This is a genomic window from Flavisolibacter ginsengisoli DSM 18119 (assembly GCF_900129295.1).
Classification (GTDB): domain Bacteria; phylum Bacteroidota; class Bacteroidia; order Chitinophagales; family Chitinophagaceae; genus Flavisolibacter; species Flavisolibacter ginsengisoli.
This window is the reverse complement of record NZ_FQUU01000006.1, coordinates 1-57,671: the sequence shown is the minus strand read 5'-3', so window position 1 is coordinate 57,671 and position 57,671 is coordinate 1. Positions and strand designations below refer to the sequence as shown.

Annotated in this window: 56 protein-coding genes and 1 other RNA gene (1 of these 57 running past the window's edge); 40 read left to right on the top strand and 17 right to left on the bottom strand. The window is 38.3% G+C overall.

Going from position 1 to position 57,671, the window contains the following annotated elements; genetic code table 11:
- The 3 genes from glf to BUA53_RS08685 form a co-directional block, all read right to left on the bottom strand.
- Positions 1 to 925, bottom strand: the 5' portion of a protein-coding gene (gene glf / locus BUA53_RS08695; protein ID WP_072834985.1) for a UDP-galactopyranose mutase. 209 nt of this gene lie to the left of the window's left edge; the window shows 925 of its 1,134 coding nt (coding positions 1-925); its start codon is at positions 923 to 925; the stop codon falls past the left edge of the window.
- Positions 918 to 2,099 (bottom strand): glycosyltransferase family 1 protein, encoded by a 1,182-nt coding sequence (locus BUA53_RS08690; RefSeq protein ID WP_072834984.1) that lies wholly within the window; start codon positions 2,097 to 2,099, stop codon positions 918 to 920. The genes glf and BUA53_RS08690 overlap by 8 nt, the downstream gene beginning before the upstream one ends.
- Before the next feature lie 531 nt (positions 2,100 to 2,630).
- Positions 2,631 to 3,755: a cellulase family glycosylhydrolase gene (locus BUA53_RS08685; protein WP_072834983.1), complete on the bottom strand. Its 1,125-nt coding sequence runs from the start codon at positions 3,753 to 3,755 to the stop codon at positions 2,631 to 2,633.
- A 221-nt stretch (positions 3,756 to 3,976) separates the two neighbouring features.
- Between BUA53_RS08685 and BUA53_RS08680 the strand changes: the two genes are divergently transcribed.
- Positions 3,977 to 5,137 (top strand): galactokinase, encoded by a 1,161-nt coding sequence (locus tag BUA53_RS08680; protein WP_072834982.1) that lies wholly within the window; start codon positions 3,977 to 3,979, stop codon positions 5,135 to 5,137.
- A 57-nt stretch (positions 5,138 to 5,194) separates the two neighbouring features.
- Here BUA53_RS08680 and BUA53_RS08675 read toward each other — a convergent pair whose 3' ends face one another.
- On the bottom strand, positions 5,195 to 6,247 hold the full coding sequence (locus tag BUA53_RS08675; RefSeq protein WP_072834981.1) for an aldose epimerase family protein: 1,053 nt from the start codon (positions 6,245 to 6,247) through the stop codon (positions 5,195 to 5,197).
- 133 nt (positions 6,248 to 6,380) lie between these two features.
- On the opposite strand from BUA53_RS08675, the gene BUA53_RS08670 reads away from it, so the two are divergent.
- Both BUA53_RS08670 and BUA53_RS08665 read left to right on the top strand, forming a co-directional pair.
- On the top strand, positions 6,381 to 8,204 hold the full coding sequence (locus BUA53_RS08670; protein WP_072834980.1) for an ABC transporter ATP-binding protein: 1,824 nt from the start codon (positions 6,381 to 6,383) through the stop codon (positions 8,202 to 8,204).
- A gap of 173 nt (positions 8,205 to 8,377) precedes the next feature.
- On the top strand, positions 8,378 to 8,785 hold the full coding sequence (locus tag BUA53_RS08665) for a DUF3276 family protein (protein ID WP_072834979.1): 408 nt from the start codon (positions 8,378 to 8,380) through the stop codon (positions 8,783 to 8,785).
- A gap of 83 nt (positions 8,786 to 8,868) precedes the next feature.
- Here BUA53_RS08665 and pgi read toward each other — a convergent pair whose 3' ends face one another.
- Together pgi and BUA53_RS08655 are read right to left on the bottom strand one after the other, a co-directional pair.
- On the bottom strand, positions 8,869 to 10,521 hold the full coding sequence (pgi, locus tag BUA53_RS08660) for a glucose-6-phosphate isomerase (protein WP_072834978.1): 1,653 nt from the start codon (positions 10,519 to 10,521) through the stop codon (positions 8,869 to 8,871).
- A gap of 33 nt (positions 10,522 to 10,554) precedes the next feature.
- Positions 10,555 to 11,571, bottom strand: coding sequence for a threonine aldolase family protein (locus BUA53_RS08655; protein WP_072834977.1), 1,017 nt, complete (start codon positions 11,569 to 11,571; stop codon positions 10,555 to 10,557).
- 378 nt (positions 11,572 to 11,949) lie between these two features.
- Here BUA53_RS08655 and BUA53_RS08650 point away from each other — a divergent pair, with 378 nt between their 5' ends.
- The 12 genes from BUA53_RS08650 (at position 11,950) to BUA53_RS08590 (ending at position 26,878) form a co-directional block, all read left to right on the top strand.
- Positions 11,950 to 14,406 carry an outer membrane beta-barrel family protein gene (locus BUA53_RS08650; RefSeq protein WP_072834976.1) on the top strand — a complete coding sequence of 819 codons (2,457 nt, stop codon included), beginning with the start codon at positions 11,950 to 11,952 and terminating at the stop codon, positions 14,404 to 14,406.
- 215 nt (positions 14,407 to 14,621) lie between these two features.
- Positions 14,622 to 17,081 carry an outer membrane beta-barrel protein gene (locus BUA53_RS08645; RefSeq protein ID WP_072834975.1) on the top strand — a complete coding sequence of 820 codons (2,460 nt, stop codon included), beginning with the start codon at positions 14,622 to 14,624 and terminating at the stop codon, positions 17,079 to 17,081.
- A 136-nt stretch (positions 17,082 to 17,217) separates the two neighbouring features.
- On the top strand, positions 17,218 to 17,709 hold the full coding sequence (locus BUA53_RS08640) for a YajQ family cyclic di-GMP-binding protein (RefSeq protein ID WP_072834974.1): 492 nt from the start codon (positions 17,218 to 17,220) through the stop codon (positions 17,707 to 17,709).
- Between the two features lie 96 nt (positions 17,710 to 17,805).
- Positions 17,806 to 18,054: a type B 50S ribosomal protein L31 gene (locus BUA53_RS08635; protein ID WP_072834973.1), complete on the top strand. Its 249-nt coding sequence runs from the start codon at positions 17,806 to 17,808 to the stop codon at positions 18,052 to 18,054.
- Positions 18,055 to 18,152: 98 nt separating this feature from the next.
- Positions 18,153 to 19,328, top strand: a complete 1,176-nt coding sequence (locus BUA53_RS08630) for a putative sugar nucleotidyl transferase (RefSeq protein ID WP_072834972.1) — start codon at positions 18,153 to 18,155, stop codon at positions 19,326 to 19,328.
- Positions 19,329 to 19,335: 7 nt separating this feature from the next.
- Complete coding sequence (gene tpiA / locus BUA53_RS08625) at positions 19,336 to 20,100, top strand: triose-phosphate isomerase (protein WP_072834971.1); 765 nt, start codon at positions 19,336 to 19,338, stop codon at positions 20,098 to 20,100.
- A 473-nt stretch (positions 20,101 to 20,573) separates the two neighbouring features.
- Entirely contained in the window at positions 20,574 to 21,836 is a 1,263-nt protein-coding gene (locus tag BUA53_RS08615; protein ID WP_084079935.1) for an oligosaccharide flippase family protein, read from the top strand.
- Positions 21,833 to 23,011: a glycosyltransferase family 4 protein gene (locus tag BUA53_RS08610; protein WP_072834968.1), complete on the top strand. Its 1,179-nt coding sequence runs from the start codon at positions 21,833 to 21,835 to the stop codon at positions 23,009 to 23,011. The genes BUA53_RS08615 and BUA53_RS08610 overlap by 4 nt, the downstream gene beginning before the upstream one ends.
- 426 nt (positions 23,012 to 23,437) lie before the next feature.
- Positions 23,438 to 24,604 carry a sulfatase-like hydrolase/transferase gene (locus BUA53_RS08605; protein ID WP_139256389.1) on the top strand — a complete coding sequence of 389 codons (1,167 nt, stop codon included), beginning with the start codon at positions 23,438 to 23,440 and terminating at the stop codon, positions 24,602 to 24,604.
- 137 nt (positions 24,605 to 24,741) lie between these two features.
- Positions 24,742 to 24,939, top strand: coding sequence for a 50S ribosomal protein L35 (gene rpmI, locus BUA53_RS08600; protein ID WP_072834966.1), 198 nt, complete (start codon positions 24,742 to 24,744; stop codon positions 24,937 to 24,939).
- Positions 24,940 to 25,011: 72 nt separating this feature from the next.
- Positions 25,012 to 25,356, top strand: coding sequence for a 50S ribosomal protein L20 (gene rplT, locus BUA53_RS08595; protein ID WP_072834965.1), 345 nt, complete (start codon positions 25,012 to 25,014; stop codon positions 25,354 to 25,356).
- A 121-nt stretch (positions 25,357 to 25,477) separates the two neighbouring features.
- Positions 25,478 to 26,878, top strand: a complete 1,401-nt coding sequence (locus BUA53_RS08590) for a type III PLP-dependent enzyme domain-containing protein (RefSeq protein WP_072834964.1) — start codon at positions 25,478 to 25,480, stop codon at positions 26,876 to 26,878.
- A 48-nt stretch (positions 26,879 to 26,926) separates the two neighbouring features.
- Here BUA53_RS08590 and BUA53_RS08585 read toward each other — a convergent pair whose 3' ends face one another.
- Positions 26,927 to 27,331: a hypothetical protein gene (locus tag BUA53_RS08585; protein WP_072834963.1), complete on the bottom strand. Its 405-nt coding sequence runs from the start codon at positions 27,329 to 27,331 to the stop codon at positions 26,927 to 26,929.
- A gap of 60 nt (positions 27,332 to 27,391) precedes the next feature.
- On the opposite strand from BUA53_RS08585, the gene BUA53_RS08580 reads away from it, so the two are divergent.
- Positions 27,392 to 27,847, top strand: coding sequence for a nuclear transport factor 2 family protein (locus BUA53_RS08580; protein WP_175546041.1), 456 nt, complete (start codon positions 27,392 to 27,394; stop codon positions 27,845 to 27,847).
- 3 nt (positions 27,848 to 27,850) lie between these two features.
- Here the strand turns inward: BUA53_RS08580 and BUA53_RS08575 are convergent, their stop codons facing one another.
- Entirely contained in the window at positions 27,851 to 29,113 is a 1,263-nt protein-coding gene (locus BUA53_RS08575) for a hypothetical protein (protein WP_072834961.1), read from the bottom strand.
- Between the two features lie 113 nt (positions 29,114 to 29,226).
- Positions 29,227 to 29,670 (bottom strand): Hsp20/alpha crystallin family protein, encoded by a 444-nt coding sequence (locus BUA53_RS08570; RefSeq protein WP_072834960.1) that lies wholly within the window; start codon positions 29,668 to 29,670, stop codon positions 29,227 to 29,229.
- 188 nt (positions 29,671 to 29,858) lie between these two features.
- On the opposite strand from BUA53_RS08570, the gene BUA53_RS08565 reads away from it, so the two are divergent.
- The 6 genes from BUA53_RS08565 to folB all read left to right on the top strand — a co-directional run bounded on the left by BUA53_RS08565 (position 29,859) and on the right by folB (position 35,526).
- Positions 29,859 to 30,275: a BrxA/BrxB family bacilliredoxin gene (locus BUA53_RS08565; protein WP_072834959.1), complete on the top strand. Its 417-nt coding sequence runs from the start codon at positions 29,859 to 29,861 to the stop codon at positions 30,273 to 30,275.
- 434 nt (positions 30,276 to 30,709) lie between these two features.
- A complete protein-coding gene (locus BUA53_RS08560; protein ID WP_072834958.1) occupies positions 30,710 to 32,008 on the top strand; it encodes a prolipoprotein diacylglyceryl transferase in 1,299 nt (432 codons plus the stop codon).
- A 238-nt stretch (positions 32,009 to 32,246) separates the two neighbouring features.
- On the top strand, positions 32,247 to 33,104 hold the full coding sequence (locus tag BUA53_RS08555) for a sigma-70 family RNA polymerase sigma factor (RefSeq protein WP_072834957.1): 858 nt from the start codon (positions 32,247 to 32,249) through the stop codon (positions 33,102 to 33,104).
- Between the two features lie 93 nt (positions 33,105 to 33,197).
- Positions 33,198 to 34,070, top strand: a complete 873-nt coding sequence (locus tag BUA53_RS08550) for a DUF4249 domain-containing protein (RefSeq protein WP_072834956.1) — start codon at positions 33,198 to 33,200, stop codon at positions 34,068 to 34,070.
- A 104-nt stretch (positions 34,071 to 34,174) separates the two neighbouring features.
- Positions 34,175 to 35,122 carry a thioredoxin-disulfide reductase gene (gene trxB, locus BUA53_RS08545; protein ID WP_072834955.1) on the top strand — a complete coding sequence of 316 codons (948 nt, stop codon included), beginning with the start codon at positions 34,175 to 34,177 and terminating at the stop codon, positions 35,120 to 35,122.
- A gap of 32 nt (positions 35,123 to 35,154) precedes the next feature.
- Positions 35,155 to 35,526, top strand: coding sequence for a dihydroneopterin aldolase (gene folB, locus BUA53_RS08540; RefSeq protein WP_072834954.1), 372 nt, complete (start codon positions 35,155 to 35,157; stop codon positions 35,524 to 35,526).
- A 29-nt stretch (positions 35,527 to 35,555) separates the two neighbouring features.
- Here the strand turns inward: folB and BUA53_RS08535 are convergent, their stop codons facing one another.
- The gene (locus tag BUA53_RS08535; protein ID WP_072834953.1) at positions 35,556 to 36,899 is read right to left on the bottom strand and encodes an MATE family efflux transporter; all 1,344 of its coding nucleotides are present in this window, start codon (positions 36,897 to 36,899) and stop codon (positions 35,556 to 35,558) included.
- An 83-nt stretch (positions 36,900 to 36,982) separates the two neighbouring features.
- Between BUA53_RS08535 and BUA53_RS08530 the strand changes: the two genes are divergently transcribed.
- Genes BUA53_RS08530 through BUA53_RS08505 form a run of 6 tightly spaced genes read left to right on the top strand, consistent with a single transcriptional unit; the run spans position 36,983 to position 42,955 of the window.
- A complete protein-coding gene (locus BUA53_RS08530; protein ID WP_072834952.1) occupies positions 36,983 to 37,783 on the top strand; it encodes a DUF3822 family protein in 801 nt (266 codons plus the stop codon).
- Positions 37,774 to 38,322: an RsmD family RNA methyltransferase gene (locus BUA53_RS08525; protein ID WP_072834951.1), complete on the top strand. Its 549-nt coding sequence runs from the start codon at positions 37,774 to 37,776 to the stop codon at positions 38,320 to 38,322. The genes BUA53_RS08530 and BUA53_RS08525 overlap by 10 nt, the downstream gene beginning before the upstream one ends.
- Positions 38,323 to 38,324: 2 nt before the next feature.
- Positions 38,325 to 38,894, top strand: coding sequence for a 5-formyltetrahydrofolate cyclo-ligase (locus BUA53_RS08520; protein ID WP_072834950.1), 570 nt, complete (start codon positions 38,325 to 38,327; stop codon positions 38,892 to 38,894).
- On the top strand, positions 38,884 to 39,957 hold the full coding sequence (lpxK, locus tag BUA53_RS08515) for a tetraacyldisaccharide 4'-kinase (RefSeq protein WP_072834949.1): 1,074 nt from the start codon (positions 38,884 to 38,886) through the stop codon (positions 39,955 to 39,957). Before BUA53_RS08520 ends, lpxK begins: the two co-directional genes overlap by 11 nt.
- A gap of 8 nt (positions 39,958 to 39,965) precedes the next feature.
- Positions 39,966 to 41,990 carry a ribonuclease R gene (gene rnr / locus BUA53_RS08510; RefSeq protein WP_072834948.1) on the top strand — a complete coding sequence of 675 codons (2,025 nt, stop codon included), beginning with the start codon at positions 39,966 to 39,968 and terminating at the stop codon, positions 41,988 to 41,990.
- Positions 41,990 to 42,955 (top strand): polyprenyl synthetase family protein, encoded by a 966-nt coding sequence (locus BUA53_RS08505; RefSeq protein ID WP_072834947.1) that lies wholly within the window; start codon positions 41,990 to 41,992, stop codon positions 42,953 to 42,955. Before rnr ends, BUA53_RS08505 begins: the two co-directional genes overlap by 1 nt.
- Before the next feature lie 3 nt (positions 42,956 to 42,958).
- Here the strand turns inward: BUA53_RS08505 and BUA53_RS08500 are convergent, their stop codons facing one another.
- Complete coding sequence (locus tag BUA53_RS08500; RefSeq protein WP_139256388.1) at positions 42,959 to 43,333, bottom strand: hypothetical protein; 375 nt, start codon at positions 43,331 to 43,333, stop codon at positions 42,959 to 42,961.
- Between the two features lie 168 nt (positions 43,334 to 43,501).
- Between BUA53_RS08500 and BUA53_RS08495 the strand changes: the two genes are divergently transcribed.
- The 3 genes from BUA53_RS08495 (at position 43,502) to rnpB (ending at position 46,801) form a co-directional block, all read left to right on the top strand.
- Positions 43,502 to 45,190, top strand: coding sequence for an amino acid permease (locus BUA53_RS08495; protein ID WP_245793070.1), 1,689 nt, complete (start codon positions 43,502 to 43,504; stop codon positions 45,188 to 45,190).
- A 136-nt stretch (positions 45,191 to 45,326) separates the two neighbouring features.
- Complete coding sequence (locus BUA53_RS08490; protein ID WP_072834944.1) at positions 45,327 to 46,337, top strand: Smr/MutS family protein; 1,011 nt, start codon at positions 45,327 to 45,329, stop codon at positions 46,335 to 46,337.
- A 58-nt stretch (positions 46,338 to 46,395) separates the two neighbouring features.
- An RNA gene (rnpB, locus tag BUA53_RS08485) (RNase P RNA component class A) lies at positions 46,396 to 46,801 on the top strand.
- Positions 46,802 to 46,803: 2 nt separating this feature from the next.
- On the opposite strand, the gene BUA53_RS08480 is transcribed toward rnpB, so the two are convergent.
- Complete coding sequence (locus BUA53_RS08480; RefSeq protein WP_072834943.1) at positions 46,804 to 47,712, bottom strand: CPBP family intramembrane glutamic endopeptidase; 909 nt, start codon at positions 47,710 to 47,712, stop codon at positions 46,804 to 46,806.
- A 130-nt stretch (positions 47,713 to 47,842) separates the two neighbouring features.
- On the opposite strand from BUA53_RS08480, the gene BUA53_RS08475 reads away from it, so the two are divergent.
- The 3 genes from BUA53_RS08475 (at position 47,843) to BUA53_RS08465 (ending at position 50,036) form a co-directional block, all read left to right on the top strand.
- Positions 47,843 to 48,955 (top strand): esterase-like activity of phytase family protein, encoded by a 1,113-nt coding sequence (locus BUA53_RS08475; RefSeq protein WP_072835111.1) that lies wholly within the window; start codon positions 47,843 to 47,845, stop codon positions 48,953 to 48,955.
- 80 nt (positions 48,956 to 49,035) lie between these two features.
- Positions 49,036 to 49,440, top strand: coding sequence for a hypothetical protein (locus BUA53_RS08470; protein ID WP_072834942.1), 405 nt, complete (start codon positions 49,036 to 49,038; stop codon positions 49,438 to 49,440).
- A 113-nt stretch (positions 49,441 to 49,553) separates the two neighbouring features.
- Positions 49,554 to 50,036 carry a GAF domain-containing protein gene (locus tag BUA53_RS08465; protein ID WP_072834941.1) on the top strand — a complete coding sequence of 161 codons (483 nt, stop codon included), beginning with the start codon at positions 49,554 to 49,556 and terminating at the stop codon, positions 50,034 to 50,036.
- Here BUA53_RS08465 and BUA53_RS08460 read toward each other — a convergent pair.
- Positions 50,024 to 50,347 carry a cupin domain-containing protein gene (locus BUA53_RS08460; protein WP_072834940.1) on the bottom strand — a complete coding sequence of 108 codons (324 nt, stop codon included), beginning with the start codon at positions 50,345 to 50,347 and terminating at the stop codon, positions 50,024 to 50,026. The genes BUA53_RS08465 and BUA53_RS08460 overlap by 13 nt on opposite strands.
- An 80-nt stretch (positions 50,348 to 50,427) precedes the next feature.
- Between BUA53_RS08460 and BUA53_RS08455 the strand changes: the two genes are divergently transcribed.
- Together BUA53_RS08455 and BUA53_RS08450 are read left to right on the top strand one after the other, a co-directional pair.
- Positions 50,428 to 50,643, top strand: a complete 216-nt coding sequence (locus BUA53_RS08455; protein WP_072834939.1) for a hypothetical protein — start codon at positions 50,428 to 50,430, stop codon at positions 50,641 to 50,643.
- 30 nt (positions 50,644 to 50,673) lie between these two features.
- On the top strand, positions 50,674 to 50,877 hold the full coding sequence (locus tag BUA53_RS08450; RefSeq protein ID WP_072834938.1) for a hypothetical protein: 204 nt from the start codon (positions 50,674 to 50,676) through the stop codon (positions 50,875 to 50,877).
- A 244-nt stretch (positions 50,878 to 51,121) separates the two neighbouring features.
- On the opposite strand, the gene BUA53_RS08445 is transcribed toward BUA53_RS08450, so the two are convergent.
- Both BUA53_RS08445 and BUA53_RS08440 read right to left on the bottom strand, forming a co-directional pair.
- Positions 51,122 to 51,304: a hypothetical protein gene (locus BUA53_RS08445; RefSeq protein WP_072834937.1), complete on the bottom strand. Its 183-nt coding sequence runs from the start codon at positions 51,302 to 51,304 to the stop codon at positions 51,122 to 51,124.
- 213 nt (positions 51,305 to 51,517) lie between these two features.
- On the bottom strand, positions 51,518 to 51,928 hold the full coding sequence (locus BUA53_RS08440) for a hypothetical protein (protein ID WP_072834936.1): 411 nt from the start codon (positions 51,926 to 51,928) through the stop codon (positions 51,518 to 51,520).
- A gap of 517 nt (positions 51,929 to 52,445) precedes the next feature.
- On the opposite strand from BUA53_RS08440, the gene BUA53_RS08435 reads away from it, so the two are divergent.
- Positions 52,446 to 53,480 (top strand): LacI family DNA-binding transcriptional regulator, encoded by a 1,035-nt coding sequence (locus BUA53_RS08435; protein WP_072834935.1) that lies wholly within the window; start codon positions 52,446 to 52,448, stop codon positions 53,478 to 53,480.
- Between the two features lie 18 nt (positions 53,481 to 53,498).
- Here the strand turns inward: BUA53_RS08435 and BUA53_RS08430 are convergent, their stop codons facing one another.
- Positions 53,499 to 54,077, bottom strand: a complete 579-nt coding sequence (locus BUA53_RS08430) for a DUF2202 domain-containing protein (RefSeq protein ID WP_072834934.1) — start codon at positions 54,075 to 54,077, stop codon at positions 53,499 to 53,501.
- A 208-nt stretch (positions 54,078 to 54,285) separates the two neighbouring features.
- On the opposite strand from BUA53_RS08430, the gene BUA53_RS21545 reads away from it, so the two are divergent.
- From BUA53_RS21545 to BUA53_RS08420, 3 genes are read left to right on the top strand one after another with little or no spacing between them, the layout of a single operon-like run.
- Positions 54,286 to 55,209 carry a phytoene desaturase family protein gene (locus BUA53_RS21545; protein WP_245793068.1) on the top strand — a complete coding sequence of 308 codons (924 nt, stop codon included), beginning with the start codon at positions 54,286 to 54,288 and terminating at the stop codon, positions 55,207 to 55,209.
- Between the two features lie 33 nt (positions 55,210 to 55,242).
- Complete coding sequence (locus BUA53_RS21540; protein ID WP_245793066.1) at positions 55,243 to 55,743, top strand: phytoene desaturase family protein; 501 nt, start codon at positions 55,243 to 55,245, stop codon at positions 55,741 to 55,743.
- Between the two features lie 39 nt (positions 55,744 to 55,782).
- Entirely contained in the window at positions 55,783 to 57,366 is a 1,584-nt protein-coding gene (locus BUA53_RS08420) for a lipase maturation factor family protein (RefSeq protein ID WP_084079918.1), read from the top strand.
- Between the two features lie 96 nt (positions 57,367 to 57,462).
- Here BUA53_RS08420 and BUA53_RS08415 read toward each other — a convergent pair.
- A partial coding sequence (locus tag BUA53_RS08415; protein WP_175546040.1) for a transposase occupies positions 57,463 to 57,671 on the bottom strand: 209 nt, incomplete at its 5' end.

Below are 57,671 nucleotides of genomic sequence, written 5' to 3'. Positions count from 1 at the left end.
GATAATATGGATCGCCTTCAGCCTTGGGAAACTCGTAAACAACAGCTGTCTTTGGATGTTTTTGACCTGTGAGGTATTTAAAATCTGTTATCCTTGTGTACAATTGGTCGTTAGGATAATTCACAGTTCCTGTTGGCTGGAAAACTTCCTGGTCAATTGTTTCGAATTTGAACTCTAATGACCGATAAGGAAGCTTTCCATAACAGTAATTGAAGTATTCATCTACAGGGCCGGTAAAAATTAAATTATGATAGGGTATGAAATCAATAATTTCTTTATAGTCAGTGTTCAGCATCACTTTAATATTGGGATGCGATAACATTTTCTGAAACATTTGCGTATACCCATGTAATGGCATTGCCTGGTAGGTATCTGTAAAGTACCTGTCGTCACGATTGGTACGTGTAGGCACCCTGGCTGTTACACTCGCATCTAATTCAGAAGGGTCCAGGTCCCACATTTTGCGGGTATACCCTCTAAAGAATTTTTCATACAGCTCGCGTCCAACCTTACTCACAACAACATCTTCAGATGTTTTTACCCCGGCTACTTTTTCTGCCCTTGAAGCAAAGAAATCTTCCACCTCGGAACTATTCAGATTCAAACCGTACAATTGATTGATTGTATTCAGGTTGATAGGAATAGGTACCAATTGTCCGTCTACACTACCTAATACTTTATGCTCATAAGGACGCCATGGAGTAAATTGCCCCAGGTATTCAAATACCTCTTTGGAGTTTGTATGAAATATATGAGGTCCGTATTTATGAATTAATATGCCATCATTGTTATAATAATCATAAGCGTTTCCAGCAATGTGCTCCCTTTTATCAATGATCAAAATCTTTTTATTTCCTTCCGAAGCCAATCGCTCAGCTAATACACTTCCGGCAAATCCGGCGCCTACAATCAGGTAATCAAACATAGATATTCTCCTTCACTTTAGTTTTTACGGATGTTTTTTCAATTAATGTGTCTTCAATATTCCGAACCATCTGGCTCCATGTACGATCCCAGGAATTAAATGCCAGAAACTCGTCAACTTTTTTCAACCAGGCAGACCGTCTTTTCTTATTTAATTCCTTTGTGCCCGCAGCAATAAATTCTTCAGCATTGCTGGCAATGTGAACTAATTTATTATCACCATAAGGATGAACAACGTCAGTAATAGGAGTAGAAATAACAGGCTTACCTGCGGCCAGGTATTCCGGCGTTTTGGTAGGACTTATAAATTTTGTTGATTCATTCATTGCAAAAGGTATGGTAGCAATATCCCAACCTGCAATGTATTTGGGAAGTTCTTCATAACTCTTTCCGCCTAAATAATGAATGTTTTCATAATGAGGTAGGGAAGCGGGATCAATTTTTACAATTGGTCCCAGGATAACAAAATTCCATTCTGGTTTTTCCCTGGCAACTTTATCAAGCATGTCAATATCAAATCTTTCATCAACCACGCCAAAGAATCCAAAACGTGGATGAGGAATGGAAGCCTGGTCTGCAGGATCTTCCTTGAAGGACCGTGCAATACCAAAATGATGTTTGTCTATGCTGCTGGGAAAAGAAAAAATGTTATGATGAGCATCTTTTTTAGAATTAAAAATACTGTTGCCCCCTGTAAATACAACATCTGCTTTTTTGAAAAGCTCCCTTTCCCTGATTTTTAATTCAGGCGGAGCAAATTTAAATGCTGACAGTTCATCCATACAATCATATATCACTAATTCTGGTGTAAGATGATCAGTGAAAGGTATTGCCATTGGTGTATAATACCAGCTGAAGAAACGGTTAATCTTCATGTTGATGAAGACCTTGTTTATAACCTTGCGTTGCCTGTTGTGAATTTCAGTTTCACTTAATCCATGTTTTATATAAGGGGTTATTACAAATAAGTTTTCATTAAAGTTTTCAATTTGTATTTTGTCTTCATGATCGTGAAAAATAGGTTCTTCAATAAAGAATACACGCTGGTGTTTTGAAAACCGGCTTAACAAATGATTAGGTCTTTGAAAAACAAATCCCCATCTTAAATGGGAAAAGCAAACCAGGTCTATATTATGCAGAAACGCACATGAGACGTCTTCGATATTTTTAATCATGTTCTTATAGATGCTATTTACATGCCACACATTTTTAAAATAAATAAAGCAACTACTTCTAACTGTTTTGAAATCAAGTGTAGAAAATAGTCCTCATCATGCAATGAAACTTACTGTCATTGCAGGTTTTGGCATACTTAAGAATTAACATTTTAAAATTTAGACTGGTGCTTGATGAGGTATTTCTTTTGCTGGAAACATCACAATGTGAGTTACTATAAAATGAAATTTAATCTTTCAAATGATTAAATTTTATGGATACTTGTTAGAGTGATTTTTAAAAGTATTGTCTTAATAAAAACATCGCTTTTATCAAGAATAGCAATTGAAACCTATTAGTGAATACATAGACGGCTTGCAATTACAAACTACACTAAGAATTAGAAGAAGATGCAATAAATATTAATTAAGAAAAAGTAGTTGATACCTAAATACAGGGGCATCTAATTGCCATGTATTATTTGCTAATAATAATTAAAAAAGAGTGCTGCAAAGCAACACTCTTAATCAATAAATTATTTACCGAACTCTTTAGGCGACTTTTTGAAGTTTCTCCTTTTTTTTCTTTGTAATTTCTTTCAAGAAGGCTACTTCCTCAGGTTTATAAGCTTCTCCATTTTCACGGAAAATATCATGGAACCATAGTTCGGGCTCATTTTGATATTCGGTGCTCCAGGAATCCCATGGACAATGTGTCTGGGTTTTTCCTGCTACTAAACCCCAGTTATAGGCTCCAACTTTGTATTTTTTAAATAAGGGAAGGATATCCTGGAAAGTACTTCCAAATGGCCGGGCCATATATTCAGTACATAAAAGAGGTCTTTTAAAACGTCTTAAATGCCTGATCTTTTCTTCTGTAAGCTTTACATCATCATAACAATGGAAGCTGATAATATCAGAATGGGTGAACATGTAATTATCAAGAGCGGTAAGTTTTGTATCGCAGCTCCAGTCTTCTTTCCATGGGGCCATAGTAATTGGTTGTGAAGGATTGATCTCGCGTACCCAATTAATAGTCTTTTTTAATAAAGCCATGGAAAGCTCTGCCTTATGCATAGCATAGTCATCATCCTTATAACTCGTAAGGTTCATATTGTCTGGTTCGTTGAACAGGTCCCAGATCAACACTCTTTCATCCGAAGCAAAATGGGAAACAATACCTTTTACATATTGCATGAGGCTATCGTATTGTAAAGGATCGTTTAGTACATCATACCCGGGGGACTGAACCCAGCCTGAGTTATGCACATTATGCCTGGGAGCGGGCTGCGTGCCCAATTTTGGAAATGGGTTCCAGACAGAGTCAAATAATACAAGCATAGACCTGATGCCGTTGCGGTGAGCAATGGTCAGGAAGGTTTCGATACGCGCTATAAAACCCTGTGGATCTTGCTGCCATAAGAGATGGTGAAGAAAGACTCTTGCCGTATTGAACCCAAGGTCGGCGGCCCAACTTAATTCCTGGTCAATTCGAAAGGGATCAAAGGTTTCAGCCTGCCACATCTCAAGTTGGTTTATGGCATTGCTGGGGATAAAATTACATCCTACCAACCAGTCATTCTTATCCATCCATTCATTTGCTTTAGCTTCGGGCCAGCGATGGGCCAGTTCAGGGTCATGCTCTATAAAAGGCACGGTAACATTGGTGGCTAACATAAAGTATAGGTTATTAGATTTTTCCGGGTTTTATATGTTTCGGAATTAAGACTCAAAATAACTGCAAAGGATAAAAGATGCAAGTTTGAATTCGGCTAAATTTCTTTTTTATCGGTGAAATGCTAAATAAAGCAGGTAAAGCATAGCATAGTAATTTTTCAATGATCTGCCGGCATGAATTTATTAGTGATATTTGGGTTTTATAAAGCTAAAGAAAGGTTATGAATCAAGAAATTATAAAGGATGTCAGGGAAAAGTTCAGATTAAGATTTAAAGAGGAGCCAACCTTATTCAGATCACCTGGAAGGGTAAATATTATTGGAGAGCATACTGACTATAATAACGGGTTTGTATTGCCCGCAGCTATTGACAAGGCGGTTTATATTGGAGTAAGCAAAAGGCAGGATGAGACCATAATGCTATATTCAGAAGAATTTAAAGAAGATCATACCTGCACACTGGATACAGTAGAAAGGACAGATAAAGGATGGCCGAACTATATACTTGGGGTTGTAGATCAACTCCTGAAGAGAGGATATAAAATAGGTGGATTTAATCTTAACATTGAGGGAGATGTTCCCATTGGCTCTGGCCTTTCCTCATCGGCCGCTGTGGAATGCGCAACAGCCTTTGCCTTGAACGATATTTTTCAACTGGGAATTGACAAAATGGAACTTGCCTTTATAGGTCAGAAGGCAGAACATGAATTTGCCAGGGTTATGTGTGGCATCATGGACCAGTTTGCAAGCGTATTTGGAAAAAAAGACCATGTGATCAGGCTGGATTGCCAAAGCATGGAATATGAATATGAACCCCTGGAGTTAAAGGGTTATAAATTATTGTTGCTGAATACTAATGTAAAGCATTCTCTTGCTTCTACAGAATACAATACCAGGCGCAAACAATGCGAAGAAGGAGTGAAATTGGTACAGGTGCACCATCCGGAAGTGAAATCACTTAGAGATGTGACCATTGACATGTTGCAACAATATGTTGGCGACTCAAACCCAGTGGTTTTTAAAAGGTGTAAATATGTTGTTGAGGAAAAAGAAAGGTTGCTCTCTGCCTGCGAGGACCTTAAGAAAGGTGATTTAAAAGCTTTAGGGGAAAAAATGTTTCGTACGCATGAAGGCCTTAGCAAAGAATATGAGGTAAGCTGTAAAGAATTGGATTTCCTGGTTGATGCTGTAAGACAAAATCCCGATGTTCTTGGTGCAAGAATGATGGGTGGAGGTTTTGGTGGATGTACCATCAATATTGTTAAAGAGGATGCCATCCAGGGATTGATCGGCAGGTTATCTACTTCTTATAAAAATGCTATGGAACTTGACCTTACTTCCTACATAGTAGAAACGGATGATGGCTCTTCAAAAGTTGTTTAAAGGTTTAACGGTAAAATTGCCGCAATAATTATTAGTTGGTATCTTAATAATTTGGATTTATTGTGTAACCGGGAATTTATAAATAGTGGTGGATTTAAAAACTTCTCCATGGTGATAAACCGTTGAAGGAAAGTTTGAATGATGTGGTGAATCAGGATAGTGCTGTGTTTCAAGACAAAATGCTGTTCTGAAATGGTCAGGTATATGTCCTTTAATAAAGTTTTCCCCAGACATAAAATTTCCAGTATAAAACTGCATGCCCGGTTGATCGGTGTATACTTCCATAATTAAACCTGTTACATCACCCTTTACCCTGGCGGCAAGTTCGTGATTCAAACCCTCTTTATTTAAAACATAATTATGATCATATCCATTTCCATACTGTAATTGGATATGGTCATCATTAATGTGCCTGCCAATGGAGTGTGGCAGTTTGAAATCAAAAGGTGTTCCTTTAACATGTTCAAGGGTACCATCTGGAATAAGAGTTTCAGTGACAGGGGTATACCTATCTGCATTTATGTACATTTCATGACCAAGTATGGTACCGCTGCCCTGGCCGTTCAAATTGAAATACGAGTGATTGGTAAGGTTCATGATAGTTGAGCTGTCACAAACTGCTTCATAATGGATGATCACTTCATTTTCATCTGTTAGGGAATAAGTCACTGTTACTTTTAAATTGCCAGGATATCCTTCCTCACCATCAGGAGATAGATAACTTAAAGAAATACTTCCAGGAGAACTATTTATGACATCCCATACCTGGGAATGAAATCCCATTGGGCCGCCGTGCAAATGATTGGGAGGATTATTAATGGCTAACTGGTAGTCTTTTTTGTCCAAATGAAAATTACCATTGGCAATCCTGTTGGCATACCTGCCAATAATAGCTCCATGATAAACTTCTGTAGCATTTAAGTATCCGTCAATAGTGTCGAAGCCTACAACTACATCAACCTGTGGCTTGTTTGGCCTGGCCACCATAAGGTTAACTATCCGGCATCCATAATTGGTAATATTGAGTTCAGTTCCCGCACTATTCTTTAAATTATATAATGAAACAGCCTTGCCCTGCAGTGTTCGTTCAAATTTTTCCTGGCCTGCCATAACTTCAAATTTATTTCTTAATAAAAATAAGAGATAATTCCCTGTTATAATCTCTTGCTTCTTCCAAATAGGAAACCCGGGAATAGAGTTAACTCTTTATTGTTCTCTACATTTGCTGTTCAAATTTAAATGATTGAAGCACCTAAAGGCATTAAATAAATATTTCTGGAAGTATAGGGTGAGGTTGAGCATAGGGGTATTCTTTATAATTATATCCAACTATTTTGGTGTGCTTGCTCCGCAAATTATCGGGTTCATTATTGATTTTTCACAGCGCACCTTGCCTGGCTATCAGCCCAAGGCAAAAAGGGCTGTATATGATGTGGCGGTAACAAGGTTTATTAAATACGTTGAAGGGTTAACTTATTCTCCTATTCAAATTGTGGTTTTATGCGGTATTATCATTTTAGCATTGGCCTTGCTTCGGGGATTTTTCATGTTCCTGATGCGTCAGACCATTATTGTCATGAGCCGCCACATAGAATATGATCAAAAAAACGAAGTATTTGAAAAGTATCAGACGCTTGATGCCACCTTTTATAAGACGCACAGTACTGGTGACCTGATGAGCAGGATGGCTGAAGATGTCAGCCGTGTAAGAATGTTTACTGGTCCGGCTGTTATGTATTTGATCAATTTGATAACACTTATATCGATGAGTGTATTTTTTATGTTTAAGCGTCAGCCTGAACTTACCATCTATGTGCTGGCTCCCTTACCCATATTAGCATTCATTATTTATTATGTTAACACTATCATTCACAGAAAAAGCGAAGCCTTACAAGCAGCACTTGGAAGTCTAACAACAAACGCACAACAGTCTTATTCTGGGATCAGGGTAATCAAATCCTTTGTGCAGGAAGCGTCAATGTTCCATCAATTTGAAGAAAATAGCGAAAGGTATAAACAACAGGCTGTGGGGCTGGCAAAGGTGGAAGCTCTTTATTTTCCCTCAATGACATTACTTATAGGGTTGAGCACCTTGTTGACTATTATGATTGGGGGTATCTATTACATAAATGGAACAAAGGATATTGGAATCGATACCATAGTAGAGTTTGTAATTTATATCAATATGCTCACTTTCCCCGTTAGCGCTATTGGCTGGACTGCAAGTATGATACAAAGAGCGTCTGCATCTCAAAAGCGTTTGAATGAGTTTTTACAAACCCGGCCCTCCGTTCCTATTGAGTCTTCAAAAAGGGAGTTATCATTAACCGGTGATATAGTATTCAGGAATGTTGATTTTACTTATGCTCATACGGGTATCCATGCTTTAAAACATTTTAATCTTCATATTACTGCAGGACAGCGTATTGCAGTAGTAGGCAGAACTGGTAGTGGTAAAACCACCCTGGCTCAATTGTTAATGAGGATGTTTGATGTTAATTCAGGTAAAATACTGGTGGACGGTATAGATATAAAAGATATCGATCTGCTGTCATTGAGAAAACAAATAAGCTATGTTCCCCAGGATGGATTTTTATTTAGTGATTCTATTGCAAACAATATAGCTTTTGGGGCTATGAACCTGCCTCCTGAAGCCGTAAGGGAATCTGCCAGGTTAGCAGTAGTTTCAAGAGATATTGAAGGATTTCCAAAAGGATATGAAACAGAAATAGGCGAGAGGGGGGTAACGCTTAGTGGCGGCCAGAAACAGCGCATATCTATAGCACGGGCTCTGATGAAACAGGCGCCTATATTAATAATGGATGATTGCCTGAGCGCTGTAGATGCCCGTACTGAAAAAGAGATCATTGGAAACTTGAAGGTTTACCTGGAAGGGAAAACATCAATATTGATCACACACAGGATTTTTAGCCTATTAAATTTTGACAAAGTAATAGTACTGGAAGAAGGTGCCATTGTGGAAGAAGGAACACACGAAGAACTTCTTGACAAAAAGGGAATTTATTATAAAATGTATATGAGGCAATTAAGAGAGGATGAAAGCTGATTTGACTGGTAGATAAGTATGATTTTTAAATAAAAGCTTGAATTTTTGGTGAATGGTTTAAAATATAAGGGTTAGAGAGCATTAATGAAGCAAATTTGGCTGTTGAAAAAACATAATTATATTTGTGAGCATTAAACCAAAACCTTTTATTTAAACTGTAAAAATTTACAACTGTGGCGTACGACAACAATGAAAAGAAAATGGAGAGCATTTACAGCAAACGTATCCGGGCCGGCAAACGGAGGACTTACTTTTTTGATGTAAGGGCTACACGTGGTAATGATTATTATTTAACTATTACAGAAAGCCGTAAGCGCTTTAATGATAATGGTTATGACAGGCATAAGATTTTTCTTTACAAGGAAGATTTCAACAAGTTTATAAAGGCTTTGACAGAGGCGGTAGACCATGTGAAAACACAATTAATGCCCGATTTCGACTTTGATGCATTCAATCATGACGATGTTGAAGGAATGGAAGGCGAGATTGACGAAGTAGCAGCAGAAGTGGAAATCCCTAATACTGATACAGCTCCTTCTGCAAGCAGCAGTTCTTCCACAGAGGAAGTTGATAAATGGTAATACTTTGATTTATAAATAATTAAGCCCTCTTTTGGAGGGCTTTTTTGTTTATATTATATAGACTCAATATCTATTCCCAACAATTAATTCCTCATTGCTTTATATGCATTGATCAAACTGTTAGTTGATGAATCGTGGGAGGAAACTGGCGTATCATTTTCTAATTCAGGCAAGATCTTATTTGCTAATTGTTTACCCAGTTCAACACCCCATTGATCAAAACTGAAAATATTCCAAATAACTCCCTGAACGAAGATCTTGTGTTCATAAATGGCAATTAGTTCTCCTAAAGATTTAGGGGTTAGTTTTTTCAGCAGAATTGAGTTTGTAGGCTTATTGCCACTGAAAATTTTAAAAGGAGTCAATCGAGCTACTTCTTCGGCATTTTTACCTGATTTAAGTAATTCTTCTTCTACTTCCTTTTCAGTTTTGCCATTCATTAGGGCTTCCGTTTGCGCAAAAAAGTTGGAGATCAACTTTTGGTGATGGTCGCCAATTGGGTTATGAGATTGGGCGGTAGCGATGAAGTCGCAGGGTATTAATATGGTTCCCTGGTGAATGAGTTGGTAAAATGCATGTTGACCATTGGTTCCTGGTTCTCCCCAAATAATTGGTCCAGTAGCATAGGTGACAGGTTCTCCATTCCGGTCAATGCTTTTTCCGTTACTTTCCATGTTACCTTGTTGAAAATAGGCAGGAAATCGATGGAGATATTGGTCATAAGGTAGTATTGCTTCTGTTTGAGAACCAAAGAAATTTGTATACCATATACCTATCAGGGCCATTAATACCGGTATATTCTTTTCAAATTCTGTATTACGGAAATGCTGATCTGCATTAAAAGCTCCATGAAGCAGTTCTTCAAAATTGCCATAACTAATGGTAAGGGCAATGGATAACCCTATAGCACTCCAAAGAGAATAACGGCCGCCAACCCAATCCCAGAATTCAAACATATTGGCTTTGTCAATTCCAAACTTTACAACTTCTTTTTCATTGGTTGACAGGGCTACAAAATGTTTTGCAATATGCGCTTCATCAATTGCAGTTTTTAGAAACCAATCCCTGGCAGTATGAGCATTGGTCATAGTTTCCTGGGTAGTAAATGTCTTTGAAGCAATAAGGAATAAAGATTCCTCCAGATTGATCTTTTTTAACGTCTCAGCTATATGTGATGCATCTACATTAGAAACGAAATAAGGTTGTATACCTTCTATCCAATAAGGTTTCAAAGCTTCTGTAACCATTAAAGGTCCAAGGTCGCTGCCACCGATACCAATATTAATTATATACTTAATCTTTTTACCTGTAAAACCTTTCCATTCTCCACTGTGCACTCTTTCACAAAAGGATTTCATTTGATCCTGTACTCTTTTTACATCTTCCATTACATTGTGACCAGCACTAAATACGGGTTTGCCTGAGAAGTTTCTTAAAGCAGTATGAAGGACAGAACGCTGCTCAGTTTTATTAATAAAGTCTCCTTCAAACATAGCTTCAATAGCTTGCTTCAATTTACAATCTTCAGCAAGTTGCAATAATTGAGATATAGTTTCAGCAACCAATATGTTCTTCGAAAAATCAAATACAGTTTGGTTAAGGCAAAATGAAAATCTTTTAAACCTTTCAGGATCCTGTTCAAACAACTCCTTTATCTGAAGGGTTTTCATTTTGGTAGAATGCTTTTCAAGTAAGTTCCAGGCTTGAGTAGTAGAAGGATTGATCTTAGGAAACATGTTCTGTAATTAATAGGTTGTAAAATTGCGATTTTAGATTGATTGGATGAACCTGGTCGTTTTCTCTGTCATTTCCGGAGTTATATCTAAATGGGTAACAATTCGTACCTGGCTGGAAGAAATGGCATGGACAAGTATTTGAGATTCCTTAAACCGAGCCACGAGTTCCTTTGCTGATATAGTTTGTTTCAAAGTGAATATAATGATGTTTGTCTCGACAGGGTAAACTTCCTGGACAAAATCTTTTTGTGCTAATGCAGCAGCAATTTGCATGGCATGTAAATGGTCTTCACTTAACCGATCAATATTATGGTCAAGAGCATAAATACCCGCAGCAGCCAGATACCCCGCTTGCCTCATACCGCCTCCAAACACTTTTCTGTAACGCCTGGCTTTGGTTATAAATTCTTTGTTACCGAGTAATAAACTTCCAACAGGACAACCAAGGCTTTTACTCAAGCAAATAGATATGCTATGAAAAGTTTTCCCGAATTGCGCCGGGCTTTGCTTTTTAGCCACCAAGGCATTAAAAAGTCGTGCCCCGTCGAGATGCAATTTTATATCATTATCATCGCAAGCTTGCCTGATATTTATAATGTCTTCCATTTCGTAACAACTTCCTCCTCCACGGTTGGAGGTGTTTTCTAAGCTAACCAATGAAGTAGGCGCTTTGTGAATATCCTTGGGATTAATGCTTTGTAAAACGTTTTCTGCTTTTATTCGCCCCCTGTTCCCATCGATTAGCTTTACTGAACAACCTGAATTAAAAGCAATTCCACCGCCTTCATATTGATAAATATGTGAAGTTGAATCACAAATTACCTCATCGCCTGGTTGGGTATGGCATTTTATTGCAATTTGATTTGTCATAGTACCGGAAGGACAAAATAATGCCGCTTCCATTTCAAACATAGCAGCTGCTTTTTCCTCTAAAGTATTTATGGAAGGATCTTCACCAAACACATCATCGCCAACGGGGGCATTAAACATTGCTTCCAACATGATTTTTGTAGGCCTGGTAACTGTATCTGACCTAAAGTCTATGATCATTCAATTTTTATTTTGTCGCAATTTAAGCCTGTTCATCCTCTATAACATCTCCGAAATAAATCTTCCGGGATAAAAACTTACTGGTAAGTAATATTCATGACTAATAAAATGGTGATGATTTCCTGGGATTTTTAGCCTCAATAAGGTTCTACCTAATGTACTTCTATAATGAATTACCATTTAAAGTATGATCATACCGTTGGTCAAGAAAACGTAATTACCTGTAACCAGTATGGAAGGCTGACGTCCTATGATACATTAATAAGCTTACCGGCCATCAATAAATAAGGCCGCTTATTATAAAACATTGTTCTTGGCATTGCATAGTACCTACTTTCGTATTGTAACTCTCAAGAACAAGTACTAAAACTATATACAATGAAAAAATTTTTAACCCTCATAACTGTATTAGGAACATCAGTCATGGGTTTTGCTCAAATGAATGGTAAGGTAAGTGGAATTGTACAGGATGGAAGTGAAAAGACAATAGAATCAGCGACTATTACTTTATTGAAATCAAAAGATTCCAGTATCGCAAAAGTTGCAGCTGCAGATAAAACAGGCTCTTTTTCATTTGATAATATTCCCAATGGCAGTTACTTGGTTTCTATTACTGCAGTAGGTCATAATAAAGGATATTCTCCTGTCTTTACCTTAAGTTCAATTAACTCTTCTATTAAATTGGAAACCATTAAGTTAGTGCCAATGGAAAAAGCAATGAATACGGTTATCGTGACTGCAAAAAAGCCATTGGTAGAGCAAAGGATCGACAGAACAATAATAAATGTTGATGCTTCGCCAACGAATGTGGGCAGCAGTGCACTGGAGGTATTGGAAAAGTCTCCTAGTATTTCTGTTGATAAAGATGGTAATATTAGTCTTAAAGGAAAACAAGGTGTACTTGTATTGGTAGATGGAAGACCCACCCAATTGGGGGGATCAGACCTGGCCAACCTTCTTCGTAGTATGAATGCAAATCAGCTGGACCAGGTTGAGATCATGACCAACCCACCTGCAAAATTTGATGCTGCGGGTAATGCCGGGGTGATCAACATTAAAACCAAAAAGAATAAACAATTCGGATATAATGGTTCTGTTACGCTGGGTTACGGTCAGGGCGTTTATCCTAAATTTAACGAAGGGGTAAACTTTAATTACAGGAAAGGGAAAGTGAATGTATTCACCAACTTAAGCCATAATTATAGAAATGGATATGGTGACCTGGATATTCAAAGAAATTTTATAGAGGTTGTATCTAAGCAACTGAGGTCTCATATAGACCAACAGTCCAGAATGAATAATGAAAATAATTCATATAACGCCAAGATTGGTATGGATTATTCTGCTTCAAAAAACACTACTGTAGGAGTCGTATTTACCGGCTTTTCCAGTCCGGGGACTTTTCAGAACAGGAATGTCAATAATATTTACAATGCAGCCGGTCAATTAGCTGAGCAAACGAAAGCATATTCCAGAAATGATGAAAAATGGAAAAACTTCAGCACTAACCTCAACTTTAGGCAGGTCTTAGATACAAATGGAAAAGAACTTACTGCAGACCTTGATTATATATCATATAATGGCATGCAAAACCAAATGTTGACCAATTCATATTTCGATGCATCTGGAAATATTAGGAGAAAGGCGGATTCATTATATGGTCAGTTACCCCAGGTTATTGACATTAGGAGTGGCAAAGTGGATTATGTGCAGCCTTTAAAAAAAGGAGCCCGCTTTGAGGCAGGCCTCAAAAGCAGTTTTGTAAAAACTGACAATAATGCCATATATGATACAACAGATAATGGGGTTTTGGTAAGAGATCAAAATAGAAGTAATTATTTTGTTTATGAAGAAAATATCAATGCTGCCTATGCTAATTTGAGTGGCCCATTGGGAAAAAAGCTTAATGCACAATTAGGGTTACGTGTAGAAAACACCAATGCTAAGGGCAAGCAAATTACTACCAATGAAAATTTTGATCGTCACTATACACAGTTATTTCCAACTGCATTCCTGCAATACAAGGCCAGTGAAAAAAATTCTTTTGGAATTAACTATGGTAGAAGGATACGCCGTCCGAACTATGAAAGTTTGAATCCATTTATTGAATACCTGGACAGGTATACCTACCAGCAAGGCAATCCAAACTTAAAACCACAGTTTAGTCATAACATAGAGCTTAGTCATACTTATAATAACTTTTTGACGACCACCTTGAATTATACGCAAACCAACGATATAATTCAACAAGTTATTGAGCAAATAACAGAAGATACCCTTACTTATGTAAAACAAGCCAATATTGCTAAACAAAAACAGTATGGTGTATCTATGAGTGCTGGATTTTCAATAACAAAATGGTGGAGAACCAATTTATATGCGCTTGGATTTACTAATAAATTTGAAGGTGTTGTGAATGGCGATGATGTGTCCCTGACGGCTTCAACATTTACATTCAATGGATCACAGCAATTCACTTTGAGCAAGACGCTAAGTGCTGAATTAAGTGGCTGGTACAGAACAGGTGCAGTAGAAGGTGTGATTTATACCAAACCAATGGGTGCTTTATCCATAGGACTGAGCCAACAAATAATGAAAGGTAATGGTAGTCTTCGATTGAATATACGGGATGTATTAAATACCCAGAAGTTCAGCGCATCTTCCAAATATGGTTCTGTTGATGCCTCATTCCAGGAGAAACATGACACAAGAGTTGTAAACATAGGATTCACTTACAAGTTTAATAAAGGGAAATTGAATGGATCTTCAAAAAAAAGAAATAATGGTGGCGCAGGCGATGAACAGAGTAGAGTAGGTGGAGGAAATGGCAACTAGATATACTATTGTTAATAAATGTAAAGATCCCGCTTATGTGGGATCTTTTTCATTATTGATAGCCTGCTTTTTAATTCATAATCTATTAAGACCGTTTGTGTATCTACATGTCAATATTACCCTTTGAAACTTGCTATAGCATTTTGTCATAATTCAATAAACAGGCAATTGTTTTTGATCAACCTTTATTATGGCATACACGAAAACCAAAGATTATGAGATTAATTATTACCAGCTTTCTCGGAATGACATTGCAATTAGCAGCTTTTTCCCAATCGTCATCAGTGATAATAGGAAAAGTTTTGGACAAAGATGGCAAAGCAATTTCAGCTGCCTCAGTGAGTCTGTTAAAAGGATCAGATTCTTCTTTAGTAAAACTGACAATAACTGACAAAGATGGAAAGTATAGTTATGAATCTGTCAAAGAAGGGAAATACCTTGTTGTAGCCAGCTCGATAGGGTATGGTATACGTTACTCAAGCATAATTACTGTAGGTCATGATAATATTGAATTGCCCGGAATAACATTACTGGAAAATACCAGTGACCTCGGAAATATTACTGTATCAGCACAAAGACCTTTTATTGAAACCAAGCTAGATAAAACGGTTGTAAATGTTGAAGCTTCTCCCACAAGTGCCGGATCTACTGCCCTGGATATCCTTGAGAAATCACCTGGCATAATGGTGAATAGCGATGGAGCTATAAGCCTTAGGGGAAAGCAAGGAGTTATAGTATTAATAGATGGTAAGCAAACGTTTTTGTCTCCCAATGACCTTGCGAACCTGCTTAAAAATATGCCTGCTTCTGCCCTGGAGCAGATTGAGATCATGACCAACCCATCTTCTAAATATGATGCTTCAGGAAATTCATGTATAATCAATATCAAAACAAAGAAGGGAAAGAACTCAGGGTTAAATGGAAGCATTATGGTTGGTGCCACCAGCAGTATTTATACATTAAAGGATAAGACTTATTACCTCCCCAAATCTCAAAACAGTATCAATTTTAATTATAAGAAAAATAAGGTCAATTTTTTTGGAAGTTATAATCCCAACTTTTTCAAAGGAAGAAATACCATGAATTTTGAGACCCGTTTTTTAGACGACAATAAAAACATTACGGGTTATAATACCACTGAAACCATTTTTAAGTTTGGGAATAACAATCATACTTTAAAACTTGGCCTTGACTGGTACGCCAATAAAACAAATGTTTTTGGTGTTGTTGTTAGTGGGTTTACATTCATGGGTCATCCCACGCCCACAACAGTTGCAGATCTTACTGATGTAAACCATGTATTGGAGAGCCGGCTGGTATCCAACACAAATAACGATATACAGTTTCAAAATGCCAGCCTTAATCTGAATTGGAAACATAATTTCGATACTGTAGGAAGGGAGTTGACAGCTGATTTTGATTATGTTGTTTACGCCAACACATCGGATATGTTACTTACGACTGAATTTTATAACGGATCGTTGCAACAGACGGGTACTTCGTATTTAAAAGGCCACCTTCCTTCAAACATTGATATCTATACATTCAAGACAGATTATACGCATCCATTAAAGGGAGGTAAATTAGAAGCAGGTATTAAACTTAGCTATGTCAAAAATGATAACCTGGTGAATTATGAAAAGTTGATTAGTGGAAAATGGGAGTCTGACCAAATCAGATCTAATCATTTTATTTACGATGAAAATATTAATGCAGCGTATCTTAATTATAATAAACAAATTAAAAAGTGGACTCTTCAGGCGGGGTTAAGAGTAGAAAATACTATGGCTCATGGAAACCAGGTAATAACAAATCAGAAATTTAAAAGAGATTCTACCAATCTTTTCCCAACTGCTTTTGCCAGTTATGCATTAGATAAGAAAAACAGTTTGACCTTATCTTATGGCCGGCGTATTACACGACCCAATTACCAGGACCTCAATCCATTCACTTATTTTTTAGATACACTTTCTTACAGGCAGGGTAATATTTACTTAAAACCCCAGTTCACTCACAATATTGAGCTGACACATTCTTTTTTGGGTAAATACATCACAACCCTGAATTACAATACTACAAATGATGTAATCTCACAGGTCATTAAACCAGAACCGAATAGTAAGATACGCTATCTGACACCTGATAATGTAGCCAAATTCAATAATGTCGGATTGTCAATAACAACTCCGGTTACATTTGCTAAATGGTTAAACACCAATGTTTTTACTAATGTTTTCAATAATCATTATAAAGGCGTGTATGACAATGTAAAGATTGATATGACTTTTACTTCGTTCATGATAAATATTACGAACAATTTTACTATAAGTAAAGGGTTTACAGCGGAATTAAGTGGTTTTTACAGGCATAAGAATATTAATAGCCTGTCGCTAATGGAACCAATTTATCAAATGACTATTGGAGGACAGAAACAAATTTTAAATGGTAAGGGAACAATTCGTTTAAACATTAGAGACCCCTTTGCCTGGCAAAAATTTGAAGGTTTAAATAAATATGGTTTGATCGATGGCGAATTTCATGTGAGACCGGATATACGCCAGGTTACGGCAACTTTTACCTGGAGATTTGGGAATAATGGTCAAAATAACCCGCCCAGGCGCCGTAATTCCAGTTCGCAGGATGAACAAAGCAGGGTAGGTCAGGGTGGTCAATAATTAATTATTTCTCATGTGCATATTCGGCCCCTTTTTCTAAAGGGGCCTTTTTTAGACCATTTCTGGTTAGCAAATAGGATTTATATGGCATTCCCTTATTATTTTTAACACCAGAAGCAAACAACCCAATTTAATTATGCCATCTTTTGATATTGTAAGTAAAGTTGACGCCCAGGCATTGGATAATGCCGTAAATGTTACCTCCAAAGAGATTACAAACAGATTTGACTTTAAAGGCGCACATGTTGTTATCAATCTTGATAAAAAGGAATATAAATTAAACATTGAGACTGATGATGACATGAAAATGGGCCAATTAATAGATGTGCTTATAAACAGGGCGCATAAACAAGGTATATCTCCAGAGGCATTTGATACCTCAAAAGAGGGATATCAAAGTGGTAAGGCATGGAAAAAAGAAGTTCAGGTACGAAATGGATTAAAACAGGAAGATGCTAAGAAAATTGTTAAGAAAATCAAAGATGCAGGGTTAAAGGTCCAGGCATCCATAAATGATGACGTAGTTAGGGTAACCGGCAAAAAGATCGACGATTTACAGGAAGTGATACAAGCTTCCAAAACCTGGGAACTTGGTATTCCGCTTCAATATGAAAATATGCGTAGTTAAAAATTAACATCTGTACTATTTGGTTGAAATATGAATTAGCTGTACTTTTGCAGCTTCAAATAAGCCAATAATACGTCGTTATTAAATAGAACTATCATGAAAAAAGATCTTCATCCCGCAAATTACCGTTATGTTGTTTTCAAAGATATGAGTAACGGATACAGTTTTTTGAGCCGCTCTACAGCTGCAACAAAAGAAACTGTAAAATGGGAAGACGGGAATGAATACCCTTTGATAAAATTAGAAATCTCTAATACCTCGCATCCTTTCTTTACAGGTAAAAATGTATTGGTAGATACTGCAGGACGTATTGACAAGTTCAAAAAGAAATACGCTAAAAAGTAATATATCGTCTTTAATATATTAAATCCCCTGGTAACCTCCGGGGGATTTTTGTTTGTAATCCTTTCTTTTATGTGAGATATGAAATAACTTCAAATCTTATGAAAAAAATTGTGTTTACGGAAGAATTTTGCCAACCGGAAAATCTTTTTCCTTTTACGCTTACCAGACAAATCCAGGATATCCGGATAGGTATACTTACAATCCGTGAAAAATGGGAAAGATACCTGCAATTGCCATCTTTTGATAAGTTTGAAGATGATTATAAGGATTTGGATCGTTCTCTTAAAATAGATGCAACTATAGATAAGGATATATTATACCTGGTGCATGGAAATGTCTTGCCTACTCCGAAATTAATCAGGCAGGTAAAAAAGTTAAAACACGGGGAATTTATTTCAGTACCTGGAAGAGAAAGTTTTATTTATTGCATTTCTAAAAAAGAGATCGAAGCAGAAAATAAGATCAAAATGTCAAAAGCTGTGGAAATGGAACTTAATCTTACCGAACTGACATTCCCATGGAATATTTTCCAATTGAATAACTTGGCCATTGAGCAGGATTTCGAATTAATAACAAAAGGAAGGAAATCCCAAAAAATATCCTCTAGTAACAAAATTTCAGGATCGGATATTTTTATCGAAAAAGGTGCAAGAGTTGAACATTGTTTTCTGAATGCTGAAGAGGGTTCAATTTATATCGGAAAAGATGTAACAATAATGGAAGGATGTATGCTAAGGGGTCCCATTGCTGTTTGTGAAGGCTCCACAATAAAAATGGGTTCAAAAATTTATGGTGCCACTACGATAGGGCCAAATTGCATAGTAGGAGGAGAAATTAAGAATTCAGTGTTTTTTGGAAATTCAAATAAAGCACATGATGGTTATATAGGTGATTCTGTTATAGGAGAATGGTGCAACCTTGGTGCCGGGACCTCAAATTCCAACCTTAAAAATAATGCATCTCCTGTAATGGTATGGACATCTACGGGTTTGAAAAGTGCAGGATTAAAATGTGGTGTTTTAATGGGAGATTATTCAAGGACTGCAATCAATACTTCTATAAATACAGGAACTGTAATTGGAGTAAGTTGTAACATTGTAGGTAATGGATTGACTCCCAAATTTATACCCAATTTTTCCTGGGGCAGTGATGGTGTCGAAAGATATGAATTGCAAAAAGCTTTTTCTGATATACATGCCTGGAAATCTTTAAAAGACCAATCTATAACCGAAACCGAAAAAAGTCTTTTGAAACATATCTTTGATCATTATTGAATAAAATATGAGAAAACAAATTGCCGCGGCTAATTGGAAAATGAACCTGACATATCAGCTAGGGGAGAAGCTTCTAAATGATATTTTAGAAGCTGAAATTGCAATATCGGATAACCAACAAGTAATATTTGCTGTGCCTTTTCCATATTTAATTATGGCAAAGAGTACAGTAGCACATGAAAAAGGGTATGACATTGCCGCTCAGAATTGTAGTGATAAGAAGAATGGAGCCTACACAGGCGAGGTATCAGTGGAAATGCTTCAATCTGTAGGTATAAAATATATCATTATTGGTCATAGTGAAAGAAGGGAGTATTTCTTTGAAACGAATAAGACATTGGCTGATAAGGTAAATATATGTTTGGAAAATGATATTACGCCCATATTTTGCTGTGGGGAAGCTTTATCTGTCAGGGAAAAGAATGGGCAAAATGATTATGTTCAAAAACAATTGGAAGAGTCTCTATTTCACCTTGACCAGGATAAGATTATCAATGTTGTTATAGCATATGAACCCATTTGGGCTATTGGCACCGGGAAGACAGCTTCTACTCAACAAGCGCAGGAAATGCATCAATATTTAAGGTCGGTGTTAGCAAATAAATACGGTCATGAAATAGCTGACCAAATTTCAATTTTATATGGGGGCAGCGTAAAGGCTAATAATGCCTCGGAATTATTTTCCTGTCCTGATGTTGACGGTGGCCTCGTAGGAGGTGCATCCCTAGTTGCACAGGATTTTATTCAAATAATTAAAGCTTTAAAACAATAAGACCTAATCCGCAATATCAAATCGTAGTGGTTCAGAAGAACCACTTTTTATTGCGGTTTTTAAGACTTCGGTTAATTGTAAATGGCACTTATATATATTCTCTGGTAACAAATAAGCCAATAGTTGTTACTATTCCAACTAATCCATCAAAAATTGTTGTAACTGATGGCTTTCATATAACAAAGCCACTTGAACTTACTTATTCGTATACAAAAACCTACTATTTTAAGGTGGTATGTGGAATAGAAAATGATCAACTTTTAATTGGGACCATAATAGGGGTTGTTATTTATATGATGGGTGTTACCTCTGGATTGATCTTGCTACAGCTAATGAGTATTTCACCGATTATATATTTTTTGTTCCTGTATTATATAAAGAGAAAGGAATTTATTCAAATTAGGCCTGTTTAAGTGAATAATTATACCTACCTATAATTTATATTAATTAACACTATGCTGAGTTTATTTTAGATGCTGCGAACACTGTTTATACGAATGGTTTATATGTCTTTCATGTTTATAGCCGGGCTCATACTAAGTAATATAGCCTTGCCTGAAAGATTTGGTATTATATCATTGCTTATTTTAAACGCCTCATTACTTAGCATTATTACCGGATTAGGAACTGAAAGTATTGTTTTGCACAAGGTAGCCCGGGATAAATGGAAGCTCTTAAAGACTTTACAGTTTGTATGGTATGGAATACTCATACAAATACTTCTGTTTCTGGTTCTTGAGTTTTTAAGTTTACATTTTTTAAATAGGACTTTGCTTTCCAATCAAAATGTCAGTTATTTAGCTATTGATGTATTCTATTTTATTGGATTAGTTCTTAGTGAAAAATACATGATATTGTTGTATTCTTTTAACAGAACGCTTTTAGCGAATATAGCAATGACGTTGGTCGCTATGGCTTATACTATTACACTTGTTTTTCTGTATTATATTATAAAGATGGAGTTCGTGACAGCTTTGTATTGTTTTGCATTACAAAGTTTAGTGCAGGGATTTACTTTGTTTGTGATTTTCCATGTAAAGAACCACAGTCTGGATACTGAAAGGCTTAAACGAAGTGAATTCTTTGCAGCAATTGGATTGTCTTTTATTGTGATGACCACAAATATTATTCAATTAGCTGCTTACAGACTTGATTTTTGGATATTGAAGTATTTCTATAGTAATTATGAAGTTGGTTTGTATGCACAGGCTAACAAATTTGCTAACCTAATCTGGATCATACCCAATGTGCTCGCACAATTATTAATTACCAAATTTTCTTCTATTGAAAAAGGTTTTGTACCTAAAATTTTCAGTACTGCATTTTATCTGAATTTAATGGGCGTCTTTTTTACCATTATTTGTACAAACCTATTCTATTATTTTTACCTGGAACATGAATATCGTTCAGGATTACCTTCTTTCTATATGATGCTTCCTGGTTACTTTTTTTGGGCTTTAGTAATATACATTGCAGCATACTTCTCCTGGGAAGGAAAATTTATTTATAACCTGGTTGGATCAAGCATATGTTTTATTCTCATTTTAATTGCGGATTTAATTTTAATACCTGGTTATGGAATTCAGGGGGCCGCATGGAGTAATACCATCACTTATTCTATTGTATTCGTGGTATATCTTTCTTTTATTAATAAGAACTTTTCTGTTCCCTGGAATGAATTCTTTTTATTGAGAAAAAAAGACTTGTTGAGAATTGTAAAGTTTGTATCTACGTGAAAAAAAATGAACCATATATCTTATGGCTGCCTTCCTGGTATCCAAGTAAAATAGAGCCATATAATGGAGACTTCATTCAAAGACACGCAAAAGCTGCTTCTTTATTTAATAATATTCATGTTATCTATATAATAAAAGATAGTACGGGAATTATTACTAAAACTGTTTCGAAAGAAAATTATGAACTGGGACAATTACAGGAAACTTTAATCTATTACTATATCACTCCAGGGAAATTTAAATTATTACAAAGCTTTAAGTCTATAAAGAAATATGTATCACTTTATTTAAGGGCTATAAAGGAGGTAATCCAAAAAGATGGAAAACCCCAATTGATACATTTGTATATTGCTTATAAAGCAGGATTGCTGGCATTATACACTCATTACAGATATAAAATTCCCTATGTCATCTCAGAACAATGGACTATTTACCTTAAAGAAGCCCGACCCAATTTTTGGAATTTTCCGGTATATAAACAAACACTTATAAAAAAAATATTTGCAAAGGCCTCAGACGTTATGGTGGTATCCAACTATTTAGGGAGTTATTTACATAATACATTTCAGATTCCTAAACCAATACTGATTCCAAATGTAGTAGATGCAAATGTTTTTAGATATGCATTACCCGAAATTCAGAACCTTAACCGGTTTGTACATATCTCCAATCTAAATTATCAAAAGAACCCGGAAGATATAATAAAAGCTTTTGCATTAGTTAAAGAGAAGGGGTACAAATTTGAACTTGATATAATTGGCCCGGAATCAATGGAATTAAAGGGATTGGTTAATTATTATAAAATGACTGAGCATATTCATTTTCACAATGAGATGCCTCAGACTAAACTCGTGAACTTTATACAAGGCTCAAAAGGCCTTATTCTTTTTTCCCGTTATGAAACATTTGGATGCGTTGTAATTGAGGCAAATGCTTGCGGGGTTCCTGTAATTGCCAGTGACATCCCTGTTTTACATGAAAATATTGAGGAAGGGGTTAATGGTATATTCGCTACTAGTGGTGACCCGGTTGACCTGGCTTCCAAGATTGTTCAGGTGATAGAAGGTATACCTCTCTACGATCAGGAACAATTATCAATCTATACACTGCAGAAGTATAGTTTAGAAAATGCAGGAAGACAATTCCATAATTGGTACAATCAAAATTTAAATTAAGACATTTCATATTTCAATTTATAGTTGATGTCATTGAACCTGAATGCCCTACGCAAATTGCAATTTCAAAAGAAAGTATTGTTCTTATTTTTCCTGCCAGTATTCTTTCTTTTACATGCTTACAATGAAAACTTTGGCTTATTGCCATTAAGAGTAATTTCTTATCTTTTCCTTCAATACATACTAATAACCCTCTGCATTCTGGTATTGAGTATTCTATTATTTAAAAATCTGAATAAGGCGGATACCTTCTCTTTTTATATCATTTCTGTGTTTTTTCTCTTTGGTGCATTCCATGATTATTTGCAAGCTTCTTCGCTTTTTTATTTTATCAGTTCTTACTCAATTTTAATCCCGCTGTTTTTGGTTGTAACTATCCTGCTTTTTTTTTATATCAAATTGCGCAAAGACATCAGCACTTTTTCAATGCGATATTTTTACTACCTGGTAACTATATTCTTAATTCTTGAAGTTGGAACTTTCATTTATAATGGTATTACCCATGTGGCCGCCAGCAATAATCTTTCAGGTCCTGATTACCCTAAAACCAATATTAAAAGTTGTGTAAATACCACAAAACCTGATATATTTTTTATTGTATTAGATGGCTATACAAGTTCACAATGTCTAAAAGAAGAATTTAATTACGATAACTCAATCACAGACTCTTTGTTGCTAAATAATCATTTTTTTATTTCTAACTATTCAAAAAGTAATTATAATGTCACTCCATTTTCTTTGTCTTCAACATTGAATTTGGGTTACCTGAAAAGTGGTATAGAAAATACTATGGTAACCACTAAAAAGTTTTTGCAGGCTATGGAAACCCTAAAAACAAATAGGCTGGCAAGGTTTTTAGATGGCCAGGGCTATAGTATCAGAAATTTTGGATGTTTTGATATGGAAATGGCTCCAACGCCAACAGATCCCTACTTTAAAGATCTTTATTATACTCAGGTTGACAACCAGACATTTTTTTCCAGGCTTTGGTCGGATATTGGATGGAATTTTACTTTAAAAAATATTTTTACCGGGAAATTTCAGATCCCTAAAAACTATATTGAGAAAAAATCATATCATCTTTTCCGGAATGATTATAATCTAAAAGGATTGATCAAGGAATTAGGAACGAATTCAGATAAGCCCAGGTTTGTATATACCCATCTTATTATGCCTCATGAGCCTTTTTACCTGGATTCAACCGGCCATTTAGTTTCAGATACTTCCATATTACTAAATAAAATCAATTTTAAAGAAGGGTATTTGGGGCAAGTGAAATATAGCAACCTATTATTAAAAAAAATAGTTGAAAGCATACCATCTTCAAATAATAAAGAAAAAGTTATTATCATAGAAGGTGACCATGGGTTTAGAAATTATGAACCTGATGTGCCGGAATACAAAGTCTTTATGAATTTAAATGCCTATTATTTTTCTGATGGAGATTATTCACAGCTATACAATTCCATTAGCCCGGTTAACAGCTTCAGGGTTGTTTTGAATAAATACTTTTGTCAATCAATGCCTCTTCTAAAGGATAGTAGTGTATTGCTGGTAAATAATATGCTTAAAGACAAAACCAAAAAGCGTTAAATCTATAGTTTTTACCCCATTGTTATTAAATTTTTTCCTACTTTTGCGCCCCGGTTTTCCGGGTATTTCCTAAAGAGGCCCCCTAAGTTTCTCCCTGTGGAGAGCGCCTCAAGGGTTTAACATCAATAATTAACCAAATGCCAAAGGTTAAAACAAACTCCAGTGCCAAAAAAAGATTTAAGGTAACTGGAACTGGGAAGATCACTCACCAGAAATCATTCAAGCGTCACATTCTGACAAAAAAATCCAAAAAACGTAAACGTGCATTAAGAAAAGACGGCGTTGTTGCAAAGGCCAATTTGGACTTTGTAATGCGGTTATTAAGATTAAAGTAATAATTGCCAGGGAAGATACTATGCTTCAATACTGGTTTTAACACTCAACTTAAACAATAAACTTCTTAAAATATGCCACGTTCCGTAAATGCTGTTGCTTCTAAAGCACGCAGAAAAAAGATTTTAAAGCAAGCCAAAGGCTTTTATGGCAAGCGTAAAAATGTATATACCGTTGCCAAAAATGTTGTAGAAAAAGGTATGACCTATGCTTATGTAGGTCGTAAATTAAAGAAAAGAGAATACCGTCGTTTATGGATAGCACGTATCAATGCTGCTGTTCGTGAAGAAGGTTTAACCTATTCTCAGTTCATCAACCTTTTAAGCAAAAAGGAAATTAGCCTGGATCGTAAGGTACTGGCTGATCTTGCAATGAACAATCCTGAAAGCTTCAAAGCCCTGGTTGCCCAGGTTAAATAATGTTATTTGCAATTAAATCTCTAAGGCCGGATGCTAAATGCATTCGGCTTTCTTTTTGTATTCATCATTCTTTTACATTTGTAACACCTATTGTTCAGGAGTTAACCCATTAAACCCATCAATGAACAACTCTTATTTAGACCTTGTACAACAAACATTTAACTTTCCACAGGAAGGATTAGAAGTAAAAAACGGATACCTGCAATTTAATGGCCTTGATATTAAGGCTTTAATAGATAAGTATGGTACGCCAATGAAATTGACCTATTTACCAAAAATTGGTATGCAGATCAATAAGGCAAAAGATATGTTTGCGAAAGCCATAAAGAAACATAAGTACGAAGGGGAATACTTTTATTGTTACTGCACTAAAAGCTCCCATTTTAGTTTCATTGTAGAAGAGGCCTTGCAGCATAATATCCATCTTGAAACTTCCTATGCGTATGATATTGAGATCATCAAGAAACTCTATGAAAAAAAGAAGATCAATAAGGACATCTTTATCATTTGCAATGGCTTTAAACAAAAAGGATATACCCGAAGAATTGCGCAATTGATCAATGGAGGATTTAAGAATGTAATTCCTATACTTGATAATAAAGAGGAGCTCCTGGCTTATAAGCGTTCGGTAAAGCATCCCTTTAAATTAGGAATCCGTGTTGCTGCCGAGGAAGAACCTACTTTTCCATTCTATACCTCCCGACTTGGTATAAGGGCAAAAGATATTCTCGAGTTTTATGTTGACAATATAGAAGGATACGAGGACAAGTTCCAGTTAAAAATGCTTCATATCTTTTTAAATAAAGGAATTAAAGACGATATCTATTACTGGTCTGAGCTGAATAAGATCATAAATCTGTATTGCCAGCTTAAAAAGATTTGTCCCGAGCTTGATTCTTTAAATATAGGTGGTGGTTTCCCGATAAAACACTCACTTGGTTTTGAATATGATTACCAGTTCATGATCAATGAGATCATAGGTAATATTAAGGCTGCCTGTAAAAGAAATAAGGTGCCTATGCCTAACATCTATACCGAATTTGGAAGTTTTACTGTAGGGGAGAGCATGGCCCATATCTATAGTGTAATAGGCCAGAAAGCTCAAAATGACAGGGAAACCTGGTATATGATAGATTCATCGTTCATTACTACTTTGCCAGATACATGGGGCATTGGAGAAAAGTTCCTTATGTTGCCTATCAATAAATGGGACCAGGATTACCAAAGAGTTGTTTTGGGCGGAATAACCTGCGATAGCCATGATTATTATGACTCTGAGGAACATATAAACGAAGTATTTCTGCCTAAGCCAAATGGCGAGGAGCCACTTTATGTAGGTTTTTTCCATACCGGAGCTTACCAGGACCAGATCAGTGGATACGGGGGTATTAAACATTGCCTCATTCCTTCTCCCAAGCATATCATTATTGAACATGATAAAAATGGTAAGTTAATAGACTGGGTATATGCTAAAGAGCAGTCTGCTCAAAGTATGCTCAAGATCTTAGGTTATATTAAATAAAAGAAAACCCCGTAAAACGGGGTTTTCTTTTATTAAAAGCTTTTAAGTTTAATTACCTAAAACTTTATTGCGGGCCTCAGATCTTTTCTTTTCCCAATCTTTCCTTTGTTGCTCTGTGGGTTGTTGATTAGTAGTAGTGTTTGATGGATAATTATAACCATTATTATTTCTTGAATAAACCCTGTTACGGCTGTAATTTCTGTTATAACGATTATAGTTATTATAACCAGAGGAATAGCCATAGGGGCTTACCTGGTAATACCTGCCTGTATATGGATCTTTTTCCAGAACTATAGTGCCATTATAGCCATCGTCCACATAAATCCTGTTTGGTGTTCTGTCGTTTGTTGTATAATATTCATCATCATAACCGCTGTTTAGGGTAGTACAACTTGCTCCCGCAACCACTAAGAGGATTAGAATGACCGCCGATAAAAAATTGAAACGTTTCATGATGTGTTGTTTTACCTTAATGTTCAATTTTGCAGCCAAAAAATGATAAGGAAATCTTATATGAAGCTTATTTATATAGTATTAACATTCTTATGTTCCAGCATAGTTTGCAAGGCACAGGATGATGAAATTGTAGCTATAAAACAGACCATTAACAACTTGTTTGAAGGCATGCGAAAATCGGATACATCATTGCTTCGCTCGGCCTTTTCAGAAGGTGCTATCATGCAAACTGTTAACAAAAACCAGGATGGAATTGTGACCATCCAAACAGAACCGCTTGATTCATTTATACATCTTATTGCAAGGCCACATTCAGTTATTTATGATGAGCGTATCACCTTTGATGTGATTAAAGTAGATAATGAGCTGGCCATTGCCTGGACGCCTTATAAATTTTACCTGGGAGAAAAATTTAGCCATTGTGGTGTTGATTCCTACCAATTAGTAAAGATCAAAGGAGTCTGGAAGATCCAGTATTTAATAGATACGAGAAGAAAAGAAAAATGCCTGTAACGTTTACCCTTTCAACCTGTACTTTTTATTAACTTTTGGGCTATTAAAGTAACGGTTTAATTCTTCTTCAGTCAGGTCATTGGTTAGTTCAATGGGCACGTCTATCAATTGCATCTGTACCTGGCGAAGTTCCTCTTTTAGTTTACCTGTTTTTTTAGTTAAATCCGGATCCTTGCTTCCCAAAGCAATGTTATCCTGCCTTATATATTCCAGCCTTTTAATAGAAGCGCGGATCTGGGCTGCCTGGTTTTGATCTACTACCTTGCTTGGAACAGAAGCTTCTTTTATAGGTACTAATGCCAATCCAACACTTGGAAGCACCTTCCCGGTTTTTTGGGCATTATCATTACTCGATGTAGAAAGTATGGTTCCAGTTAAGGATGTAGTGGCAGATGTTAAATCAAAGGTAATACGGGCTGTCTTCGTTTTCTTTAGCTTCTTATCCAGTTGTAGAAAAGTGTATTTCAGTTTCATAATGTACTGATCAACATTTTTCGTTGTCTGGGTATATTCTTCCATTGCCAGTGGATAATTCAAGGCATCTTTAACAATGAACTTCACTACTGCAGTGTCTCTTACATTGAATTTGTTCGTGCCTATGAAATATACCAAAACTGTTTTTGACTTTGCAGTATCAGATTCTTTTGCCACATCATAGGAAGGAGTCCATTTAAACTCATCACCGCAATCCTGGACATTGGTATAGTTACTTATTGGTACACTTGTGAGTGTTATTATATTTTCAATTGGATAGCTTCCTGTTTCACAAACTACTTTAAAACTTGCAGTTTCCCCTTCATCTATCCATACAGGGCCATTTACCGTTGGTTTTACTTTAGAGGGAATGATCTCAGTATTATAAAATACGAGTGTAAAACTTGTGTCTACCTTCTCTTTAGGATCATTCAGGTTTTGCACTCCAATATTGACTTTATAATCAATATCATATTTCAATTTGCCGGAAAGGAAATAGGATTTATCTGCTTTAAAGCTAATGATACCATTATCCTTTTGTATACGTAACCCAACAGGGGCATTTTTTAAATACCAGAAGTAGTTGGCAGGATTCTTATTTATCTGAAGCTGGTAGGTTAACGTAGAATCAACATGGATAGTAAAATAAGGATTCAGATCAATGATCCTTAATGAAGAATCAGGATGAAACACCCGCATGGAGTCAGGATGTATAACCTGTGAACTATCCTGGGCCTGGGAAAAATGAATAAAGAACAGTGCGTATATACAAAGGGTCAATGATTTCTTCATGTCGCTACGAATCTGTTTAAGGCTTGCAATATTAAACAATAAAAGAAAACCCTCCGTGGAAACGGAGGGCGTAAACCAAAACCAACTGCTTATGAGAAAAATATTTAATTGTTTTATTGAATATTTATTTGTTTTACTTCTTCTTTGACTATAGCCTTTTTGGGTAAGTTTAAAAGCAAAACACCATTAACATATTTTGCTGCTATGTTATCAGCATCTATAGTTTCTTCAACTGTAAAAGAGCGTTCAAAAGACTGGTTCGTATACTCCTTCCTGATATATTTTTCAGTATTTGTTTCAGGGGCCGCATTCTTTTCGGCAGAAACAGAAAGGATATTTTTATCCAGTTTAATTTTAAAATCCTGTTTTTCAAATCCCGGGGCTATAAGCTCCATTTCATACCAGGTTTCTGTTTCCTTAATGTTAACCGGCGTTTTTTGATTTGCACTTGAAACAAAATCCTGTTTGTATAAAGACGATAAAGGAGAAGAAAGGCCGTCCATTAAATTGTTAAAGCCTGTGAATCCTGGTTTGCTATGTAATCTTACTAGTGTCATAAAATATTTGTTTCAGTTTTAAGTAAAATAATTTTAATGAACATTGATGTTCAAACAGTATTCCAACGAAAGAAAATGAATATTTATCTGCCTTTATGTCGTAAGCTTGCAAATTTGTCTGACAAAATGATCTTTTTATAACAATTCATGTCACCTGAACTTCCCTAACTTTGCAAAAAAATTTAAACATGTATCCAATAGAAATAGTTCAACCAATGAAGGAAGAGCTGACAGATAATGGGTTTAAGGAGCTTCTTTCAAAAGATGAAGTTGAAAATCAACTAAATCAATCCGGTACCACTTTAGTAGTAATCAATTCTGTTTGCGGTTGCTCTGCTGGTACTGCTCGCCCCGGTGTATTAATGGCTGTTGCAAATGCATCTAAAAGGCCTGATTTCCTGGCCACCAGCTTTGCTGGATTTGATAATGACGCAGTACAGACATTAAGAACTCATATGATGCCTTATCCTCCTTCTTCACCTTCTGTAGCTTTATTTAAAAATGGCCAGTTGGTACATTTTATTGAGCGCCACCAGATCGAAGGACGGTCAGCACAAATGATCGCCAATAATCTTATCAGCGCTTTTAATGAATTTTGCAATTAATTAGTTTTAAAACTATTGAATGGCTGTCTTTTTAGACGGCCATTTTTGTTTTAAAACATGGCTAAGGGTAAAATGAGCCCAGTCACCGGTTTTCTTATACTTACCATATATCTGAGCCCTACCTACTTCCTATCTGCGGTATAGATACTCCGTGCCCGCACGGAGTATCTATACCTTTACTATACAGGAGGTAGGGCGTTCCTATGCCTTAATATGGCAGGAAACCTGGCTTATCCTAAGTTCTTAAGCTGGTGATCAGGAAAAAAGTGGTTGCTCTGGAAGCTCTGAATCTTCAGGAGTTTTCTGGTAACATATATAGGATTTATTCAGTTGGTTGACTTTTAATATTGAAAAGAATAGACTACCCTTTTACCAGTGTCTTTTTTTTAATTCTGTCAATTGCTATAACATTGCGTTTTATACCCCATCCGCTTATGTATCCCAATCTTTATTACGTTTTCAAGGATTTTTTTGGAGTTGAGATCGGTTTTTTACGTTTTATTAATTCATTTGGTTTTTTTGTAGCAATTGCTTTTTTAGTCGCTGCGGCAGTTTTAACCAGTGAACTTAAGCGCAAAAGCAAGTTAGGTTTGTTCCATCCTACAGAGGAAAAAATTACGGTGGGGAAGCCTGCTACAGCATTTGAGCTGATACTCAATTTTGTTTTGGGATTTATATTAGGATTTAAGATTGTAGCATTATTCTTCCTTGATGCTGCAGATACACAAGATACCCAGGCTTATATATTTTCTGGTAAGGGTAGCTGGCCCATTGGTTTATTGGTTGGTGCTCTATTTGCCTGGATTAAATGGAGAGATGCTAAGAAGCAACAACTGAAGAATCCCGAGGACAGGGTCATAAGGGTTTGGCCTCATGACAGGGTTGGAGAGATCACAATCATTGCGTTGGTGGTAGGCCTGATAGGTGCTAAAATGTTTGATATTTTCGAAAACTGGTCAGATTTCCTGAAACGGCCTTCCGAGTATATTTTTTCCGGCGGTGGTCTTACTTTTTATGGAGGTTTGATTTGTTCAACCATAGTTATTATATGGTATGCAAGGAAACATAAGTTTTCTGTTCGCCACCTGGCTGATGCTATTGCTCCTCCTTTGATGATTGCTTACGCTATTGGTAGAATTGGCTGTCAAACTGCTGGTGATGGCGATTGGGGCATTTATAACAATGCCTATAAGGTTGATGCTTCTAATAAAATAGTGCTGGCAGCTCCAAATGATTTTTCTGATTCAGTGAATAAACACGCCAGTTTCTTCTCTACGCATTATGAAAATATTCAAGATGTGCATCATGCCTCTTTTCCCAAGCCCGCAGCATTAAGTTTTTTGCCTAATTGGTTTTTTGCATATAACTACCCTCATAATGTAAATGAAACCGGCGTACCCATTGCAGGTTGTGAAGGAAAGTACTGTAACCAGCTACCTATCCCGGTATTTCCTACTCCATTTTACGAAACACTTGCCTGTACATTACTTTTTTTCCTCCTATGGGCATTTCGAAAGCGGATACAACCAGCAGGAGGGCTCTTTTGCCTGTACCTGATCGTAAATGGACTGGAGCGGTTCTTCATTGAAAAGATAAGGGTCAATAACAGGCTTGATATCTTTGGTTTACACCCCACGCAAGCAGAAGTCATTTCTGCCGGGTTAGTGATTACAGGCGTTGCACTTTGGATATTCCTGCGTAATAAATATCATACCACCCCACAAAAACTGTGAATAACTCAATTCAAGGAAATGTCCCAGTCTTTTGAAAACCTTAACCAGTCAATATTTCAATAGAATCAGGTATAGTACAGTTTTTGTAGATAATAATGTCGTAAAAGGATTATGACAATTAAGATTTGAAACTTACCTTTGCAGATAGTCTTGGACGGATTAACTATCCTTTTGCAACTTTCTGTGAAAATCAAGTGTCAAGTTTATTTATTCATCTTAATAATTAAGGATTTAATTTATGAGGCAGCTCAAAATTGCTACCCAGATTACCAACAGGGATTCCCAGGCGGTAGAGAAATATCTTCAGGAGATATCTAAAATTCCAATGATCACTCCGGAAGAGGAAACTACACTTGCCCAAAGAATCAAAATGGGAGATCAAAGGGCTTTGGACAAATTAGTACAGGCGAATCTCCGTTTTGTGGTTTCTGTAGCAAAACAATATCAACACCAGGGTTTATCATTAAGTGATTTGATCAATGAGGGAAACCTGGGTTTGATCAAGGCCGCCCAGCGATTTGATGAAACCAAAGGTTTTAAGTTCATTTCTTATGCTGTTTGGTGGATTAGGCAGTCTATTTTACAGGCATTAGCCGAGCAGGGCCGCCTGGTACGTTTACCACAAAATAAGATCGGAACCTATAATAAGGCCAATAAAGCTTATATGGCTTTTGAGCAGGAGCACGAGAGGGAACCAAGTACAGAAGAGCTTGCTGATATTCTCGAAATGAGCGAAACAGAGATCAATAACATTTTCCAGAGCAATACCCGCCATACCTCCCTTGATGCACCAGTGCATGAGGCTGAAGACGTAGCTATGGGTGATCTTTTGGAAGGCAGTGATGATACCGATGACGATGTGATGAAGGATTCGCTGAGAAACGAGATCAGGCGTGTATTAAAATCATTATCTCCACGTGAAGCTGAAATTGTAAATGCTTATTTCGGCCTTGACGGAGAAAACGGAACTACAATAGAGCAGATAGGTCAGAAATATGATCTTACTAAAGAAAGAATTCGCCAAATCAAAGAGAGAGCTATCAAGCGCTTGCAAAAAGCCAGGTATAGCAATGCTCTGAAAGCTTATTTAGGATAATTCCCCAACGGGATAAAATAGCAAATTGATGGGTTTATAACAGCCTTGGTCTTAATGGCCAGGGCTGTTTGTTTTATTTAATTTTGCCAGTACATGAAAAGAATTGCTGTTTGCTTATCCTTATCAATATTGCTTGGTTGTGAAAAAGACATCAATTTCAAACTGGATAATGCTGAACCAAAAATTGTGGTAGAGGCCACTATTGAAAATGATCAACCTCCCCGGGTTATTCTCACCAGGTCAATAGGATATTTTGCAGAAATAACCGCGAAAGACCTCACACAAAGCTTCATTCACAATGCTGATATTTGGGTGGAGGGCAGCAGTGGCACACATAAATTGAAGGAATATACAATTCCCGTTGGCCAGGGTTTTTCCTTTTCTTATTATTCCATAGATTCCTCCAACCTGGCTACGGCTTTTACCGGCGAATTGAACCATAGTTATTCTTTGAAAATTATAAGTGAAGGCAAGACCTATACTTCCAATACAACTATTCCTGGCCTTACCAGGATCATTGATTCCATATGGGTCAAGCCAGCTCCGGGAAATGACAGCAGTAAAGCCATTGTTATGGTACGGGCAACAGACCCCCCGGGATTTGGAGATTATATCCGCTATTTTACCAAAATAAATAAAGGCCCATTTTTGCCTCCTATGAATTCCACTTATGATGATCTTTTTATTGACGGAACAACCTATGAGCTGCAGGTATCGCCCGGAGTAGATAGAAATACTGGTAAAAGAGATGAAAACCTTTTCAACAGGGGAGATACTGTGGTTTTCAAAGTAAGCAATATAGATAAGGCCACTTTTGATTTCTGGCGCACTATGGAATACTCGTATAACTCGGTAGGCAATCCATTTTCAACACCAACAAAAGTCCTTGGAAACATCAGCAACAATGCATTGGGTTATTTTGGAGGATATGCTTCACAATATCATACTTTGATCATACCTAAATAGGCATTATATGCCCTTGTTTACAATCAATTGGGTATATGTGAATTTCTTAGGTATTCTTTTAGCCCATTTCCATCTAATTTCGCGAACTAAGCACAACAATGAGCATGGATAAGAATCAAACAGAAAAAGTAAATCTATTAATTATAGGATCGGGTCCGGCAGGGTACACTGCGGCTATTTATGCTGCAAGGGCTAATTTAAAGCCTGTACTTTACCAGGGCATTCAGCCAGGTGGACAATTAACCATCACTACAGATGTTGAAAATTACCCCGGGTTTCCGGATGGCATCCAGGGACCAGAGCTAATGGTACATTTTGAAAAACAAGCCCAAAGAATGGGTGCGGATATACGTTACGGTCTGGCTACTAAAGTTGATCTTTCAGCAAGACCATATAAAGTATGGATCGACGAAGAAAAGATCATTGAGGCTGAGTCAATTATTATTTCAACAGGTGCATCAGCCAAGTGGTTGAATATAGAGAGCGAACAAAGGCTTAATGGTTATGGTGTCAGTGCCTGTGCTGTTTGTGATGGATTCTTTTTCAGAGGAAAGGATGTAGCTATAGTGGGTGCAGGCGATACGGCGGCAGAAGAAGCTTTGTATCTGTCTAAATTATGCACTAACGTACACATGCTTATTCGGCGTGATGAAATGCGGGCCAGTAAAGTGATGCAGGACAGGGTAAAAAACACGCCGAATATCAAGATATACTGGAACTCTGAAACAGATGAAATACTTGGTGAAAAAACAGTGGAAGCTGTCCGGATCAAAAATAATCAGTCAGGAGAAAAAGTTGAGGTGCCTATAAAAGGTTTTTTTGTGGCTATTGGGCATACCCCTAACTCTGACATTTTTAAAGGAGTGATTGATATGGATGAAGCCGGGTATATTAAAACAATACCAGGTTCTTCTAAAACCAATGTTGAAGGTGTATTTGCTGCGGGAGATGTGCAGGATAAAATATACCGCCAGGCTGTAACAGCTGCAGGAAGTGGATGTATGGCCGCACTTGACGCAGAACGATACCTGTCTGAAAAAGGCATTCATTAAGCTTTTCCCGGAACTTAAATTATATCAATGCTATGCCTGGACAATTTAATATTGAACTAAAAGGTCTTCGATTTTTTGCCGGGCATGGCATGTATGAAGAGGAATATAAAGTTGGTAATGAGTTTGAAGTTGATATTTCCATTGACACGCTGGCCCCGGAATTACATGTCAGCTCACTGTCCCAAACAGTAGATTACGTGGCCGTTTATCGCATTGTGCAGGAAGAATTCAGGATACGTCAGTATTATATTGAAACCTGCGCCATGCAGATAGCAGATAAACTGGAATTGCAATTCCCGCAAATCAATAAGATCATTATTTCTATACGAAAGTTAAATGCGCCCATTACGAACTTTACAGGTTCAGTAGGAGTGACATATACCCGAATAGCTGCCAGTAAGTAGTGATACTATAACAAGCTTTGGTGAAACATCTAAATAACAGTGGCATGCCATCTTTTGCTCCTGATGTACCAATAGGAAAGCGTAAAAAGTACTGACCAATAAATCAGTTCAGACATCCAGCCCCATACTATTGACAATCTGTTCAACTCCAGTACCAGGTAAACATAAATACAGTATAAGGATATAGCTATTAACTCTATAATAAACGTTATCCTTCCATTACCCGTACCAGTAACAGCATTAAGCCAAATTGTGCCAACCGACATAAATAGCATGGCTACTGCAACTACCCTTAATGCGGGAATACCAAGCGAGATAAATTGCTCATTCTGTCCATAAATGGATAGGAAGGCTGCCGGGAATATGTTTAGAAACAAAAACACAATGACAGCTACAGAGCAACTCAGCTTCATAATTCGTGTGATTAAACCTACCACCTCTTCCTTTTTTCCCTGGCCGATAATGTTACTCACCATAGAATTGGTAGTAGAAGAAAAGGCCCAGATAAACGATCCGAAAAAGCCAAAGATGTTTCGCATGGTATTGGAAACGGCCAGGCTTGTTTGTCCATGGTGCTCTACCAGGATATAAAAAAAGAACCAGCTAATAATACTGATAGCATGTTGAAAAGCTAAGGGACCAGAAATAGTTACTATCAGTTTCAAATAATGTTTATCAATAGTGAACTTCTGAAACAATGAAAACTTTTGGCTTATACCCCGGGAACGGATCACAAGGAATATTACAAACATGCCAATGAATTCTGCAATCACTGATGCAACAGCAGCACCGTCAAATCCCATTTTAGGCAGGCCGAAATGTCCGAATATAAGGGCATAATCAAAGACCACATTCGCAACAGCTTCAGCAAAGGTTCCGATAACCAATAACCTGCTTTGGTTAATGCCTACCAATAAGGCATTTCGCATCTGGTAGATGTAAAGGAATAGTAATCCAAATATTCTTATTCGCAAAAATCGGATCACATCAATCAACACCTGTTCAGAATGAATGGTAGATTTAAAGATCAAAGGAGCGATGAACCAGGTAACCAATATGCCAAAAGATGCAATGGCAAGGGAAACAAAGACACCCTGGTTAAATATTTTACCTATTTCTTCAGGCCTGTTCTCACCAGCCCGCCTTGAAATCAGGGATTGCAGGCCATTATTTAATCCAAAGCCTATTCCCGCAAATATCAGGTAATAAACTCCTGTAATGCTTGCTGTTGCCAATGCTTCCTCACTGAGGTGCCCAAGGAAGATATTATTAATAATGAAGTTGAATTGTGGCACGAGAAGTGCCAGTCCTATAGGCAAAGCAATTTTTAATATTTGCCTGTAAGAAAAATCAACCTGCAACTTCTCGCTCATACTTAAAAAGAAAGCAAACTAAAGAAAGATTTTTCTGTAAATCAGTTTTTAATGAAATACGTACTTTGCAGCAAATAAAAATAGTGAAAACACTTTTCCATATCGGCACCGATGAATACCAGGAAGATAATGCTGTTCTACTACTGGAAATAGGGGCAGACCATATTAACTATTCATGGTACCAGGATGTGAGTAATGCATTGGTGGAGCTGAAATACTGTTCCATAGATGAATTTGAATTAAAGTCCGCATTAGAATCCATATTGGAAGAAACAAAAAAAAGTAATCCTGTCAGGGTTTTCATTTGTAGTGCTTTTCCAAGTTCTTTTTTAACCCCGTTAAAATATACTTCAAAAGCAGATGCTCTTTTACAATTAACCTATGATGCACCAGCCCAGGCATTTTTCAGGGACAATATCAATGACTGGCAATTGGTAAACAGTTATTCCTTAGCTGAGGATATATATGCAATGATCAATGAAGTTTATCCTGAAGCCCAATACCTTCATGAATATACCCCTGCTTTGAAAAATAGTTCGGCCAGTGGGGGTGAGGACAAGATATTTATTCATTTTACTACCCAGTTTTTCAGAATTCTTGTAAAAAAAGGAGCACATATAGAGTTGGTTCAAACCTACGCTTACAAAACACCACTTGATGTAGTTTATTATTTACTTAAGATAGTAGCTGAGTTAGGTGTAGACCAGGCAGAGGTCTCTGTTTATTTATCCGGGCTTATTGAAGAAGCATCCGCGTTATTTATTGAAATACGCAATTACTTTTTACATATTAGTTTTTACACCAACACTACAGTTTCATTGCCTGAGAATGACCTGCCAGGACATTTTTTTGCTTCCACTTCAAATCTTGCTGTATGCGTATAATTAGTGGTGATTATGGAGGCAGAAGAATAAATCCTCCATCAAAAATGCCTTATACCCGGCCTACAACTGATATAGCAAAGGAAGGCCTCTTTAACATACTTCAAAATAACCTGGATTTCTCCCGGTTAAAGACACTTGATCTTTTTGGAGGTACAGGTAGCATCAGTTACGAACTTGCATCCAGGGGCGCTGATGATCTGACTATAGTGGAAAAGGATAACCAGATGCACGCTTTTATTAAAAAGACAGCAGAAGGCCTGGGTATAAAAAATATTAATGTTGTCAAGTCAGATGTGTTTCGTTTTATTGATCAATGCCAGGAAAAATTTGACTTTATTTTTGCGGGCCCTCCTTATGCCTTGAAGAATATAGACGACCTGCCCAGGTTAATATTTGAAAAAGAACTTTTAAATGATGGGGGCTGGTTCATCCTTGAGCATACGCCGGCCAACAATTATGAACAGTATCCTTTTTATAAAATGTCAAGAAATTATGGCACTACTATTTTTTCCATTTTTGAGAATAGGATAAAAGATTAAGCATGCGGAAAAAGGAGATCAGGAGTTTATTTAGAAAGAAAAGAGAAGCTGTTTCCGTTACCGATAAGATGAAGTGGGATGATCTGCTCCTTATCCAGTTTCAAACAATTGAATTGCCGTTCCTGGAATATGTTTTCAGTTTTTATCCCATACAGGAATATAATGAGATCGACACTTTCCCTATAACGGATTACCTGCATTTTAAAAATCCAAACCTTCACATCTGTTACCCTAGAACAAACCTTTTACAGGGTACAATGGAAGCTGTGGTATGTAATGCTGACAGCATTTTTGAGGCTAATGAATTCAATATCCCCGAACCCCTGGATAATGAACTGGCAAACCCGGAATCCCTGGATATTATACTGGTTCCTATGCTGGCGTTTGACCTTAATGGTTACCGGGTAGGCTATGGCAAAGGATACTACGACAAGTATCTTAAAAACTGTCGACCTGATGCATTAAAGATCGGGCTGTGTTATTTTGAGCCTGTTGATAGTGTTGAAGACGCCAATGAATTTGATGTACCTTTAGATATTTGTATTACCCCTCACAGGATTTATGTTTTCTAATTGGTTTTTAAAATCGTTCCGGATTCTTCTTTTACCTTTTGCTATAGTATATGGTTTGGTAATATGGATACGGAATTGGTTGTATGACCATAATTTGCTGCGCTCCAGTTCCTTCGGCTTGCCATTGATCTGTGTGGGCAACCTATCAGTGGGCGGCACCGGTAAATCTCCAATGGTTGAATTCCTTGTGCTGCACCTGAAACACCGGTACAAGGTTGCCACCCTTAGCAGGGGATATAAAAGAAAAACGAAAGGGTATGCCCTGGCTACAGATGAAACAACGGCACTGGATGTTGGTGATGAACCCATGCTATTTCATAAAAAGTTTCCTGATATTCCTGTGGCTGTAGGTGAGGAGAGAATAGTTGCCATACCTCAATTGCTGCATGATAATCCTGCCACCCAGGTCATTATCCTGGATGATGCCTTCCAGCATAGGGCTATTAAGGCAGGACTTAATATTATTTTGACAGAGTATGGCAACCTATTTACCCGGGATTTTTTCCTGCCTACAGGCGATCTACGGGATATGCCATCCAGTTATAAAAGAGCCGATATCATTGTAGTAACAAAGTGCAGGGATGGTATCACCATGCAGGAAAAAATTGATATCACCGAAGAAATCAATCCCTTACCACATCAAAAAGTATTCTTTAGTTCTATTTCTTATGGTACTCCCTATCATATTACCAATCATAAGTTTACTTTTATAGACGATAAAACTGAAGTGCTTTTGGTAACGGGCATAGCTAATCCAAAGCCTTTAAAAATGTTCCTGGAAGATCGCATACAGACATACTATATGATGCCTTTTAATGATCATCATATTTTTACTATTGATGACTGGCGTGATATAGTTAAACGATTCAATTCTATTGACTCTCCCCGGAAGATCATTCTTACAACAGAAAAAGATGCCATGCGGTTCTTGAAATTCCGCCAGGAACTCAGTGGCATGCCTTTTTTTGTAATACCAATTGAAAACCAATTCCTTTTCGGCCAGGAGAATGAATTTACGAATGCTGTAATTTCATTCCTGGATAACTTTAAACAACCCTCTTAACCATTACCATGAGCCGTAAAAATTCTAAAAAATCAGATAGGAAAAGGACAAGAAACTTCGATGAATATAAAGGGGTGCTGGAGATCACCCGCTCAGGGATGGGTTTTGTAGTGGTAACTGGATTAGAAACAGATATTTTGGTAAGACCCAATGATTTTAATACTGCCTTGCATGGTGATACAGTCAGAGTGCAGGTTGATCCTGATAAAACCGGAAAACGCATGCAGGGGGTGGTAGTAGATGTGCTTGAACGAAAGCAAATGGAATTTGTAGGCAGGCTGGAAATGAATAAAGGTTATGCCTTTTTTATAGCGGAAGGCAATAAGAAAATCCCTGACATATTTATCCCACAGGCAAGTTTTAATGAGGCACAGGATGGTGACAGGGTGGTGGTGAAAATAAAGGAATGGGAAAAAGACACTAAAAAACGTCCTGTTGGTGAAGTAATCAGTATTCTGGATGCAGAAGATAGTAATGACGTGGCCATGAAAGAGATCCTGTTGGAAAATGGATTTCCGCTTGGGTTTAGCGATGAAGTACTTGAAGAAGCAGCGCGGATTCCAGACCAGATCTCACAGGACGAGATCAATAAAAGGAAGGACTTTCGCGAAATTCTGACATTTACCATAGACCCTGTTGATGCAAAGGACTTTGATGATGCTTTGTCATTAAGGGTATTAAAAAATGGTAATTACGAGATCGGTGTTCATATTGCGGATGTAAGTCATTATGTGGTACCAGATACAGCGCTGGATGAAATGGCTTACCAGAAAGCTACTTCTGTTTATTTGCCGGACAGGGTCAACCCGATGTTGCCAGAGCATATTTCAAATGTTCTCTGTTCTCTCCGGCCAAATGAAGACAAACTAACCTTTTCTGCTGTCTTTCAGATGACACCCAAAGGCCAGGTGAAACAATACTGGATTGGAAAAACTGCCATACATTCTGACCATCGGTTTAGCTACGAGGAAGTACAGGAGATTATTGAAAAGGAGGATGGCCTGTACAGGGATGAAATATTATTATTGAACAGCATTGCCCAGCGCCTGCGCAAAAAAAGGTTTGAGTCTGGGGCTATCAATTTTTCAAGCACAGAAGTTCGTTTCAAGCTGGATGAAAAGGGAAAGCCAATTGGTATCATTGTCAAGGAAAGTAAAGAGGCGCACCAGCTTATTGAAGAATTCATGCTGTTGGCCAACAAATATGTTGCAGAGAATATTTCAAAAATAGAGATCAACAAAAAACCAATTCCCTTTCCTTACCGGGTGCATGACCTTCCCTCAGAAGAGAAGCTACTGCCTTTTATGGCTTTTGCCCGAAAATTCGGGCATAAATTTGATACGTCCACTCCTGAAAAAATTGCCGAGTCTTTTAATACCATGCTGAAAGATGTGCATGGGAAACCCGAACAACATGTGCTGGAACAATTAGGCATCCGCACTATGGCAAAGGCAGTCTATACTTCAGAAAATATTGGCCATTATGGTTTAGGTTTTGAGCATTATTGTCATTTTACCTCACCTATCCGACGTTACCCTGACATCATGGTGCACAGGGTAGTGGAGCAAGTAATTAATAAGAGTATCAAGCCTGATAAAAAAATGGATCAAAAATGCAAGCATAGCAGCGAACGTGAACGGGCTGCTATGGATGCAGAAAGAGCTGCCAACAAGTATAAACAGGTGGAATACATGAAAGACTTTGTGGGCGAAGAATTTGAGGGTGTGATCAGCGGAGTGGCAGCATTTGGTTTTTGGGTGGAGACTATAGAACATAAATGTGAAGGAATGGTAAGTATTACCAGCCTGGCGGAATATGATGAATTCAGGCTGGTTGACACAGACTACAGCTTGGTAGGAATGAGGAGTGGAAGAAAATTCCGTATGGGAGACCGTGTAAGGATCAAAGTTATTGCTGCCAACCTGGAAAAAAGACAACTTGATTATGAATGGGTGCTTACTGCCACCCTGGAAGAACAGGAGGAAGAAAACAAATCAAAGCAAAAACGTAAAAAGAAAAAGACTGGAGAATAATGCACACGTTTGAAGAACTTTCACGCCTTTTTATAGAAAGATTTAATACCGATCACTTCCCTAAGGAACCTGCATCTTTATATGAACCCAACCGCTACTTCCTGAAGTTGGGTGGCAAAAGAGTGCGACCTGTTCTTTGCCTGATGGGTAATGAACTTTTTGGTGATATTTCTCAGGATGCTATGCATGCTGCAACCGCGATCGAGCTGTTTCACAACTTCACCCTTATTCATGACGATATAATGGATAAAGCTCCTTTGCGAAGGGGGAACGAAACAGTGCATCAGAAGTTTGGGGAAAGTACAGCACTGCTCGCCGGTGATGTGATGCTGGTAGCAGCCTATGAATACCTGAACAGGATCTCACCTAATCATAGCTCACTTATTATTTCTCTTTTTAATAAAACTGCACGTGAAGTATGTGAAGGACAGCAGTTAGACATGGACTTTGAAAAGCGTGATAATGTAGGTTATGATGAGTACCTGAATATGATCAACCTGAAGACGTCAGTATTGCTGGCTGCCAGTTTGAAAATGGGTACCATCCTTGGAGGGGCTCTTGAAAGAAATCAAAACCTGATATATGAATTTGGCCGAAAGCTTGGATTGGCTTTCCAGGTGCAGGACGATTACCTGGATGCATTCGGTGACCCCGAAAAGTTTGGTAAGCAGGTAGGCGGTGATATCAAGGCAAATAAAAAAACATTCTTATTGATCCATGCCTTTGAAACTGCTACACCTGCACAGAAAGAAGAGTTACATGCTTTGTTGAATAACAATAGTGAAGACAAAGTGAGCCAGGTATTAAACATTTTTAAGGCCTGTGGCGTAGATGAATGGGCCAGGGCATTAAAAGAAAAATATATGGAACAGGCCTTTGACCACCTGGAAGACATTGCAGTACTTACAAAAAGAAAAGAGCCATTGAAAGAACTGGCTCTTTATTTAACGCAACGGCAGCACTAGGGTTTAAATGTAAGTTTTGGCAATGTCAAGCCCTATTGCAAAGCAGGAAATAATAACAGCTATATCTATAAGTACACTTAATACAAATACAGGAATGGTGATCTTTGTAGGCATGGCTGCCAGGTTGGTTACTAAAGCCATTCCCATAGATACAATACAGAGCATAAATAAGAACATATTAGTGCCGGCCATCAACACAGCCATTACCGTTAAAGGGGTTAATATGCACCCATGACCGGCAAGAACTATCCCGATCCACATAAAGCGGTTTTCATCCTGGCCTTTACACCAGGTCATGAATTTAGAAAAAATGCCTGTTTGAGTGGCTTGTTCTGTATACGCTGTGCTAAAAGAGTGATCCATTGTTGTTGTTGACATATCGTTCAATTTTTGTTAGGCAAATTTGGGACATGCCTATCCTTTATTAATTGACCTTTATAAACCGTAAAACTGATTTTAGTCATCTTTTTATTGCCATTATTGGCAAAAACCTTCCTTTCGCTGATGAGCGGTAACAATTTTTCGATATTTTGAGCCCTTCAAATAATGTATTGGATGACAAATCAATTGCTTAGGAAGAAATCTATACCTACCATTTTAAGAGAAGCAGAAGAGGGTTTACATGATAGTGAAGGGCATAGTTCGGGGTTAAAAAAGGTGCTGGGGGTTCGGGACCTCACCTTTATGGGTATTGCCGCTGTTATCGGAGCAGGTATTTTCAGCAGTATCGGCAATGCCAGCTATAATGGTGGCCCTGGTGTCATTTTCCTTTATATGTTCACCGCTATCGCCTGTGGCTTTGCAGCCCTTTGCTATGCGGAATTTGCTTCCACAGTGCCTGTATCAGGAAGTGCCTATACCTATTCCTATGTTGCCTTTGGGGAGATATTTGCATGGATCATTGGCTGGGACCTGTTAATGGAATACGCCATTGGTAATGTGGTGGTGGCTATTTCCTGGAGTGAATATTTTACCGGCCTTTTAGATAAAGCTGGCATGCATATACCTGATTGGCTCACCATGGATTATGTAACTGCCCAGAGAGGGTTTGCAGAGGGTACAGAAGCTGCAGTTCGTGCCTGGACGAATGCTCCCCAGATTTTCGGTCTCAGAATATTAATGGATGTTCCTGCCTTCCTTATAGTAGCGTTGATTACCTATGTAGTTTTTATAGGCATAAAAGAGTCCAGGTCATTGAGTAATATCATGGTGATCATTAAACTGGCAGTGGTTTTTTTAGTGATCGTCCTGGGAGCTTATTATGTCAACCCCAAAAACTGGTCGCCTTTTACACCTAATGGTATCAGTGGCATCCTTAAAGGCGTATCTGCTGTATTCTTTGCATATATAGGGTTTGATGCTATTTCTACCACTGCAGAAGAATGCAAGGATCCGCAAAGAGATCTGCCTAAAGGAATGATCTATTCCCTGATTATCTGCACAGTGCTTTATGTGTTGTTGGCATTGGTACTAACAGGCATGATCCCCTATACTAAATTGAATGTGGGTGATCCATTAGCTGAAGTATTCGATCAGCGTGGTTTGTACTGGGTTTCGGGTATTGTAGCTGTCAGTGCCATCATTGCTACTGCCAGTGTGCTTTTGGTTTTCCAGTTAGGCCAGCCACGAATCTGGATGAGCATGAGTAGGGATGGATTATTGCCAAAGATATTTTCACGTATCCACCCAAAATACCAAACGCCATCTTTTTCTACCATCCTTACGGGCCTGGTAGTCGGTATTCCGGCGCTTTTTCTCAATATCGAGGTATTGCTTGCCCTGACAAGCATAGGAACCCTGTTTGCCTTTGTGCTGGTATGTGCGGGTGTGATTGTTTTGCAAAAGCAAAAGAACAGGGCTGAATCTAAATTCAGGGTGCCACACGTAAGCGGTAAGTACATTATTCCTGCTTTGTTTATTGCTTCTGTGATCCTGGTGATTAAGTATAACCCTGAACACTTTCAAAATGTGCTTACAAAAGAAGGATTCCCTATGGGCATTTTTTGGGTGGTTGCAGCAATCATCGCAGTACTATCTTTTGTTAAGGATTTCTCCCTGATCCCGGTCTTGGGGTTTACCAGTTGCTTCTACCTGATGGCCCAGGAAAGTCATACCAACTGGTACCGCTTCCTTATATGGCTTGCCATTGGACTGGTGGTATACTTTACCTATGGATTTAAAAACAGCCGGCTGGCAAAGGAAACATTAGCTGGTGCGGGAACACCTCTTGGATAGTCCTTGCGGTTATTGTTTTCAACCTTGTTAATTCTAAAGGCGTACATCATTGGTTGGCCCGCTGTTTCTTGTTTCAAACGTACCTTTACACGTTGTTTTTCCATGCATTTAACAGCTAATAAGCGTTTTTAAGAACATGAAGTACCAGTTAGGCGATAAGATTGTAGTGTTGCATTCCAATGAGGAAGGTGAGATCATTGATATTATAAATGACAAAATGGTTATGATAGAGGTCAGGGGTGTAAAGTTCCCTGCCTATATGGACCAGATTGATTTTCCTTATTTCAAAAGATTTACAGAGAAGAAATTATTTCCACCAAAGAAGGAAAAAAAGTATGTAGAGGATGTCAGGAAGGAAAAAGCGCCTGTTACAAGAGTGGCTGATGGCGTCTGGCTTTCTTTTCTTCCCAAATTTGAAACAGATGAATTTGGAGATGACGTGGTGGTGGAGTTGAAAGTGCACCTGGTTAACAGAACCGAAAAAGCATACAATTTTAATTACTACCTGCAGTTCTTTGGCAGGTCAGAATTTGAGATAAGGAATGAGGTTAATTCATTTGGTGATTTTTACCTGCATGATATTCCATTTGAGGATATGAATGACAGTCCCAACTTTACCTTTGAATTCTCTTTACTGAACCCCGAAAAACATAAGGCTGATTATTATGAATCTAGCCTGAAGCTTAAGCCAAAGCAATTGTTTGACAGGATAGAATTACTAAAGCAAAAAGGTGAAGCTACATTTGCCTATAAATTATTTGATACATTCCCCGATAAACCTAAGGATGAAACCATAGACCTTGATGCTTCACCCAAGGGCGTTAAAGTATATAGTCTAAAAGACATTCGAAAACACCTTCAGCCTGCCCGCACTGTTGTAGACCTGCACATTGAAAAGTTGTCTGATAACTGGAAGCACTTATCGAATGGTGAAATATTACATTTACAGCTAAAGGAGTTTGAAAAATGGTATGAGCTGGCATTAGCTCACCATCAGTCTCAATTGATCATCATTCACGGTGTAGGTAGTGGAAAGCTTAGAGACGAGATACATGATATCCTCCGTTTAAAAAAAGAAGTGAAATCCTTTGTGAACCAATACCATCCTTCTTTTGGTTATGGCGCTACTGAGATCTTTTTCAAATGATATTTGCTGCCGGCAGTGTCTAAATTTGATGATCATTATTTCAGTGTACCTTTGTTCTACTGCAAGCTATGCTATCGATCCTGATACTCTTTTCACCTTACGGTGAATTAGGGTTGTTAGGGTAGGAAAGTCCGGACAGCGCAGAGCAACGTACCGGTTAACAGCCGGCTCCCGGGTTTCCGGGACGAGACAGTGCCACAGAAAATAACCGCCAGTTAGATGTTTTCATCAAACTGGTAAGGGTGAAAATGTGGGGTAAAAGCCCACAACTGTTATTAGTAATAATAAGAGGGGGTAAACCTTGCGTGCTGAAATGCCATGTATACCAACGCCTGAGGGCTGCTCGCCCGATGTTGGGTGGGTAGGCAGATACATTCCTGTAGCAATACAGGAAGCAGATAAATGATAGCAGCTTTGATGTTCGCATTAAAGTACAGAAACCGGCTTACAGGCTTGCAGTATTTTTTCAATAGTATATATTCCCCAGCCATCCGCCAATTTCCATCAACCAGGCAATGCCCAGGTGAACAATGACTCCTCCCCAAATAGTCCTTGTATTATAAGTTATTACTCCAAGTATGATGCCTCCAAAAAAAGAGCTGATACATTCGGCCATAGGTTTGCCAAAATGAATGGCGCAATAAAAAACAGCCATGGGCAGGATAGAATCCTTACCGGCATACTTTATAAAACCCAGGATTAAAAAGCCACGAAAGAATAATTCAATGGTTATAAAATCAGACCCATAGGAAAGTTCATATATTAATTGATACAACCATTTTCCCTTCTCTGAAGGCCAGGAATGGAGGTTTTTAAGTTTGGGATAGACATCCAAAAAATCAGGCTGTGTGGAAGCTGCCGCTATCAATGGCACCATGATAAATAATATGCCGATATAAGGAGCAACCTTAAAGCCTGGAGCATCTGTTCCATAAAATGGCTGTTCAGGTGCATATATTTTCCATGTAATGAACAACACCAGGGAAATGACAAACAGTAACAAAGGCCAATAAATTACATGGTTGATGTATTCATTCCATCGAATTGAGTTGGTGAAATGAACATTTATAGTATACACCATTTTCCAGGCAAATAAGGCCGGGGCTACTATTAGTAAAGCAATAAAACTGGTGTTGGAAAATAAAGGTTTTCCTGTTGCTAAGGAATAGATTATATAAGGAAAAGCAAATGCTATTAAAAATACCAGCAACCAGCATGCATACTGTATTTGAACTGGAGATCCATGGATCTTCCTGTACAATTCAAAATGGTAATTCAGGAAAATGCCTGCAGCAGCAAGCAAACTGCAAAAGACCAGCATCATTTTATCAAGCCCGGTAATATATTCCTTTAAATAGAACAGGATTTTTTTCATTCAGTTTATACATCTATTACACTACAATATTATACCCGCGGGCAGAGGAATAACAGATTTTTCTATGAATTAAAATTCGTTTGCCCAATCAACAAAAGATACAGCAATTTTGCCCTTTGAAATGACAGTTATGAAATATGGATATAGTGCTTTCCTGTTGTTCTTTTTATTTGGTTGTGCTACACAACGCAGGTTTAGCATAGATAATAACACCCAATTGCAGTACCTGGGACAATACACCATACCCCTGAAAGCACAATACAATGGAACTACCGTGGGAGGTTTATCGGGTATAGACTACGATGCTAAAAAAGATGTGTATTACATTATCTCGGATGATGGTTCCAAGATTGATCCTGCCCGGGTATACAAGGCAAAGATCCAGCTTGGTGATAAAGGCATTGATACAGTGCAATTCCTCTCAGTAACTACGTTATTGAATCAACACCAAACTCCTTATTTACCTGCCACTATTGATCCTGAGGCAATACGGTATTTTCAGCCAGCCGATCAAATTGTTTGGAGTAGTGAGGGAGAAAGGACAAGGAAAAATAATGAATGGACTTTACGCGATCCTTCGGTGTTCATCAGTAGCCTGGATGGGAAATGGATGGATAGTTTTCTTTTGCCGGCCAACTTACATATGAGCCAACTGGAAAAAGGTCCAAGAAACAATGGTTCGTTTGAAGGAATAAGTTTTGACAAAAAATACCGTTCCTTATATGTAAATGTGGAGGAGCCTCTTTTTGAAGATGGAGTACAGGCAGCCACTGCCGATACCTTCGCATGGACACGCATCATAAAGTTTGATGTAAAAACGCGTAAACCTTTAGCTCAATATGCTTATAAGACAGATCCCGTGGCATATCCTGCACAACCTGCAGGTGCCTTTAAAATAAATGGTGTTTCAGAGATATTCTGGATGGCTGAAAATAAGTTACTGACTATTGAGCGCTCCTTCTCAACAGGCCGTGCAGGTTGTGTCATCAAGCTTTACCTGGCAGACCTTCAACATGCATCGGATGTATCTTCCATTACATCCCTGTTGACAGCAAAAAATGTAAGGCCTGTAGCAAAGAAATTAGTTTTAAATATGGAGGAATTACCAATCCCGGTGTATAATATTGAAGGTGTAACCTGGGGCCCTGTACTTCCAAATGGTCATGCAACTCTTTTGTTTGTAGCTGATGATAATTTTTCATTAGTTGACAAAACACAGTTCCTGCTTTTTGAGTTAAAATAGGACTGGTGGTCAGGTTTTGATTAGCTTTTAACCTTGCTTAACATCAGAAATAAATACCTTACTGGTCTAAAAACAAACAAATGAAAAAACTGTTTTTCCTGGTGGTGCTGTTTACCATGGTATATTCAACAAAGGTTGATGCGCAACAGAATGGTGACAGGGACCCTGCCGCTATGATGCAAAGAATGAAGGAAAGAATAAAACCTTCCCTTATTGAAAAAACAAAGCTTACCGATGCACAGGCAGATAAGGTTATCGAGATCAATTTTAGTAACCAGCGCAAAAGAAGGGATATCAGGATGGATCAAACCTTAACAGATGAAGAAAGAACTAAAAAGAATACGGAATTACTGGAAGCTCAAAATGCATCCTTAAAAGCTATTCCACTTACAGACGACCAGGTAAAGGATGTCAATACTTTTTTTGAAGAAATGAGGAAGGAACAAATGCAACGGCGACAGAATTCCGGAAATGGCGGTAATTAATTAATACACATATATTCAAAAATTATAGCTGCTTGTTATGGGCAGCTTTTTTTATATCCAACCAATCCGGTGAACTTTTGTTACCATAATTCCATGGTTTATCTTTACAGGTTATGGCTGAAGACTTATCAATAATCATCGGTACAAAAGAGGAACAATATGAAGCCCTGGTACCCCAGATCAAGGGTTTGTTAGAAGGTGAGACGGACCTGGTAGCTAATCTTGGAAATGTAGCTGCAGCTTTAAAAGAACAATTTGGATGGTTGTGGGTGGGCTTCTACCTGGTGAAAGATAATGAACTGGTTCTAGGCCCATTCCAGGGACCGGTTGCCTGTACACGTATTAAAAAAGGGCGGGGAGTTTGTGGAGCCTCCTGGGAAAAAGCGGAAACACTTATTGTTCCGGATGTTGAAAAATTTCCAGGGCATATTGCCTGCAGCAGTTTATCCAGGTCGGAAATTGTAGTGCCCATCATATATAATAATGAAGTGATAGCTATCCTGGATGCTGATAGTGCTGAGCTTGAGCATTTCGATAACACGGACAAAATATACCTGGAACAGATTGTTCAGCTTGTCAGTTTTCAAAATTTATAATCTTCTCTTTCAGGCGTAAATACATCAAGTAATTCACAATCTGTCAGGGCACGACCTCCATGAGGGATGTTGGGTGGAATTACTGCTATTATTCCTGGTATTAATATTTTGATTTCTCCTTCTACGATCAATTCAAATTTCCCCTTTAAAACGTGCGCTACCTGTTCATGTATATGGTTATGAATTGGCATGGCGGCACCGGCTTCTACTGTCCAATACATCAGGGTGGTTGTGCCTGTATGTACGGCCCTTCCTGTATACCCTTTAATAACTTCCCGAGAATTTAATGTAGTAATTTCTATGAAGGCCATTTCTATAAATTGGTCTAAAGATAATTGTTTCTGTAAGCCATTGCGGCATAGTATTTATTGACTATCTTATAAATAATTTTATGAAAAAGGCAAATAATAATCCTAAGCAGGGACATCATGAACACCCATTGGCAAAGGAAATTTCTGCTGACCAAAAACAAATAAATGAAAGAGCCCATGATGAGGCTTTGAATGATATTGATAATGATCCGGACCTAAGTGCTTCTAGCCCTAATGACGATTTGGATGAAGGAGAGTCAGCAAGGCTGGGAGAGGAGAAAACAGATTTGGTATAAAATTTACGGATTCAATTAATAAATGCAATCATGTCACGGAATAATAATAATAACAATAATCAAAGAGATCGTAAGCCTGGTATGGCGGAAGGTGTAAGGTCGTCCGATGATAGAAATTATCCTTCTGCACGAACTGGCAGGGAAAAGAATATGCAAAGCGTATCTTCTAACAATCGTTCAGAACTCAGGAGAAGCGACAGGGAAAATGATCTCTATGAAAGACAAAGTATATGATCGGTTTTAAATCATGGTCATACTAACTTCAAAGAGCCTGAATGTAATTCTCCAGGCGCTACTTCGAACTTTGTAATTCAATAGCATTTCCTTACTCTTTTATTTAAATACCCTCCCAACTACATAAGATCAATAATACCATCATTGTACCCACTGGTGATACAATGAAAACCCCGGTATAATACCGGGGTAATCTGTGCTTTCATGTGTTCTATTGGTAATGCAATAGAAATAAAGGGGTACTTTATTTTTTCCTTAAGGGTGCCAAAAAGAAATTTGGACTGGCCCAATATTGAAGAGGATGCATTGCATAATGGGCTGCTTCCTCGTTTGTATTTTTATTGCTTGCAGGTATAGCCGTTTCCTCTTTTTGGGCCCTGATCTTTACATATCTTTTTTCCTGGTCTTGAGTGGTCGTGTTTTTCATGTTTCTATATTTTAATACTTTAAGATTGCCGGCTGGAAAGCCGCTTTCTTTGGAAGTGCAAAAGTAGGGCCATCTGTTTAAACGTTTAAACACATTGCCCGACTTTAACAATTTTGACTTGTCTGGAATCAAACATCAACAAGATCAGGTGAATAAGGTGCCCATGTCAAAGCAAACGGCTCCTTACACCTTACCTTGTTAATGTCAATCAATTTAAAGTTTGGTAACTGTTACATCTTCAACAGTATAGCTGGATGTGTTGATCTCCAGGGTTTGTGTATGCCTGGTCTTGCCGGAAGTGAAAACAAATGTCAATTTAACATCTGGAGCATCACCCTGGGCTACCTGGAATTTCTTTGAGAAGTTTTGCTCATTGAATTTGGTAGTATACAATATATTTCCATCTGCATCCTGAACAGATAAAGCCCATGGCTGGCTGTTGGCATTTTCAAAATTTACCTGCACAACGTGTTGTCCTTCACTTTTTCCAAGGTAGTTGATGCCTGGCTTTTGATTTCCTGTGACGTCGTGCGCCATAGCACTTGTTCCACTAACCAATATAACCAGGAAAAATAAAATACTTGTTGCGATTGTTCTCATTGGATTCTTTGTTTGCGTTTTCATATTTGAAATGTTTAATTAATAAAAAAATAATTGTTCATGAAAAGCAATCGGTAGGAGCAGGCAATTATTAGGAACCGGGTGGTTCAGGTTTTTCGTTATGCAAACTTAGTTGCAAATAATAGCTGTTGCAACACCAATTTATGGCACATCTATGATCGCAAACTTTATATGGATCTTTAAAATCAGCCATGGTGGCTGTTTGTAGCCGATGTTTCTTATTATTTCCAATGCTATATTACCGTATTGTTAAGGCTTCAAACAAAAAAAAGTCCGTTGTAGAAACAACGGACGACTAACGATTGCTTGCTATATGAAGAGTTGAAATATCGTGTTTGCGATTTTAGTGCTTTGCGATCCTTTTCTATCTGATCATGCACTAAGACGACACAAATGTAGTAGTTTTGTTTAAACGTTTAAACAAAAAAATAGGTAAACTGCTGAAATTTTAACAAATTGCCATTATTTATTACTTTTCATTAATCAGGTATGATTAACTTGTTCCTGTTTATTGCCATTTATGAAGAAAAAGGTATCATTAAAAGATATAGCCCAGAAGGTAGGCGTTTCCATTGCATTGGTTTCCTATGTATTGAATAATAAAAAGCAAGGCAGGATCAGTGAAGAAATATCAAAGAAGATCAGGGATACGGCGCAGAAGTTGAATTATCGTCCTAACCAGATAGCTAAAAGCCTGAAGACAAATAAAACCAATACTATTGGACTGGTAGTTGCCGATATCGCCAATCCTTTTTCTTCCACTATTGCCCGCATTATAGAGGATGAAGCAGAGAAAAACAATTACACAGTCATTGTCGGCAGTTCAGATGAAAAGGAAGAACGTTCCAAAAGGATCATTAACGTAATGCTGGACCGGCAAGTGGATGGGATCATCTTTGCCCCTGCTGCAAATGACCAGCCGCTGATTGAATACCTGCAAAAAAGCAAAGTTCCATTTGTATTGATCGACCGTTACTTCCCGGGTCTGAAGGTGAATTACGTGGCAGTAAATAATACCGAAGCTTCCTTTACAGGCGTGGAACACCTGGTGATGGCTGGTTGCCGCAGGATCGGCTTCATCGGATTTAAAACTACCTTATCCCATTTGCAGGACCGTAAAAAGGGCTACCAGTCCGCTTTAAAAAAGAATGGTATAACGGTCAGCAAAAGCTGGATAAAAGAAGTTCCTATTGATACTTCTGCAGAAGAGGTTAAGGAAGCTATTAAGGCTTTACTTGCATTGCCCGAACCCATTGATGCCCTGTTTTTTGCAAGTAACAAAGTTTCAACCCTCGGCTTGAAGTATATCAACAGGCTGGGTTTAAAAGTGCCGAATGACCTTAAGATCCTGAGTTTTGACCAGTCAGATGCTACTGACCTGTTTTATGCCACGCTTACACATATCCGTCAGCCCCTTGATGAAATGGGAAAAGTTGCGGTTCAAACCCTCGTTGAATTAATGACCCGGCCCAAAAAGATCACTCAAATTCACCTGCCGGCAAAACTGGTTATTGGTCAATCAACTGGTGTCAACACTATCGAACAGCCAGTATAATCTGTTAGCCGCATACTACTATTGATTGATGATATTCCTGAAGTCCTTTTGTTCCAGGAATCCTGGCTCATAGGTAATGCCATACATTTTAAGTCGCCTGTTGAAAGCCTGCAGATTATTTTTAGAACCCATGGCCAGGATATCAAATGTATGCAGCAGGTCAGATTTAATGGTGACTGCTTTTGCATTATGAAGTACCTGAAGGCTCATTTCCTCCAGCCTTGCCCCCATTTTCAATGCATCAACCACAGACAACGATCCTTTAGATATAGATTCCTGGTAAATGGTTTCAGCCTGTGGAGTAGTAAACGTTGCTGCACTGTTTCCTGGTTCGTTTGTTTCAAGTTCAAGGGCATAATTATCTGCAACATCATCCAGGAAACTTACATGTTGGCTCTCAGCAGACCTGATATTACCAAACGGGTTAATACCCCAGATGGCATATAAAGAATCATATACAAATAATGACAGTTTTTGGTTCTCGTGCACAACAATCAAGGCGTTGGTTTCTGCTGTTGAGAGAGTCGTCTTCTGGGCTTTAGCACTTGTAAATATGGCACAGGCACAGATCAGCAGGCATACGGGGATTGGTTTCATTTGAATTGCTTAAAGGTTAAGGAAAAAGGTTAACTGAATATACCTTTTTATTTGTTTTCCCGGGGTAAATATTTCCAAATTATTAATGGATTAAATACACTGTTGAATTTCCAGGAGAATAAACAATAGGGGGAATGATAATTGAATAATTGTAAAGGTCTCTTTTAGAATAAGCTCAGAACAATAGCTGCTTAATAGTATCTCATCCATGCCAACAGGTAAGAAAGACTTTGATGCCATAGTTGTAGGTTCAGGACCTAATGGTTTGGCTGCTGCCATTGCCATGCAACAGCAACACCTTTCGGTGTTATTGATAGAAGGAAAGGAGACTATTGGTGGAGGTTTACGTACACAAGAACTGACCCTGCCGGGATTTATACATGATGTCTGTTCTGCTATTCACCCCCTGGCCTTAGCCTCTCCATTTTTCAAAAGCCTTCCCTTGCATGACCATGGCCTGGAATATATCTTTCCTCCCATACCGGCAGCCCACCCATTTGAAGATGGCACCGAAGCTGTTCTCCTACCTGGCTTGGATAAAACTGCAAAACTCCTGGGCCAGGATCAAGACGCTTATAAACAATTGTTAGCTCTATTGGTAGGGAGCTGGCCTAAAATAGCAAATGATATCCTTGCGCCACTGCATTTACCCGCGCATCCTTACCTTATGGCTCAATTTGGATGGAAGGCCCTTTCTTCAGCAACGTCCATGTCTAAGCGCTTTATCACCCCGGAAGCAAAAGCATTATGGGCAGGAATGGCTGCACATGCTTTACAGCCTCTTTCCAATATTGCCACCTCAGCCATTGCCCTTGTTTTGCTGATCACAGCGCATACAGGTGGATGGCCTCTTGCAAAAGGAGGCTCCCAATCTATTGCCCATGCCTTAGCATCTTATTTTGTTTCATTGGGCGGTAAGATTCAAACCAATTTTTATGTGCATTCCATGGAGCAATTACCTTCTGCACATGCCATTCTATTTGATATCACACCCCGGCAGTTACTCCAAATTGCTGGTCATAGCTTATCAAGCTTGTATAAATGGCAATTGAACCACTACAGGTATGGAATGGGTGTATATAAGATCGATTGGGCATTGGCGGAACCTATTCCTTTTATAGCGCCACATTGACGGCAGGCAGGCACCATTCACTTTGGAAATACAATGGAAGAGATAGTAGAAGCTGAAAAGTCAACAGCCGCAGGTGCACATCCACAACAGCCTTTTGTGATCCTTGCGCAACCGGGCTTATTTGATCCTTCAAGAGCACCATCAGGTAAACATACTGCCTGGGCCTACTGCCATGTGCCCAATGGTTCTACGGTGGATATGACAACCCGTATAGAAAACCAGGTGGAAAGGTTTGCCCCGGGATTTAAAGAGCGTATCCTCGGCAGGCATGTAATGAATACAGTAGATATGGAAAAATACAATCCTAATTATATCGGTGGAGATATCAATGGAGGTATCATAGACATACGGCAATTATTTACAAGACCTGCATTGCGCTGGTCGCCTTATAAGACCTCAGCCAAAGGCATCTATTTATGTTCTTCTTCTACACCACCTGGTGGGGGTGTGCATGGTATGTGTGGATACCATGCCGCCAAAAGAGCTATGAAGGATGTATTCGGTATTAATGCCCGGCTACCATCACCCAAATAGACAACCAGGCATTTTCATTGCTGCATTTATATCATCACTATGCAACTAGAACAATACCAGGAAGAACATTACCCAATAGCACCGGGTAATGGCCCAGGCAATGAGGAAAGCGTAGAGCATAACATCACAAACCCTGGTTACTGGCTTACCCGGTTCATGATCCTCCGTTTACTGGGACTGGTATATGCCATTGCATTTCTCGTGGCCATTAACCAGGTATTGCCATTGATTGGTTCTCATGGATTGACACCTGTCAATCTTTACCTCGACAGGGTAACGGCTGCCTATGGATCTGTGGCCGCCGGGTTTCTGCGCCTGCCTTCCCTGTTTTGGTTCTCGCATTCAGATGCAGCTTTTATGATCTTAGGCTGGACGGGTCTTTTACTTGCTTTGCTAGTAATGGCTGGATATGCCAATGCTATTATCATGGCAATGCTGTGGGTACTCTATATGTCCTTCGTTCATGTAGGACAGGAGTGGTATGGCTACGGATGGGAAATACAGTTGACCGAAACCGGTTTCCTGGCGATTTTTTTATGTCCTCTCTTAGATATGCGTCCCTTTCCTAAAAGAGCACCACCGTTTCTTATTATCATCCTTTTCCGCTGGCTCATCTTCCGCATCATGTTTGGAGCAAGCCTTATCAAATTGCGTGGTGATGCCATCTGGCGCAATGCTACCGCCTTGTATTACCAGTTTGAGACCCAACCCATACCAGGGCCCTTAAGCAGGTGGTTTCATTTTCTGCCACATACATGGTTGAAAGCGGGTGTTTGGTTCAATCACCTGGCAGAACTGGTAGCTCCCTGGTTTGTATTCTGGCCCCGGCTGGCGCGCCATATAGCAGGGGTGGTGATCATTCTCTTCCAATTGAATATTTTCCTGAGTGGTAACCTGTCCTTTTTAAATGTGCTAACCGTTATACCAGCATTGGCCTGCCTGGATGATGGGTTCTGGAGCAGGATCCTGCCACGGCAACTGGTGGAGAAGGCGCAGGAGGCTTCCGCGCATGCTATTGAATCAAAACCCATGCACACCACTGCCATGGTAATAACCATTGTCATTGGATTACTGAGTATCCGCCCCGCCATTAACCTGTTATCTCCACGTCAAATCATGAATACTTCCTTCGATCCGCTTGATCTTGTTAATACCTATGGCGCTTTTGGAACGGTAGGTAAGGAGCGCCTTAACGTAGTTCTTGAAGGCACTATGGATAATGATACGAGTGATGCCGCGCACTGGAAGCCCTATATCTACAAGGGCCTGCCTGTCCTCCTGGATCAACCCTCACCCCAAATAGCGCCCTACCAATTACGACTTGACTGGCAAATGTGGTTTGCCTCCATGTCCACACCTAACGAGTACCCATGGACGCTGCACCTGGTGTATAAACTCCTGCATAACGACCGGGATGCCGTGGGGCTTTTCGCTAAAGACCCTTTCAATGGTACGCCGCCCAGGTACATCAGGGCCATCTTATACCGGTATGCATTTGCCCCGCCCGGAAACCCACAGGGACTTTGGTGGAAAAGGGAAAGGATAGATACCTGGCTTCCACCTATGTCGGCTAATGATAAGATCCTGTTGGATTTTTTAAAGGCTGAAGGCTGGAACCCCTGATTCTGCCAGCAAGACAGGCAAATGGTACATAAAGAGAGTGTTAACATAACTGTGTAAACTGGTTTTCTATCCAGTTTAGATAACTGTGCAAAGGGTTTATGATTCAACATCACATCTATCTTGACCAAATATATCAATAAAGTTTACAAGCATGGTAGCCCAGTCATCCTGTGGCTGGCTCCATTTTTTGGCTATTTGCATCAGTGCCAGGTACACTACTTTTTCTACTGCCTGGTCGTTGGGCAGGCTGCATTTTGTCTTTGTGTACTTTCTTATGATCCTGTTAATGTTCTCAATAATATTGG

What these genes read in the sequence shown, in the direction of transcription:
- BUA53_RS08580 (WP_175546041.1), top strand. Translation starts at nt 27,392, where the DNA reads ATGAAGCTTATTTATATAGTATTAACATTCTTATGTTCCAGCATAGTT.
- BUA53_RS08475 (WP_072835111.1), top strand. Translation starts at nt 47,843, where the DNA reads ATGAAATATGGATATAGTGCTTTCCTGTTGTTCTTTTTATTTGGTTGT.
- BUA53_RS08480 (WP_072834943.1), bottom strand. Translation starts at nt 47,712, where the DNA reads ATGAAAAAAATCCTGTTCTATTTAAAGGAATATATTACCGGGCTTGAT.
- BUA53_RS08455 (WP_072834939.1), top strand. Translation starts at nt 50,428, where the DNA reads ATGAAAAAGGCAAATAATAATCCTAAGCAGGGACATCATGAACACCCA.
- folB (WP_072834954.1), top strand. Translation starts at nt 35,155, where the DNA reads ATGCCTGGACAATTTAATATTGAACTAAAAGGTCTTCGATTTTTTGCC.
- BUA53_RS08450 (WP_072834938.1), top strand. Translation starts at nt 50,674, where the DNA reads ATGTCACGGAATAATAATAATAACAATAATCAAAGAGATCGTAAGCCT.
- BUA53_RS08575 (WP_072834961.1), bottom strand. Translation starts at nt 29,113, where the DNA reads ATGAAGAAATCATTGACCCTTTGTATATACGCACTGTTCTTTATTCAT.
- tpiA (WP_072834971.1), top strand. Translation starts at nt 19,336, where the DNA reads ATGAGAAAACAAATTGCCGCGGCTAATTGGAAAATGAACCTGACATAT.
- BUA53_RS08550 (WP_072834956.1), top strand. Translation starts at nt 33,198, where the DNA reads ATGAAAAGAATTGCTGTTTGCTTATCCTTATCAATATTGCTTGGTTGT.
- BUA53_RS08605 (WP_139256389.1), top strand. Translation starts at nt 23,438, where the DNA reads ATGCGATATTTTTACTACCTGGTAACTATATTCTTAATTCTTGAAGTT.
- BUA53_RS08675 (WP_072834981.1), bottom strand. Translation starts at nt 6,247, where the DNA reads ATGGCAGGCCAGGAAAAATTTGAACGAACACTGCAGGGCAAGGCTGTT.
- BUA53_RS08495 (WP_245793070.1), top strand. Translation starts at nt 43,502, where the DNA reads ATGTATTGGATGACAAATCAATTGCTTAGGAAGAAATCTATACCTACC.
- BUA53_RS21540 (WP_245793066.1), top strand. Translation starts at nt 55,243, where the DNA reads ATGGAAGAGATAGTAGAAGCTGAAAAGTCAACAGCCGCAGGTGCACAT.
- BUA53_RS08680 (WP_072834982.1), top strand. Translation starts at nt 3,977, where the DNA reads ATGAATCAAGAAATTATAAAGGATGTCAGGGAAAAGTTCAGATTAAGA.
- BUA53_RS08470 (WP_072834942.1), top strand. Translation starts at nt 49,036, where the DNA reads ATGAAAAAACTGTTTTTCCTGGTGGTGCTGTTTACCATGGTATATTCA.
- BUA53_RS08640 (WP_072834974.1), top strand. Translation starts at nt 17,218, where the DNA reads ATGCCATCTTTTGATATTGTAAGTAAAGTTGACGCCCAGGCATTGGAT.
- rpmI (WP_072834966.1), top strand. Translation starts at nt 24,742, where the DNA reads ATGCCAAAGGTTAAAACAAACTCCAGTGCCAAAAAAAGATTTAAGGTA.
- BUA53_RS08420 (WP_084079918.1), top strand. Translation starts at nt 55,783, where the DNA reads ATGCAACTAGAACAATACCAGGAAGAACATTACCCAATAGCACCGGGT.
- BUA53_RS08635 (WP_072834973.1), top strand. Translation starts at nt 17,806, where the DNA reads ATGAAAAAAGATCTTCATCCCGCAAATTACCGTTATGTTGTTTTCAAA.
- rnr (WP_072834948.1), top strand. Translation starts at nt 39,966, where the DNA reads ATGAGCCGTAAAAATTCTAAAAAATCAGATAGGAAAAGGACAAGAAAC.
- BUA53_RS08655 (WP_072834977.1), bottom strand. Translation starts at nt 11,571, where the DNA reads ATGATCATAGACTTTAGGTCAGATACAGTTACCAGGCCTACAAAAATC.
- BUA53_RS08505 (WP_072834947.1), top strand. Translation starts at nt 41,990, where the DNA reads ATGCACACGTTTGAAGAACTTTCACGCCTTTTTATAGAAAGATTTAAT.
- BUA53_RS08585 (WP_072834963.1), bottom strand. Translation starts at nt 27,331, where the DNA reads ATGAAACGTTTCAATTTTTTATCGGCGGTCATTCTAATCCTCTTAGTG.
- BUA53_RS08520 (WP_072834950.1), top strand. Translation starts at nt 38,325, where the DNA reads ATGCGGAAAAAGGAGATCAGGAGTTTATTTAGAAAGAAAAGAGAAGCT.
- BUA53_RS08445 (WP_072834937.1), bottom strand. Translation starts at nt 51,304, where the DNA reads ATGAAAAACACGACCACTCAAGACCAGGAAAAAAGATATGTAAAGATC.
- BUA53_RS08570 (WP_072834960.1), bottom strand. Translation starts at nt 29,670, where the DNA reads ATGACACTAGTAAGATTACATAGCAAACCAGGATTCACAGGCTTTAAC.
- BUA53_RS08465 (WP_072834941.1), top strand. Translation starts at nt 49,554, where the DNA reads ATGGCTGAAGACTTATCAATAATCATCGGTACAAAAGAGGAACAATAT.
- BUA53_RS08650 (WP_072834976.1), top strand. Translation starts at nt 11,950, where the DNA reads ATGAAAAAATTTTTAACCCTCATAACTGTATTAGGAACATCAGTCATG.
- BUA53_RS08590 (WP_072834964.1), top strand. Translation starts at nt 25,478, where the DNA reads ATGAACAACTCTTATTTAGACCTTGTACAACAAACATTTAACTTTCCA.
- BUA53_RS08630 (WP_072834972.1), top strand. Translation starts at nt 18,153, where the DNA reads ATGAAAAAAATTGTGTTTACGGAAGAATTTTGCCAACCGGAAAATCTT.
- BUA53_RS08460 (WP_072834940.1), bottom strand. Translation starts at nt 50,347, where the DNA reads ATGGCCTTCATAGAAATTACTACATTAAATTCTCGGGAAGTTATTAAA.
- BUA53_RS08535 (WP_072834953.1), bottom strand. Translation starts at nt 36,899, where the DNA reads ATGAGCGAGAAGTTGCAGGTTGATTTTTCTTACAGGCAAATATTAAAA.
- trxB (WP_072834955.1), top strand. Translation starts at nt 34,175, where the DNA reads ATGGATAAGAATCAAACAGAAAAAGTAAATCTATTAATTATAGGATCG.
- BUA53_RS08490 (WP_072834944.1), top strand. Translation starts at nt 45,327, where the DNA reads ATGAAGTACCAGTTAGGCGATAAGATTGTAGTGTTGCATTCCAATGAG.
- BUA53_RS08565 (WP_072834959.1), top strand. Translation starts at nt 29,859, where the DNA reads ATGTATCCAATAGAAATAGTTCAACCAATGAAGGAAGAGCTGACAGAT.
- BUA53_RS08525 (WP_072834951.1), top strand. Translation starts at nt 37,774, where the DNA reads ATGCGTATAATTAGTGGTGATTATGGAGGCAGAAGAATAAATCCTCCA.
- BUA53_RS08560 (WP_072834958.1), top strand. Translation starts at nt 30,710, where the DNA reads ATGTATCCCAATCTTTATTACGTTTTCAAGGATTTTTTTGGAGTTGAG.
- BUA53_RS08645 (WP_072834975.1), top strand. Translation starts at nt 14,622, where the DNA reads ATGAGATTAATTATTACCAGCTTTCTCGGAATGACATTGCAATTAGCA.
- BUA53_RS08430 (WP_072834934.1), bottom strand. Translation starts at nt 54,077, where the DNA reads ATGAAACCAATCCCCGTATGCCTGCTGATCTGTGCCTGTGCCATATTT.
- BUA53_RS08500 (WP_139256388.1), bottom strand. Translation starts at nt 43,333, where the DNA reads ATGTCAACAACAACAATGGATCACTCTTTTAGCACAGCGTATACAGAA.
- rplT (WP_072834965.1), top strand. Translation starts at nt 25,012, where the DNA reads ATGCCACGTTCCGTAAATGCTGTTGCTTCTAAAGCACGCAGAAAAAAG.
- BUA53_RS08435 (WP_072834935.1), top strand. Translation starts at nt 52,446, where the DNA reads ATGAAGAAAAAGGTATCATTAAAAGATATAGCCCAGAAGGTAGGCGTT.
- BUA53_RS21545 (WP_245793068.1), top strand. Translation starts at nt 54,286, where the DNA reads ATGCCAACAGGTAAGAAAGACTTTGATGCCATAGTTGTAGGTTCAGGA.
- BUA53_RS08690 (WP_072834984.1), bottom strand. Translation starts at nt 2,099, where the DNA reads ATGATTAAAAATATCGAAGACGTCTCATGTGCGTTTCTGCATAATATA.
- lpxK (WP_072834949.1), top strand. Translation starts at nt 38,884, where the DNA reads ATGTTTTCTAATTGGTTTTTAAAATCGTTCCGGATTCTTCTTTTACCT.
- BUA53_RS08555 (WP_072834957.1), top strand. Translation starts at nt 32,247, where the DNA reads ATGAGGCAGCTCAAAATTGCTACCCAGATTACCAACAGGGATTCCCAG.
- BUA53_RS08440 (WP_072834936.1), bottom strand. Translation starts at nt 51,928, where the DNA reads ATGAAAACGCAAACAAAGAATCCAATGAGAACAATCGCAACAAGTATT.
- BUA53_RS08685 (WP_072834983.1), bottom strand. Translation starts at nt 3,755, where the DNA reads ATGTTAGCCACCAATGTTACCGTGCCTTTTATAGAGCATGACCCTGAA.
- BUA53_RS08615 (WP_084079935.1), top strand. Translation starts at nt 20,574, where the DNA reads ATGCTGCGAACACTGTTTATACGAATGGTTTATATGTCTTTCATGTTT.
- pgi (WP_072834978.1), bottom strand. Translation starts at nt 10,521, where the DNA reads ATGTTTCCTAAGATCAATCCTTCTACTACTCAAGCCTGGAACTTACTT.